Source organism: Leisingera sp. CC-HEC096 (assembly GCF_059429235.1).
This window is the reverse complement of the sequence record NZ_JCAIJS010000001.1, coordinates 1891106-1945697: the sequence shown is the minus strand read 5'-3', so window position 1 is coordinate 1945697 and position 54592 is coordinate 1891106. Positions and strand designations below refer to the sequence as shown.

The window sequence follows — 54592 nt, the reverse complement described above, 5'->3', positions numbered from 1 at the left end:
GCAACATCGACAAGATCGGCCCCAAGCCGAATGCGATCCGGGTCGGCATGAAACTGTCGCTGGCCTGCCTGGAAGGGCTGCCGCTGGGGCTGCCGGGCGGCAAGGAAATCGCTGCCGCCGTTCCCGCCGCCGCCGTGCCGGTCAAGGTTGCGCCCGGCAATGCCGCTGTGCGCAAGAAGATCAACCTGCTGACCGCCGACGACTTTGCGCCCTTCACGGGCAAGGAGCTGCACAACGGCGGCATGATGACCGACGTGCTGAACGCTGCGATGCGTCATGCCAGCCCCGCGCAGGGCTATGCCGTTCACTGGGTCGACCTGTGGACCTCGCATGAGGAACCGCTGCTGTCGAACGCGCTGCTGGATGCGGGCTTCCCTTGGTACAAGCCCGACTGCGAGAACAACCCGGCCGAACCGCGCTGCGCGAACTTCCTGTTTTCCGAGCCGATGTTCGAGGTGCTGGTTCTGATGTTCACCGATAAGGCGCGGCCGCTGACGTTCACCAAGGACGAGGACCTGTTTGGCAAGACCTTCTGCCGCCCGCAGGGCTATGAGACCTATCTCTTTGAGCAGCAGGGGCGCCACTGGCTGCGTGATGGCAAGGTCAAGGTGGTGCAGCCGCTGACCACCGCCGAATGCTATGAGATGGTTCTGGCAGGCAAGGCCGACGCCGTGGTGATGAACGAATTCACCGGCCGCGCTCAGATCAAGGAGCTGGGCCTGTCCAACCGTTTCGACGTGGTGCCGGAGCCGATCTCGATCCAGGCGCTGCACGTGATTGTGCACAAGACCCACCCGGAGGCGGACCAGCTGATGGAAATGGTCAATTCTGCGCTGCGCGGCATCCGTGAAAACGGAACCTATCAGACGATCATCGAAGACCACATGGCCAGGGTCTGGGCCGGATATTGAGGGGGAAAGGCATGCTGAACCGCTTCTGCCGCCATCTGCTGGGCCTGGGTTTGCTGCTTGGGCTGCCCCAGGCCGCCCACGCAATTTGCAATGTGGACTACGTTGCGCAGCCGGGCGACAACCTGTTTTCGATCGCGGAGACGCATTACGGCGACCGCGAGCGCTGGACCATGATCTATTACCGCAACCAGGAGGTGCTGGTCGGCTCCTCGGTGGTTCCGGGGCGCAAGCTGCACATCCCCTGCATCAAGGAGGCCACCGCCCCGGATGCCACGCCGTTGCGCCAGCAGGAGGCGGACCTGACGCTGCTCACCGGTGGCGGCTATGCGCCCTTCACCGACCGCAGCCTGCCGGGGCAGGGGATGGTGACCGAGCTGGTCAATGCGGCGCTGGAGCTGGCGCCCGCGCCGGTCAGCTATTCGGTCAGCTGGGAGGACGACTGGTCCAAGCACCTGTTCCCGATGCTGGACAAGAAGGAATTCGACATGGGCTTTCCCTGGCTCAAGCCCGACTGCGCGGCTGAGCCGGACAACGAGCGCTGCGCCAATTTCCACTTCTCCGAACCGGTGATGACCATGCCGATCATGCTGTTTGCGCGCGCGGACAGCGGCTTTGAGTACCGGGAGGACGCGGACGCCGAGGGCAAGACCCTGTGCCGTCCGGCCGGTTATTTCACCCATGACCTGAACCGCGCTGGACGCCGCTGGCTGGACGAAGACAAGATCACGCTGGTGCAGCCGCAGACGCCCGCCGATTGTTTCCGCATGGTGGCAGAGGGCAAGGTGGATGCGGCGGCGGTCAACCTGTTCCTGGGCGCCAGCACAATCGTCAAGGAAGGCCTGCGCGACACTGTTGTGCCGCTGGAGAAGCCGCTGTCGGAAGAAGGCCTGCATGTGGTGATTTCCAAGCGCCACTGGCGCGGCACCACCCACCTTTACCGGATCAATGCGGGCCTGCAGAAACTGCGCGGCAGCGGACGGTTCGAGGAGATCATGTCGCGCCACCTGGAGCTGTTCTGGGCGCAGCTGCAGTAAGCCGGAACCGGGTCAGGCCGACAGGGTTTTAGCCGCTTCATAGCCGTGGCAGGCAGCTTCGCATTCCGTCTCGCTGTCCGGATCCTGATGTTCTGCGCGCTGCAGCAGCAGGTGCTCTGCCAGCACTGGGTTTTCAGGAAGCAGGCCGCTTGCGGCCTCGGCAGCGTTCTGGCCTGTACGGGCCGGCTGCCCGTGGCTGTCATCCGGATCGGACGGGTTTTGCGGATGACCGTCCGGCTCCTGCTCGCGCGGGCTGGTGTTTGCGGACTCGCTGCGGTCCGGATCATCAGAGCGGACAACCGGACGGGCGGTCAGATGGCCGCGGTTCGGTTTGGCTGGATCGACACTTCCTGAAACTGGCAAAAACATAGAGCGGGTCCTTCGCGGTGGCTTTGAACCGGTCTTAAGCGAAGGTTAACATAAGACGCTTAACAGCAGGTTAATGCATGTTCCCTGGCCGTTGGCGGGCCGCCGCCGCGGATTGCCCGCGCGAAAACCGGGCTGAAAACCAGCCCGATCAGCCGGTGATGAGCCGGGCCTTGGCATAGTTGGCTTCCGCCTGGAGGGCGCTGACCGGTTTGGGGCCTGCCTGGCAGCCGTTCATCAGGTCCTGATAATATGCGGCCATGTCCACGCCGTTCACCTGCTTCAGGTTCAGCGCTTCGGCGCGGGCTGCGGCCCGGGCCGGGCCGACATACTGAGGGGTCAGGGCGTCGGGGCGTTCGCCGCTCAGCGCCTGTTCACGCTGCAGGCTGCGGGCCATGCCCTGGCTGGTGCCGTTGATAAGCGGAGCATCCACCGGCTGGCCGCCTGCTTCTCCGATTGCGGGCTGCTTGCGGTACGCGGCCTGCATCTGCTTCATACCGTTGTACAGGCTGGTGGGGCTGGAAACTGCAGACAGCATTTGAATACCTTTCACTACGCTCTTGAAACTTACTTTATGATAATTTGAAGTAAACCGGTGAGGAATCCTTAGGACTGGTTAACGGCGTGTTAAGTGTACGGCCGGTGCCGGGCGCGGGCCGCCTTGCCAGCCATGCCTTTCCTGAGGATGATGCGGCCAATGGCACAGCCGGGGAAACGTGATGATTGCAGCCAGCCTTGATACGCCTGTCGGCGTGCTCAGCGTGTCAGAACGGGACGGTGCTGTCGTGCGGCTGGCCTGGTCTGCAGAGGCTACAGGACAATCAGCCTTGCTGGACCGGGCTCTGGACCAATTGCGTGCGTATTTCGCCGGTGAGCTGACGGAATTCGATCTGCCGTTGCAGGTGGAGGGATCGGAGTTTCAGAAAGCGGTTTGCGCAGCGATGCTGGCGATCCCTTTTGGCGAGACGCGCACCTATGGCGATATTGCCAGGGACCTTGGCGCCCCGCCCCAGCCGGTGGGCAATGCGTGCGGCGGCAACCCGATCCCTGTGATCATCCCCTGCCACCGGGTGCTGAGCGCCTCGGGACTGGGGGGCTTTTCCGGCCAGGGCGGGGTAGAGACAAAGGTCGCGCTGCTGAAACACGAGGGCGCCGCCAGCCTTCTGATCTAAACGTGGCGGCAGGCGCCAGCTTCCGCATTTGCTTCTTTCTGGCGGAAGGCGCACAGGGTGAGTGCGCCCCGGGGGGGGGGCGGGTGCGCCGTCCCTCGGGTAACAGGCCGCGCTGCGGGGCGGCCCGGAAGGGATCAGGCAAACAGGGCCTTCACCTGCTCATAAAGCGGTTCGGTATCCGCGCCGGAGGTTTCGGAGAAGTCGCTGATCAGCGCCAGGATCACCGATTCCATATCTGCTTCGGACGGTTGTTCCTGGGCGGGTGCCGCGGCGGTTTCTGCGGTTGTGTCCGGGCTGCCCGCCGGTTCTGAGCCGCTGGTTTCGGCCGTGCCCAAAGTGCTGCCGGCAGGCGGCTGCGCGGCTTCGGCAGCTTCGGCCTGCTGGGCGCGCCAGCCCCAGGCCTTGGCATGCTCGGGCGGCCCGGGCTGCTTGCTGCCGGTCACTGCGTTCAACGCGTGGCTCAGCCCGTTAGGCGGGAGGGAAGGGGCGGATACGGAATGCATGGCGTTCTCCTGTGGACGCTGCCGCTACGGCAAGTTCCGCATCAGTGTCCGCATTGGCCCGTTAAATCCGGCTTAGTGGCCGGACTTTTTTCTAACGCAAACTCCAATCAAACTATCGGCCATTTGTTAAAGCTTGTCAGAGCATACAAAAAACGCGGCCGGAGCAGGGCGGCACGCGCAGATCGCCGCTGCCTCAGGGGTGCGAAGGCGCGCGGCGGCGTTCGGGAATGATCTGCTGGGCGATGCCGACGAACAGCAGGTAGACCGAGGTGACCACCAGCCCCCAATGGGCCCAGCTGGCCGGGTGGAAATCGACCCAAGCGGCCCAGCCGGCAAAGAACGTCCAGGCCAGCGCCACCGGCAGCGAGACTTTGCGCCAGCGGGCCGTGCGCACCGGATGGATGAATTTCAGCGGCAGGAACATGGCAATGGACAACAGCGTCACCAGCACAAGAATAGTCCAATGGCTGGGCTCCAGCGCAAAGATCACCAGCACCGGCATGTTCCACACGCCGGGATAGCCGGAGAAGGAATTGTCCTTGGTCTTCATCCGCGTGTCGGCGTAATACATCGCGCTGCCAAAGGTGATCACGATGATCGCGAACCAGCCGGTCCAGCCGGCCATCAGCCCCGATTGGAACAGGGCAAAGGCCGGGATGAACACATAGGTCAGATAGTCGATGATCAGATCCAGCAGCACGCCGTCGAACTCAGGCGAATAGCGCTTGACGTGATAATGACGGGCCAGCGGGCCGTCGATGCCGTCCACGGCAAAAGCCACCACCAGCCAGACGAACATCAGGCTCCACTTGCCGTCCGCCGCCGCCAGCATCGCCAGCATGGCGAACACGGCGCCGGTTGCGGTGAGCAGGTGAACGGAAAGGGCGCGCAGTTGAGGTGTCATTGGTCCCTGATGGCGGTTTTGCCCACAGGCCGCAAGCGTTCAATGCAGCTTTGAGCGGAATTCCGTGCCCGCAGTAAACTGAATGCGCGCCATGCGGCGGCCCAGGGGAGCGGGGTCGGTGATGCCGGGGGAGGAGAACGGCGCCCTGGACGGCATATCGCCCATCCGCTCCCACGGCTGGCCGCCGGGCGGCGGGGCAGGGGCAGCAGGGGCACCATCAGCATAGAGGGCGGCAGAACCGGGAATGGTCATAGCAGAATCCTTTCTGGATCGGTTTCCGCCATCAAGCCGGAGCAGCCTTAACACGGGCTTGCCAAGAGGCGGAGACAGCCCGGAAAAATAGCGCGCATTTTAACTAACCGGGTCCGCGGTCCCGGTCCGCGCAAGCGGTATCAGCCGCAGCAGCGGCTTCCCAGCTGCACCGGCGGGCAGGGGACAGTGCCGTAGGAGCAGAACACGCAGCAGTCTCCGGGCTTGGGCCGCAATAGGGCACGGCAGCCCGGGCATTCGTAAAACCATTGGCAGGCATCCTGCGGCATTTCCTGCGCAGCCTCGTGCCCGCATGCGGGGCAGGTCAGAACACTGGTCAGAACAGGTTTTTTGTCGGTCATGGGCAGGCCTCCCCTCCTTGAGCAGAGGCCGGATAGCGCGCCGCGTCAAGTCATGCCTTGGGGTGGGCGCGCATGTAGACATCCATCAGATGAGTGGTGTCCACCGCCGTATAGGCCTGGGTGGTCGACAGCGACGCATGGCCCAAAAGCTCCTGAATGGCGCGCAGATCGCCGCCTGCCTCCAGCAGATGGGTGGCAAAGCTGTGGCGCAGCGCGTGCGGGGTGGCGGTGGCGGGCAGCCCAAGCTGGGCACGGGTTTTGGCCATCACCCCCTGGATCTGGCGCGGGTTCAGCGCGCCGCCGCGCACACCGCGGAACAGCGGCGCCTCGGCCTCCTGCGGATGCGGGCACAGTTCCAGATAGCGGTTCACGGCATCGCGGGCAGCGGGCAGCACCGGCACCACGCGTTCTTTCTTGCCCTTGCCAAGGATACGCAGCACCGGCGGCAGCGGCGCGTCGGCGCCTTTAAGCCCCAGCGCCTCGGATATCCGCAGGCCGCAGCCGTAAAGCAGCGTGACCACCGCCGCATCGCGGGCCGCCACCCAGTCCTGCTGCGATTGCAGCTCCACCGTCTCCAGCACCGCCTTGGCGGCGTCCGGCGCCAGCGGGCGCGGCAGTTTCTTCTGGAACTTCGGGGCACGGGCCAGGAGCACCGCGGCGGGTTCGAACCCTTCGCGTTCCGCCAGCCAGCGGTAGAAATTCTTGACCGCCGACAGCTTGCGCGCCAGCGAGCGCGCACCGGTGCCGGAGTTGCGCTCTGACGCCATCCAGGCGCGCATGTCGGAGGTGGTGATCCGCGCCAGCGCACCCAGCCCCTGCGGGCCGCCGGAATGTGCGGTCATGAAGGCGAGGAAGGCCGAAACATCGCCGCGGTAGGCGGTCAGCGTGTTGGCCGAGGCGTCCTCCAGCCCGCCCAGACGCTCCAGCCAAAGCTGCAGCGCATCACGGCAGGCCGGGGAGATCATCGTCATGACAGCCAGCTGCGCATCGCGCGTTCAAAGACGCCGCCGAAGAAGGCCAGCAGATCGGTGCCTTGCATCGGCGAGAACTGATGCGGATCTTCCGAGCCCATCACCAGCATCCCTGGCAGGCGGCCCTCACCAAGATCAAGCATAAGGCAGGCCTCGGAGCGGATCCATTCCGCCTTCAGCCCATAAACCCTCGGGCTGCCGCTTTGGGTCTGGCGCAAGGTCACAGTGCGCTGGCTGCCGGGCTGGCCTGCATAGCTTTCGGCGAATCCCGGGCCTGCCAGTTTCAGCGCATCGGACTTGCGCTCCACCGCGGCGCCGCCGGGCTGGGCGGTTTCCAGCACCAGTGCCAGGGCATCGACGCGCAGGATTTCCGGCATGTCCTGTTCCAGGCAGGCGAGGAAGGCGGTGAAATCCTGCGGCTCCAGCAGGCGCAGAACGGCGCGGTGAATGAGGTTGGTGCCGGCCAGATTGTCATAGGCCGCGGCAATCACCGATCGGTGAGTGTCCTCCAGCCGGTCGAGCCGGGCCGCCATCCGCTCCATCGCGATGCCGCGCAAGTCGACAACGTTGGAGCCCATGGCGCGCTCATTGGCGGCGACGAGGGCGTTCATCAGGTGCTGGTCCTCCAGCACGGCATCGGGTTTGGCGAGGATAGCCTCGCGCAGCTGGTCTTCCAGGCTGACTGAAGGGCTTGTACTGCTCATGCGTGAAACTCTTACGGCTCCGGACCTCTGACGGGTTTGGTTCCGTGTATAACACGGGATTTGCGCAATGCTGCGGAAAATTTCCGGACCGGCAGAAATTGCCGCGCGCAGGCAGGCTCCCGCCCGTCGCCGGTGCATTGAAATGCTCCGCTCCCGTTGGGCCGGGCGCCGGGCAGAGGCCCGGCGCCGCGGCGCTGATGCGCCGCCGCAGCGCGCCGGCAGGCGCGCTGCCGGGCCCAAGCCGCTCGGTGCGGCCCGGCGGCAGCCGGGGGGCATGGCGGCGCGGGAGAGCACGGACCATTAATGCGCCCCCGCAAAAGAAAAGGCGCCCGGACCGGGCGCCTTTCGTGGTTTACCGTGTGCCGGACCGATCAGAGGATCTTGATCTCTGCCGCCTTGATGTCGGCCAGGAAGGCATCCAGGCCCTTGTCGGTCAGCGGGTGGTTCACCATCGCCTTGATCACGGCCGGCGGCGCGGTGATCACATCGGCACCGATGCGGGCCGAGTCCAGCACGTGGTTCACCGAGCGGATCGAGGCGGCCAGGATCTGGGTCTCAAACCCGTAGTTGTCATAGATGGTGCGGATGTCCTCGATCAGCTCCATGCCGTCCAGGTTGATGTCATCCAGACGCCCGATGAACGGAGAGATGAAGGTCGCGCCCGCCTTGGCCGCCAGCAGCGCCTGGTTGGCGGAGAAGCACAGGGTCACATTAACCATGTGGCCGTCGTCGGTTAGGGTTTTACAGGCTTTCAGCCCGTCCCAGGTCAGCGGCACCTTGACGGCGATGTTTTCGGCGATCTCCACCAGCTTGCGGCCTTCGGCGATCATGGTTTCGGCATCCGTGGCGGTCACTTCCGCCGACACTGGCCCATCGACCAGGTCGCAGATTTCCTTGGTCACTTCGATGATGTCGCGGCCGGATTTCTTGATCAGCGACGGGTTGGTGGTGACACCGTCCACCATGCCCAGATCGTTCAGCTCGGCAATGGCGTCGATCTCGGCAGTATCTACGAAGAATTTCATGGGGCAGTCCTTTGGATGGGTTGGCCTCGGTCGCTTCTGCCTTTACCTCATGGGATTACGGGCGGCAACATGGGCAGCAGCATGAGCGGGCAGGAGTTCTTTCAGGCAGGTGAACGGGTTGGGGTGCTGACCACGCAACCCCTTGACCGGCTTCTGGATTACCGCGCTCCTGAAGGCGGCTGTTTCCTTGGCGCCTATGTCGAGGTGCCCTTGGGGCCGCGCAAGGTGCTGGGTGTGGTTTGGGGGCCGGGGGCCGGGGATTTCGATTCGGCCAAGCTGCGCTCGGTGATCCGGGTGCTGGACGTGGCGCCCATGCGGACAGAGATGCGCCAGTTTCTGGGCAAGGCGGCCGATTATACCCTGACCCCGATGCCTGCTATGCTGCGGCTGGCGACCCGCGCGCCGGGCCTTTCCGATCCGCCCTCGATGCGCAAGATCCTGCGCCGGGGCGAGGGCGTGCCGGACCGGATGACCGAGGCCCGCACCCGGGTGCTGGAGGTGCTGGAGGATTTCGGCGGCCTTGCCTTCACACCCAGGGAACTGGCGGACATGGCCGATGTGACGCCTTCCGTGGTCAAGGGGCTGGTGAAGCAGGGGGCTCTGCGAGAGGAGGAAGCGCCGCGCGACACCCCCTATCCGCATCTGGACCCGGAGCTGCCCTCCAAGCAGCTGACTGAGGATCAGGCCAAGGCCGCTGCCGCGCTGGCGGAAGGCGTCCATAGCGGGCGTTACGGCACCACGCTCCTCAAGGGCGTCACCGGCTCCGGCAAGACTGAGGTCTACTTGGAAGCTGTCGCTGCCGCCCTGCGTGCCGGACGGCAGGCACTGGTGCTGCTGCCGGAGATTGCGCTGACGGCCGAGTTCCTGACCCGCGTTGAAGCCCGGTTCGGCGCCAAACCGGCTGAATGGCACTCCGGCGCGACAATGACCGAACGCCGCCGGGTCTGGAAAATGGTCGGGCAGGGGGCGGCGCAGTTGGTGATCGGCGCCCGCTCGTCGCTGTTCCTGCCATTCCGCGATCTGGGCCTGATCATCGTCGATGAGGAGCACGACACCTCCTACAAACAGGAGGACGGGGTTCTGTACAACGCCCGCGACATGGCGGTGCTGCGCGCGGCGATGTGCTCTGCGCAGGTGGTGCTGGCGTCGGCCACCCCCAGCTTGGAGACCTGGGCCAATGCGGAGGCGGGCAAGTACAAGCGCCTGAACCTCACCTCCCGCTTCGGCGCCTCGGTGCTGCCGGACATGCGCGCCGTGGATATGCGGTCCGAGGACCTGCTGCCCTCCACCTGGATTTCTCCGACCCTGAAGCAGGCGATGAATCTGCGCATGGACCGCGGCGAGCAGTCGCTCTTGTTCCTGAACCGCCGCGGCTTTGCCCCGGTCACTATCTGCCGCGCTTGCGGGGCGCAGGTGGCTTGCGACCATTGCGACGCGCGGATGGTGGAGCACCGGTTTATGAAGCGGCTGATGTGCCACCAGTGCGGCGAGACCAAGCCGGTGCCGGAGGCCTGCCCCTCCTGCGAGGTGGAGGGCAAGATGGCCCCGGTCGGCCCCGGCATCGAACGCCTGGCCGAGGAAGCCACGGGGCTGTTCCCGGAGGCCCGTATTGCGGTGCTGAGCTCCGACCTGTTCGGCTCCGCCCGGGCCTTGAAACAGCGGATCGAGGAGATCGCCGCGGGCGAGGCCGACATTATCCTGGGCACCCAGCTGGTGGCCAAGGGTCACAATTTTCCGCTGCTGACGCTGGTCGGGGTGATCGACGCCGACCTTGGCCTGCAGGGCTCCGACCTGCGCGCGGCGGAGCGGACGTTCCAGCTGATGCGCCAGGTGGCGGGCCGGGCCGGACGGGCCGAGCGCCCGGGCGAAGCCTTGATGCAAACCTTCCAGCCCGAACACCCGGTGATCCGCGCGATCCTGTCGGGCGATGAGGAAAGCTTTTGGAAGGCCGAAGCCGCCGAGCGCCAGGCCGCCGGAGTGCCGCCATATGGCCGCATGGCCGGGATTATCCTGTCCGGGCCGGATCTCGCAGCAGTGTTTGATCTTGGCAATGCAATGGCCCGCAATGACGGCCCTTTGCGCCAGATCGGTGCCCAGCTGTTCGGCCCGGCACCGGCGCCCATTGCCCGCGTCCGCGGCCGCCACAGGGTGCGGCTGCTGGTCAAGGCCGCAAAGGGGGCGCCGCTGCAGGAGGCGATTGCGCGCTGGATTGCCCCGCTGCGCCTGAAGGGGGATTTGCGGCTGAGCGTCGATATCGATCCGCAAAGCTTCTTTTGACGCCAAGGCTGAGGGGGCTCTGCCCCCGGCCCTCGCGGGCCTCCCCCGGGATATTTGGGGCCAGATGAAGTGCGGATCCTTTATTCTTCTGGCTGAAAATATCCCGGAGCGCGAGGCAGAGCCTCGCATGAAATGCATTTCATGCCGCGGCGGCTTCGGCCGGGGCGCGGGTCAGGATGCTGGTGGTCATTGCCCCGATCCACATGAAGAACAGTGCCGCCCAGGCCGTGCCGACGAAGATTGACCCGCCGGTGACCCCGGCGCCGATGGCGCAGCCGCCGGCCAGCATGCCGCCAAACCCCATCAGCGCGGCACCGGTCATTGCCTTTCGCATGGTGGCGGCGTCATCAAAGGCCTGCAATTTCATCTCGCCCGCCAGCGCTGCGGCCAGCATGGCGCCGATGAATACGCCGGGCACCAGGCCGATGTCGAACTCCAGCACCGCCTCCCGGTCCAGGAAGAACATCAGGGTGCGGGCGGATGGTCCCGTAAAGGTCGCGCTTTCGATCTGCACCGGGTCAAACGCCACCTGGCTCAGCGCATAGGTCAGCACCCATCCAAGCGCGACGGCAAATCCCACCCCGGAGGCAAAGACCAGCCGCGCAGCACCAATCCGGTTGCGGCGCGCCAGCACCAGGGCCAGCGCAGCCGTGGCCAGACCAAGCAGCAGCCCGCCAGCTTGCGGCAGGCCAAGAGCGGCCAGCAGGTCCAGATTGCGCCCGCCTTCGGTGATCCACAGCCGGGCGAGCCAGTCGCGCGCAGGCGACAGCAGGCCGGACAGGCTCATCTGCGCGACCACCGCAAAAATCAGGCCGGACACCACCGAGCGCAAGTTACCGGTGGCTGCCAGCACCAGGAGCCGTCCCGAGCAGCCCCGCGCCAGCACCATGCCGCAGCCGAACATCAGCCCGCCAAGGATAGCGCCGGACCAGCTGCCCGGCACCGCCATCATCCGGGCGTCGGCGCTTTCCATCAGCCCCAAGAGCTGCGCCGCCTGGACCCAGACCACGGCAGTGGAAAAGGTCAGCAGCCAGACCGAGACCTTGTCACCAAGCCGCCCGCCGGCAAACTCCACCGTGGCCGCGCGCAGGCAGAACCTCGACCGTTGGGCCGCGACGCCAAAGACGATGCCCGTCAACAGGCCCAGCAGCGCCGCCGCGGGCGCTTCGCCGATACGCTCAACCAGGGGAACCAGATCCATCACACACCTCCAAATTCACATGTGTGCATATGAGTGGCGGGAGGAGCATGCCTTGATACAGATCAGATGAGGCACCTCAAGGCGCTTCTGCGCGCTGATGCGAAGGTGGATGTGCAACCGCTTGTTGGCTCTCGCCAAAGCGGGCTCAGAGGCGTACACCCGGAGCATGTTCAAACCGATGCCCCTGCATGAGGCGCAAGGCCTCCCGTTCTGGCGCCGCCCCGTGACGCTTCTGTTCCTGATGGCGCTGGCAATGCCGATTGCCTTCAACGCCTGGAGCGCGCTGCTCAACAACTTTGTGATCGAGGCGGCGAATTTCGACGGCGCCGACATTGGCCTTTTGCACACGGTGCGGGAAATCCCCGGCTTTCTGGCGGTGGGGGTGATTGCAGTGATCCTGTTCGTCCGCGAGCAGGTGCTGGGGCTGATTTCCCTAGTGCTGCTGGGGGTGGCGACGGCTGTTACCGCCTGGTTCCCGTCGCTGGGCGGCCTTTTGATGGTGACGCTGCTGAGCTCGATCGGCTTTCATTATTACGAGACGGTTAACCAGTCGCTGCAGCTGCAATGGCTGCCCAAGGAGAAGGCGCCGCAGACGCTGGGCTGGCTGGTGGCTGCCGGATCAGCAGCGACACTGGTGGTCTACGGGCTGATCGTGCTGACCTGGGACCGGTTCGATCTGGCCTATAACACCGTGTTCCTGGCGGCGGGCGGGGCAACCGCGCTTATTGCGCTTATTGCGCTGTTTGCTTATCCGCAGTTCGACGCACCGCACCCGCAGACCAAGAAACTGATCCTGCGCAAGCGCTACTGGCTCTATTACGCGCTGCAGTTCATGGCCGGCGCCCGGCGGCAGATCTTTGTGGTCTTTGCCGGTTTCATGATGGTGGAGAAATTCGGATTTGAGGTGCATGAGCTGACCGGGCTCTACCTGATCAACCTGGTGATCAACATGACCGCGGCACCGATGCTGGGCAAGGCTGTGGCCGTGTTTGGCGAGCGGCGCACGCTGATCTTTGAATACGCCGGGCTGGCCACTGTCTTTGCGGCCTACGGCGGGATCTACTGGTTCGGCTGGGGCGTGGTGGTGGCTGCGGTGCTCTATGTGGTGGACCATGTGCTGTTCGCGCTGGCGCTGGCGCTCAAGACCTATTTCCAGAAGATCGCCGACCCGGGGGATATCGCACCGACCGCCGCCGTGGCCTTTACCATCAACCACATCGCCGCAGTGTTCCTGCCGGTGCTGCTGGGCCTTCTGTGGGTTTATTCGCCGGGCATGGTGTTTGCGCTGGCGGCGGGCATGGCGCTGGTGTCGCTGTCGCTGTCGCTCTTGATCCCGCGCCATCCGGAGCCCGGCAATGAGACGATCTTCAGCAAATACGCCCGCCCCGCGCCGGCCGAGTGACGCATCAGCCCCGTGGCGCCAGCCGCGGGGCGAGCGCCCGCGCACAGGGTGAGCGCGGGCGCTGCCTGGCTTGCAGCCAGGCGGGGACGCTTGACGCGGGGCGCGCGGCAGCCTAGGCGCTTGCCAACAGTTTCAGGAGAGACGCCATGACCACCTTCACCGCCCTCACCACGCTCCCCGGAAAAGCCCAGGCCGAAGCGCTGGGCGACGCCATGGAGCGGCTGAACCCGGAGCCCACCGGTGTGGGCGTGTTTGAAATGGAAGACGGCTCCGGCCTGTGGGAGGTCGGCGGCTATTTCACCGAAAGCCCCGACGAGGCGGGACTTGCCCTGCTGGCCGCAATGCACGAGGCCAAGCCCTTTGTCGTCTCCGAGGTGCCCGAAACCGATTGGGTCGCCCATGTGCGCCGCGAGCTGGCACCGGTGGAGGCAGGCCGCTTTTTTGTCTACGGCAGCCACGACGCGGATAAACTGCCCGCAGACCGCATTCCGCTGCTGATCGAGGCGGCGATGGCCTTTGGCACCGGCCACCACGGCACCACGCTCGGTTGCCTCAAGGCGCTGGATCACCTGCTGACTCAGGGTTTTTGTGGCGAGAAAGTGGCCGATATCGGCTGCGGAACCGCGGTGCTGGCGATGGCCGCCGCGCGGGTCTGGGACGGCGCCATCCTGGCCAGCGACATTGACGAGGTCGCGGTCGAAGTGGCCGAGGCCAATCTCAAGGCCAACGGTATGGAAGGCCAGGTCACCTGTCTGGAAGCGGCAGGTTTCGATCACCCGGATCTGCAGGCGCAGGCGCCCTATGACCTCATCTTTGCCAATATTCTGAAGGGGCCGCTGGTCGCCCTGGCCCCCGATCTGGCCGCGAATCTGCGCCCCGGCGGCTATGCGATTCTCTCTGGAATCCTGAATGAACAGGCCGATGATGTGGCCGGCGTTTATGCACAGCAGGGCATCAATCTTGAGCGCCGCGACGAAATTGGTGAATGGACAACGTTACTTCTGCGTAAAGCGGACTGATTGATTTAAATTTGCGGCGAATTTTAGGGGTTCGCCGCATTTTCGCCTCATTTCGAGCCAAAGATTGGCCATCCGCTGGTGGGGGCCAGTTCGGAGGCTCGTAATGGGCGAACATCGTGATCAGTTCCAGGCGCGTTTGAAGCAGATCAACCGCAAACACGAAGCCATGTCTGGAGGCTACTCGGCAAACCTGCGGCCGGACGGGCTGCTGGTGGTGAAGCCGCGCCGGGTGCAGTCCCGGATATCGGCGCGCACGGCGGTATTCTTCGTGGCGGCCTTTCTGCTGTTCAAGGGGTTCCTGATGGCGGCCCTTGGCTTTGGCAGCTACGACGAGCGGGTGCAGGCCCTTGCCGGGGGCAGCGGCATTGAGCGTGCCGGGGCCTTCATCATGCAGGCCGATCCGCTCTCCGTCCTTGTTGCTCAGAAGATCGGACCCGTTCTGCGCTGACGGCTACGTCCGCGGAAAGGGTGCAGAAAGGCCGCCGGCCCGGGGGGAGCTGGCGGCCTTTTCCGTGCCGGGACCGCGCTGAGCTTTGCTGGCAACAAAAAACGCCGCGGCCTGTTCAGGTCCGCGGCGTTTCCCTATTCGCCCCGAGGGAGGAGGCAGGGCGGAAAAAGGGGGTCTTAGAAGACGGTTTTGCCGGTGGCGACGTTTTCGATGTCACCGCGGCACATGCCGATGTCGGCCAGTTCGCGGTCGGACAGGCCGGACAGCGCGTTGCGGGTTGCGCGGGCGTCGTTCCAGGCGGCGAATGCGCCGGCAGCGCTGGCGACCAGATCGCCGATGCGGCCAAACAGGCCGGTGGAACCATAGGTGGTGCGGGTGGTGTCAAAAGCGGCCATATCCTTGTCCTCTGATCTGGTGTTGGCTGTCGTCGCGTTGTTGCGATGGCGGGCATCTAGTGGGGAACAATCAGGGCGGCAAGGGCCGAATTTGCATGTGTCATATGCAGTTTGTGCATAGCTTAAAGCCTTATAAACAAGGGCTTTCCTCCCGGTTGAGGAAACCGGCGGAAAATGTCGTTTCCGCCTCTGCAGAGGGTCGGTTTCAGACCTCGGCGGCGCTGCTTTACAGCTTTCGGGTGCGGGAAAGCAATTGGACATGTTCGCGTTTTGTGCTAACCGTTGGAAAAATAATTTTCGGGCAAGCGGGCAGGGACCGGTCACATCATGCGGATTTTGGGAATTGATCCGGGGTTGCGGAACCTCGGATGGGGCGTGATCGAATCGCGCGGCACCCGGCTCAGCCATGTAGCCAACGGTGTCTGCACCTCCGACGGGGATGATCTGGGCGAGCGTTTGCTGTCGCTGCACAATCAGGTTTCCGAGATCATCGAGGCCTTTGCCCCGGATCAGGCGGCGATCGAGCAGACCTTCGTGAACAAGGACGGCGCCGGCACGCTGAAACTGGGCCAGGCCCGCGGAGTGGCGCTTTTGACACTGGCCAAGGCGGGCTTGCCGGTGGGGGAATACGCGCCCAACCGGGTCAAGAAGACGGTGGTCGGCGTCGGCCATGCCGAGAAGGAGCAGGTCATGCATATGGTCAAGCTGCAGCTGCCGGGCTGCCTGCCGAAAAACGCCGATGCCGCGGATGCGCTGGCGATTGCCATCTGCCACGCCTATTACGGGGGCACACAGCAGCGGCAGCTGAGGGAGAAACGCGCATGATCGGCAAGCTGACAGGACGGCTCGATTACCGGGCGCAGGATCACGTGCTGATCGACGTGCGCGGCGTCGGCTACATCGTCTATTGCTCCGACCGCACCATGGCGGCACTTCCGGGCGTGGGGGAGGCCATCGCGCTCTACACGGACATGGTGGTGCGTGAGGACCTGATGCAGCTCTATGGCTTCACCTCGCTGGTGGAGAAAGAATGGCACCGGCTGCTCACCTCGGTGCAGGGGGTTGGGGCCAAGGTCTCTCTGGCCATCCTAGGCGCCTTGGGGCCGGACGGGGTGAGCCGGGCGATTGCGCTCGGGGATTGGGCCTCGGTCAAGGCGGCCAAGGGCGTCGGCCCCAAGACCGCACAGCGCATCGTGCTGGACCTCAAGGACAAGGCGCCAGGCGTGATGGCAATGGGCGGCACCGTGGCGGACGCGATGGACGGCCCTGGGCTGGAGGTGGTCGAGGATGCAGACCCTGCACCAGCCGCCAAACCGGCCCGCAAGGCGCCGCCCAAGAAACCCAGCGGTGCGGCGGCGGCCTCTGCCGGTGCGCTGTCGGCCTTGGGCAATCTGGGCTATGGTCCCTCGGATGCCGCTGCAGCGGTGGCAGAGGCGGCCGCCACCTATCCGGATGCGGATGAGCCGGAGCTGATCCGTGCCGCGCTGCGTCTGCTGGCGCCGAAGGGGTGATCAGACAATGGCATTGAAGCACAAAGGGCAGTGCCCGGCCGCGGGCGGAAAGCGAAGCGCCCGCCCGGGGGGGCGGACGGGCGCTGCCCGGCCTATCGGCCAGGCGGTTCATCTGAATGATAAGTTGAGGCGGAGTGACGCTGATGATTGACGCCGACCCCGCCCTGCGCCCCGAACCTCTGCCTGAGGACAATGACCGCGCCCTGCGCCCGCAGGGCCTTGGTGAATTCATCGGCCAGGCCGAAGCCCGCGCCAACCTGCGGGTCTTCATAGAATCCGCCCGCCGCCGCGGCGAAGCGATGGACCACACGCTGTTCCACGGTCCCCCGGGCCTCGGCAAGACCACCCTGGCCCAGATCGTCGCGCGAGAGCTGGGGGTAAATTTCCGCATGACCTCCGGCCCGGTGCTGGCCAAGGCAGGAGATTTGGCAGCGATCCTCACCAACCTTGAGGCCCGCGACGTGCTGTTCATCGACGAGATCCACAGGCTGAACCCGGCGGTGGAAGAAGTGCTTTATCCGGCGATGGAGGATTTCGAACTGGACCTGGTGATCGGCGAGGGGCCGGCAGCGCGCACCGTGCGGATTGAGCTGCAACCCTTTACCCTGGTCGGCGCCACCACGCGTATGGGCCTCTTGACCACGCCCCTGCGCGACCGCTTCGGCATCCCGACCCGCCTGCAGTTCTACACCATCGACGAGCTGTTCGAGATCGTCAGCCGCAACGCCCGCAAGCTGGGCGCACCGGCCGACGATGCCGGTGCCCGAGAGATCGCGCGGCGCGCCCGCGGCACCCCCAGGATCGCCGGGCGGCTCCTGCGCCGCGTGGTGGACTTTGCGGTTGTCGAGGGCGATGGAACCATCACTCGGGAGCTGGCCGATGGCGCATTGACGCGGCTGGGGGTGGACCAGCTGGGGCTCGACGGGGCGGACCGGCGCTATCTGAAGCTGATCGCTGAAAATTACGGCGGCGGGCCGGTGGGGATCGAGACGATTTCGGCCGCCCTCAGCGAGAGCCGCGACGCGCTGGAGGAGGTGATCGAGCCGTACCTCTTGCAGCAGGGGCTGATCCAGCGCACGCCGCGCGGGCGGATGCTGGCGCAAAAGGCTTGGACCCACCTGGGAATGCCGCCGCCGCGCAGCCAGAACGACCTATTCGGGTAAAAGCAAGCTGCGCTACCATAAGTTGTGTCAGCGATGCTGTCCAAATGTTTCGCGCGCGAAACATTGCGGCAGTATTGCTGACCTATTTGCGAGGTTCCGATTTCTCTTTCAGGCAGGCGCTCCCGCCCGCCGCCGGCCCATCAAAGATGGGCCTGCGCCCGTTGGGCGTGGCGCCGCGCTGACGCGCGGCGCGGCTTCGCTCAATCCAGGCCCGCGCCGCGCCAGCGGCGCCCGGCCCAAGGCTGTTTCCGGCGGTCTGGCGCAGCCAGGAGGCCGGGCAGGCGCGGGAGCAGCCCCCCTTCCTCTTGCCGCCGCGCGGCGCAGACGGCATAGACGGGGCAGGACCAAGGAGACGCCCATGACCGCCCAGCTGCCAGACCTGACGCCGGAGCAGATCGAAGCCCTGTTCACACGCAATGACGGCTCTTATGCCTTTGCCCGCTGGGGCCGGCCCGTGGCGCCGATCGTTTTCGGAGTGCAGGACGAGACCCTCAAGACCGTCAAGGGTGCGCTTGAGGCGGTGATGACGCTGGCGGGCCACCAGATGGCCGAGACCGACCCGGAGCTGGGCTCGAACCTCATGTTCTTCTTCTTCCGCGACTGGGAAGAGCTGCTGGCGGTGCCGGATCTGGACCGGCTGATCCCGGGCCTGCAGCCGCTGGTGGCCCGGCTGAAGGAGGCGGACGCCAGCCAGTACCGCGCCTTCCGGTTTGACGATCAGGGCGGCATCAAGGCGGCGTTTGTGTTCCTGCGGATGAAGGGCGCGATGGCGCAGATGCCCGCCGAAACCCTGGCGCTGACCCAGGCGGTGCAGGTGGCGCTGATGTGGGGCGACGCGGCTTTTGCCGGTACCTCGCCGCTGGCTGTGCTGCCGGACACCGGCGCAACCATCCTGCGTCCCGAGATCGCCGGCGTGATTGCCGCGGCTTATGACCGGATGATGCCGGTGGCGGCAGACGACAAATCCCACGCCCTGCGCCTGTTCGCACGCCTTCAGGCGCCGGCGGAACCGCCGCAGCCCTGATGCGCGCTTTCGTGGGCTTGCCGCTGCCGGATGCAGCCCTGGATGCGCTGGAGAGGGTGCAGGAGGGGCTGACCGTCGGGCGGCATGTCCCGTCAGAAAACATGCACCTGACGCTGGCTTTCCTGGATGACCAGACCGAAGCATCGCTGCAGGTCCTGCACCAGATGCTGGCGGAGATCAGCGCCCCGCCGTTGACGCTCACGTTCAACGGACTGGATACCTTTGGCGGCAAGCTGCCGCGGGTGCTGGCGGCGGAGGTGCTGAAAACGCCGGAACTGACCGGGCTGCGCGGCCGTGTCCGCAGCGCCTGCCGGGAAGCGGGCATAGACCTGCCGCGCGAGCGCTTCCGCCCGCATGTGACGCTGGCGCGTTTCCCCCGGCATCTGGAGACGGGACAGGTTGAAAAAATCGCGCAATTTCTTGCGGGAGCGGCGGGGTTCCGGCTGGACTGCGAGGCGGACAGTTCCGCGCTGTTTCAGTCGACCCTGGCACCGGAAGGCGCGCGGTATGACATGCTGGCGGAGTATCCGCTGGAGGGTTGAGCCGCTTGCAGCGGTCTGGCGCCACCCATAGGGTGCGCTGGCAAACGCAGGAGAGCAGGCAATGAACCACCAATTCCCGGTCCGGGTCTATTACGAGGACACCGACATGGGCGGGATTGTCTATCACGCCAATTACCTGCGCTTCATCGAGCGTGCCCGCAGCGACTGGGTGCGCGGCATCGGCGTTGACCAGAACGCCATGCGCGAGGCCGGGCTGATCTATGTGGTGCGCCGGATCGAGGCGGACTACCTGGCGCCTGCGAAATTCGACGAGGAGCTGCTGGTCACGACTTCCATGCAGACTGTGACGCCCGCCCGGATGGTGCTGGCTCAGGAGGTCACGCGGGATGGCCAGCCGCTGTTCAGGGCCCAGGTGACAATCGTCTGTATAACCACCGGCGGCAAACCGGCCCGGCTGCCGGCAGAGATTCGCGCATTGCGGTAACAATTGGCGCCAGCCCGCCTGTTTTAATGGCCTTTGCCATTGAACTGCGCTAGCGTCTTGCCAAATAAGGCCGGATAAACGGCCGGAACATCTATAGAGCAGGCTAATGGAAGCAGAAACTCTGGCGCTGGCGCAGGAGATTGATTTCTCCATGTGGGGCCTTTTCGCGCGGGCCACCGTGACCGTGAAACTGGTGATGCTGATGCTGGTGGGGGCCTCGATCTGGTCCTGGGGCATCATCATTCAGAAGATGATCAATTACCGCAAGGCCCGCAGCGAAGCGGACGCGTTTGACCGGGCATTCTGGTCGGGTCACCCGCTGGACGAGCTGTTTGACAGGCTGGGCGCGGACCCTGCTGGCCAGGCAGCGCGGATCTTCTCTGCCGGCATGAGCGAATGGCGCCGCAGCCATCGCAGCGACGGCGGGATGATCCCCGGTGCGCAGGCGCGCATCGACCGGTCGATGGATGTGGCCATCGCCAAGGAGACCGAGGGGCTGCAAAGCGGCCTGTCGGTGCTGGCGACCGTCGGCTCCACCGCCCCTTTTGTGGGCCTGTTCGGCACTGTTTGGGGCATTATGACCGCCTTTATCGAGATTGCAGAGCAGCAGAACACCAACCTGGCCGTTGTGGCGCCGGGTATTGCCGAGGCGCTGATGGCGACCGGCCTGGGCCTGCTGGCCGCAATCCCGGCAGTGGTATTTTACAACAAGCTGAGCGCAGACAGCGATCGCATCATCGGCGGCTATGAGGCCTTTGCCGATGAGTTTGCCACCATCCTCAGCCGCCAGCTGGACTCCTAAGGCCATGGGGGCCGCAGTCCAGCAGCCGCAGGGAGGCGGCGACCGCCGCCGGGGCCGCCGCCGCCGCCGCGGCCAGCCGATGTCGGAAATCAACGTCACGCCGTTTGTCGACGTGATGCTGGTGCTGCTGATCATTTTCATGGTGGCCGCGCCTTTGATGACCGTCGGCGTGCCGGTGGAACTGCCCAAGACTGCAGCCGGAGCCCTGCCGGGCGATGAGGAAGAACCGCTGACCGTGACCATGACAGCCGAGGGCGGGGTGGAAATCCAGACCACCCCGGTAGCGCGTGATGAACTGGTGCCCAAGCTGCGGGCGATTGCGGCAGAGCGGTCCTCGGACCGGGTGTTCCTGCGTGCGGACGGCAAGATTGCCTATGCCGATGTGATGCAGGTGATGGGCGCGCTCAATGCGGGCGGCTTTTCCAACGTGGGGCTGGTCACCGATACCGGCGGCCCGGCCTTGGACGGGCGGCAGGCGCAGGGCACGGATCAGTAAGCGGGGACGCGGACGGTGCAGACCGGAACCAAGATCTCTCTTGCCGGACACGGATTGCTGATGGGATGGGTTGTCTTCGGCGCCTGGTTCCCGTCCGAACCCTTGCCGTCCAACGTGCAGCAGGTGGCGCTGATCTCCTCCGAAGAGTTCGAGAAGCTGAGCCAGCAGCGCAAGGCGCCGCAGGTTGCGCCGGAGCCGGCACCGCTGAATGAACCTGCCGAGGTGCCGCCTGCACCGGAGCCTGCGCCGCAGCCTGATCCCGAACCGGAGATCACCCAGCCTGAACCGGTCGCTCCGGCCGAACCCGACCCGCAGGTGGCGGAACTGCCCGATGCGCAGCCTGAACCTGACGTGCCGGATGCCCCGCCGCCAGCGGCGGAAGAGCCGGAGATTGCCGCGCTGGTGCCGCAGGTCAGGCCGGACGCCGCGCCGCGCCCGGTGGACCGGGTGGCGCCGGAGCCTGTTGCACCGCCGGAGCCGGACACCAAGATCGACGACCTCGTGCAGCCCGAGGTCGCGCCGGAAGAGGGCGCCGAGACCGAGCAGGAGGTGCAGGAGGCCACGGCACGCGAAGCGGCCAGTGACCGGATCGTGACCGAGGAGAACGAAGGCGAGGATGTGGCGGCCTCTGCCGCGCCGGCCGTGTCCAAGCGTCCTGTGACCCGGCCTGCAAGGCCGCAGCCGCAGCCGGAACCTGAACCGGAAACCCAGGTCACCGAAGCGGCGCAGCCGGCAGAGCCTGACCCGGCAGACACCGCGTCCGCCGTGCAGGATGCCCTGGCCGAGGCCTTGGCGGGCGGCGCCGATGTGGAAGCGCCGGAACCCTCTGGCCCGCCGCTGACGCTGGGGGAAAAGGATGCGCTTCGGGTGGCGGTGTCGCAGTGCTGGAATGTGGGCTCCCTGTCCACCGATGCGCTGAAAACGACCGTGGTTGTTGCGGTGTCGCTGGCGCAGGACGGCCGGCCCGACACGGGCTCGATCCGGATGCTGTCCAGCACCGGCGGCGCATCATCGGCGGCGCAGCAGGCCTTTGACGCAGCGCGGCGGGCGATTATCCGCTGCGGCGCCAGGGGATTTCAGCTTCCGGCTGAAAAGTACGCGCAATGGCGCGATATTGAGATGACATTCAATCCTGAAAGGATGCGGATCAAATGAGGAATATTCTGGCGGCACTCCTGATCGGCGCCTCGGCACTGGCCGGGGCAGGCGCAGCCGCGGCGCAGACCGGCCCGCTCCGCATCGAAATCGACCAGGGCGTGATCGAGCCGTTGCCCTATGCGGTGCCGGATTTCGTGCCGGAAACCCCGGCGGCAGCGGAATATGCCACCGAGATCGCGCGCGTCATCGCGTCCGACCTCAGCGGCACCGGGCTGTTCCGGGAAGTGCCCGCCAGCGCCCACATCTCCAAGGTGGCGGCGTTCGACGGCCCGGTCAAATTTGCCGACTGGAAAGCAGTGAATGCGCAAGCGCTGATCACCGGCGCGGTCAGCGTCACCGGCAACCGGCTGACGGTGCGGTTCCGCGGCTATGACGTGTTCGCGGAAAAGGAGCTGGAAACCGCGTTGCAGTTCACCGGCACCACCGACGGCTGGCGGCGGATGGCGCATAAGGTGGCGGATGCGATCTATAGCGAGATCACCGGCGAGAGCGGTTATTTCGACAGCCGGGTGGTCTATGTCTCTGAAAGCGGGCCCAAGAACGACCGCCGCAAGCGGCTGGCGGTGATGGATTACGATGGTGCCAATGTTCAGTATCTGACCAACAGCGCCTCCATCGTGCTGGCGCCGCGGTTCTCGCCCACCGGCGACCGGGTGCTTTATACAAGCTACGAAAGCGGCTTTCCGCAGATCCACGTGCTGGATGTGGGCCAAGTGCAGCGCAAGGTGCTGTCCAGCGGCGACGGCACCATGAGCTTTGCGCCGCGGTTCGCGCCGGACGGGCGGACCATCGTCTACTCTCAGACCCAGGGCGGCAATACCGACCTTTACTCGATGGATATCGGGACCGGCGCGAAAACCCGGCTGACCTCGGCGCCTTCGATCGAGACGGCGCCGTCGTTCTCGCCCGACGGTTCGCAGATCGTGTTTGAAAGCGACCGCTCCGGCAGCCAGCAGCTGTACGTCATGCCCGCAGGCGGCGGCGAGGCACGGCGGATCAGCTTCGGGCAGGGCCGCTATGGCACGCCTGTGTGGTCGCCGCGCGGCGACATGGTGGCCTTTACCAAACAGAACAAGGGCCGGTTCCACATCGGCGTCATGCGCACCGACGGCAGCGAAGAGCGGCTGCTGACCGCGTCCTTCCTGGATGAAGGCCCGACCTGGGCACCCAATGGCCGGGTGATCATGTTCACGCGCGAAAGCCAGGGCAGCACCGGGCGGGCGCTGCTGTATTCGGTGGATATCACCGGCCGCAACCTCAAGCCGGTCAGGACACCGGACGGGGCGTCGGACCCCTCGTGGTCGCCGCTGCAGAAGTAAACGCTGCGGAAACAGGGCCGTTTAGGCGGGGATACCCGCATAGAACCAGACCCGGGCTTATGATAACGTCGGGGCAAGAAACGCAAAGGAATAGGCAGACATCATGAGCGGCTTGAAATTGGCAATGGCGGCAGTGGCCGTACTGGGGCTGGCAGCCTGCAGCAATAACCCCTGGAACGACGATCTGAACGGCGCCGGCGGGCCTGGCGGCGCAGGTGCGGGCGCGGGCGCCGGTGCATTGGATCCGGCCAGCCCGGCCTATTTCCAGCAGACTGTTGGCGACCGGGTTCTGTTCGCGATCGACCAGCACACGCTGTCGCCCGCCGCGCAGTCCACATTGCAGGGGCAGGCGCGCTGGCTGGCGCAGAACGCCGACTATGCGGTCACCATCGAGGGCCACGCGGATGAGCAGGGCACCCGCGAATACAACCTCGGCCTGGGTGCCAAGCGCGCCAACGCCGCCCGCGAGTACCTGATTTCGCAGGGTATTGCCGGCAGCCGCATCAAGGTGGTGAGCTACGGCAAGGAACGTCCGCTGGAAATCTGTTCGGACGAAACCTGCTATTCCAAGAACCGCCGCGCTGTGACCGTGCTGGCTGGCGGCCTGACGGGGTAACGGCATGAAACCTCTGCGCACCGCGCTTCTGGCCACTGTGATGCTGCTGCCGCTGCCGCTGGCGGCGCAGAATTCGCAGACCCTGGCGGATATCCGCCAGGAGTTGACTGTATTGCACGTGGAGATCCAGCGGCTGAAGCGCGAGCTGTCGACCACCGGATCCCCGTCTGCGGAGGTTTCCGGCAATACGGTGCTGGACCGGGTTGGCGCGATTGAGAGCGAGCTGCAGCGGCTGACCCTGCAAACCGAAGAGCTGGGCCACCGGATCGACCGGATTGTGGCTGATGGCACCAACCGGATCGGCGACCTGGAATTCCGCCTGGTTGAGCTGGAAGGCGGCGATGTCGGCGCTTTGGGCGAGACCACGACACTGGGCGGCGGCGAGCTGCCAGCCGCGGTGGTTGCCGCCCCGCAGGCAGAGGATAGCGGCACAACGGGCGGCGAGCTGGCGATCGGTGAGCAGGCGGATTTCGATGCCGCCGAGAAGCTTCTGGCCGAGGGGCAGTATCAGGAAGCGGCAGAGAAGCTTGCGGCATTCAACCAGGCCTATCCGGGCAGCCCGCTGGCGGCGGCGGCAGAGTTCAGCCGCGGCAAGGCGCTGGACGGGCTGGGCGACACCCGCGAGGCGGCCCGGGCCTATCTGGCGGCCTTTACCGGCAATTCCTCCGGCCCGGTGGCGCCCAAGGCGCTGTTTGAGCTCGGCGCCGCATTGGGGCGCCTTGGCCAGACCGATCAGGCCTGCGTGACACTGTCCGAGGTCGGTGTGCGGTTCCCGGGGACGGGTCCCGAAGAAGAAGCCAAGGCCGAAATGGCCAAGCTGGGCTGTTCTTGACCCCGGCCGGGCGGGATATCCCTGCTCTGGTGCGCAGTCAGTTCCGTTCTGCTCTGCCTGCCAGGCTGGGAATCGCGCTGTCCGGCGGCGGTGATTCGATGGCCCTGATGCATCTGCTGCATGACTGTTTCGGCGGCGGAGACGTTCAGCTGTTCGCGGCGACTGTCGATCACGGGCTGCGCCCGGACTCGGCGGATGAGGCGGCGGCAGCCGGGGCGGCGGCAGGCCGCCTTGGCATCACCCATGAGGTGTTGCACTGGGAGAACAGGCCGCAGGAAGGCAACCTGCAGGCGCAGGCCCGCGCGGCACGGTATGATCTCCTGTGCAGCTGGGCGCGGCGGCACGGCATTCCGGTGCTGGCGCTTGGACACACAGCGGATGATCAGGCGGAGACGGTACTGATGCGCATGGCCAGGGCCTCTGGGGTGACCGGGCTGTCGGGCATGGCAGAGCGGCGCACCCGCGATGGGGTGACCTTGCTGCGGCCGCTCCTGGACGTGACCCGCAGCGAGCTGCGCCGCTATCTGGAGGCCCGAGGCATAGATTGGGCGGAGGATCCGAGCAACGAGGATACGCGGTTCGAACGGGTGCGGGTGCGCCAGGCGCTGGAGCAGCTGGCGCCGCTGGGGCTGACGCCGGGGGTTATTGCCAAGGTCGCCCGGAATATGGGCAAGGCCCGCGAAGCGCTTGACTGGTATGTCTTTCTGGCCGCCCGCGATCTGGTCCATGTCCAGGCCGGCGCCGTTGTTCTGTGCCAGCGCAAGTTCCGCACCTTGCCCGGCGAAATCAGCCACCGGCTGCTGGTGCGCGCCTTTCAATGGATTTCGGGTGCCGCCTATCCGCCGCGCCGGGTGCCGATGGAAAAGGCGGTCCTGGCTGCGCGCAACGGCAGTTCCGTCACCCTGGCAGGCTGCCGGCTGGTCAGCACGGCCAAGCAGGTCTGGATCTGCCGGGAATACAATGCCGTGAAAGGGGAAACTGCCCTGCCGGGGCAACGATGGGATGGCAGGTGGAAGATTTTCGGCGGTGATGCAAAGGGTTGCGAAGTGCGGGCCCTGGGGCGACAGGGGCTGGCGCAATGCCCCGACTGGCGCGCCGCGGGCGTGCCGGGCGCGGTGCTGGAGGCCACACCGGCGGTGTGGCACGGTGCCCGGCTGGCCGCTGCGCCCGCGGCCGGACTGGCCAATGGCTGGTCGGCTGAAACGGCAGGAAGCGAAGAAGAGTTCTTTGCATCCCTTTTATCTCATTGAACCTGCCTGAATGATCCTTATTTTAAGCACAACGCAGGCGGCCCGTGCGGTGCGCCTATCTGATTGGGAGAACTTTCCTTGGGCAACGCTCGCAATATCGCCTTTTGGGTTGTTCTGTTTCTGCTGATTCTGGCGCTGTTCAATTTGTTCAGTGGTTCCGGCAGCACGATGCAGAGCCGTGAACGCACTTTCTCTGACTTTGTCAGCTCGGTTGAAACCGGCAAGGTCAGCACCGTCACTCTGGACGGGGAACAGGTGCGCTATACCACCACCGACGGGCAGAACTACGTCACCATCAAACCGGGCGATGCCGAGGTCACCTCGCTGCTGATCGCAAATGACATCCCGGTGCGCGCTGAAAAGCAGCAGCAGTCGGGCTTTCAGTCGTTCCTGATCACACTGCTTCCGTTCCTGCTGCTGATCGGTGTCTGGATCTACTTCATGAACCGGATGCAGGGCGGCGGCAAAGGCGGCGCCATGGGCTTTGGCAAGTCCAAGGCCAAGATGCTGACCGAAAAGCACGGCCGCGTCACCTTTGACGACGTCGCGGGCATCGACGAGGCGAAGGAAGAGCTGGAAGAGATCGTCGAATTCCTGCGCAACCCGCAGAAATTCTCGCGCCTGGGCGGCAAGATCCCCAAGGGCGCGCTGCTGGTCGGCCCTCCGGGCACCGGTAAGACGCTGCTGGCCCGTGCCATCGCAGGCGAGGCGGGCGTGCCCTTCTTCACCATCTCCGGCTCCGACTTCGTGGAAATGTTCGTGGGTGTTGGTGCAAGCCGCGTGCGCGACATGTTCGAACAGGCCAAGAAGAACGCGCCTTGCATCGTCTTCATCGACGAAATCGACGCCGTCGGCCGCCACCGTGGCGCCGGCTATGGCGGCGGCAATGACGAGCGCGAGCAGACCCTGAACCAGCTGCTGGTGGAAATGGACGGCTTTGAGGCCAATGAGGGTGTGATCATCCTCGCCGCCACCAACCGCAAGGATGTGCTGGACCCGGCGCTGCTGCGCCCGGGGCGTTTTGACCGCCAGGTCACCGTCGGCAACCCCGACATCAAGGGCCGCGAGAAGATCCTTGGCGTGCATGCCCGCAAGACCCCGCTGGGCCCGGACGTGGACCTGCGCATCATTGCCCGCGGCACCCCCGGTTTCTCTGGCGCGGATCTGGCCAACCTGGTCAACGAGGCGGCGCTGATGGCCGCCCGCGTCGGCCGCCGCTTTGTCACTATGGAAGATTTCGAATCGGCCAAGGACAAGGTGATGATGGGGGCCGAGCGCCGCTCGATGGTGCTGACCCAGGACCAGAAAGAAAAGACCGCCTACCACGAAGCAGGCCACGCGGTTGTCGGCTTGGTGCTGCCGGAATGCGACCCGGTCTACAAGGCGACGATCATTCCGCGCGGCGGCGCGCTGGGGATGGTGGTCAGCCTGCCGGAAATGGACCGGCTGAACTGGCACAAGGACGAGTGCGAGCAGAAGCTGGCGATGACCATGGCGGGCAAGGCAGCCGAGATCATCAAATACGGTGAAGGCCATGTCTCCAACGGTCCTGCCGGCGATATTCAGCAGGCGAGCCAGCTGGCGCGTGCCATGGTGATGCGCTGGGGCATGTCCGACAAGGTCGGCAACATCGACTACGCTGAGGCGCATGAGGGTTATTCGGGCAACACCGCCGGTTTCTCGGTCTCGGCCCACACCAAGGAGCTGATCGAGGAAGAGGTCAAAACCTTCATTCAGGAAGGCTATGACCGCGCGTTCCAGATCCTCACCGAGCATAAGGAAGAGTGGGAACGCCTGGCGCAGGGGCTGCTGGAATACGAAACCCTCACGGGCGACGAAATCAAGCGGGTCATGAACGGCGAGCCGCCGCAGGCCGGCGATGATGAGGATGGCGGTGAGGATGAGGGCAACGCGTCCGTGACCGCGATCCCCAAGGCCAAGCCCAAGAAAACCCCGCCCGAAGGCGGTATGGAGCCTGAGCCGACTGCCTAAGCACTTAGCCGGAAAATGAAATATCGTCCCGGAGACCTGCAGCGGTTTCCGGGACGTTTGCTTTTGAGGGGTGGCGGGGGCCGCGGCGGGCAGCTGTGCTGCCCGCCGCGGCCCCCGCCCGGATCGGATCGTCAATGCGATCCGATCCACAGACGCTCTGCGCCTGCATTGAACCCAAAGCGCTACGTCCCATCCGGGCCCGGGAGAGTCGCCCGCTGTTCCGTTACCGGGTGGCAGCTGCGGGAAAAGCCTGTAAGGTCCGCTGCACAGGCAAAATTCATTTGAGGAGAACCGGAATGCCGGTATTGCGCGACAGCGGGTTCAGCGGCGAAATCACTTGGCTGGGCAGCGTCCCGGCAGGTGCGGGGCTGCAGGCGGTTCCCTCGGACACGCTGGTGCTGGGGTTCGGCGGAATTTCTGGCGAGCGCCACGAGGGCGAAAACCGCGCCTCCTGCGTCCGGGTCCGCAATCTTTACCCGGAGGGCACCGAAATCCGCAACGTGCGCCAGCTGACCATTCTGTCGGAGGAAGAACTGGCGCTGATCGCAGCGGATATGGAAATGGACCGGATCGACCCTGCATATCTGGGCGCGACCGTGGTGCTGCGCGGGATCCCGGATTTCACTTTTGTGCCGCCGTCCTCGCGTCTGCAGGGGCCGGACGGGGCAACCCTGACCGTGGACATGGAAAACCGCCCCTGCGTGCTGCCGGGCCGGGAGATCGAAAAGGACCATGCGGGCTTTGGCGCCCGCTTCAAACCTGCGGCACAGAATCGCCGGGGAATCACTGCCTGGGTGGAGCGCCCCGGAACCCTGTCCCTGGGCGCCAGTCTCACCCTCTTTGTGCCGGACCAGCGCGCCTGGGCCCCGTGAGTTCCTTCTTTTAGGGGAATGCGTTTCCTTTAAGGAACCCGGAGCGGCGCGGGGAAAGAGCCCACGCCGCTTCAAGGCAGGATAATGTCGGAAATCACGCGCGCGTTTTGCCGCATATTGGCTAAGTCTATCGCGAAACCGGCATCCTTGTGCCGGCGATCGTATGCAAACTCAGCAGGAACCTTGCCATGAGCTACAAGAGTGACATTGAGATCGCGCGTGAGGCGCAGAAGAAGCCGATCCAGGAGATTGGTGCTAAGATCGGGATTTCCAGCGGCGATCTGCTCCCCTACGGCCACGACAAGGCGAAGGTGAGCCAGGCGTTCATCGACTCGGTGCAGTCCAAGGAAGACGGCAAGCTGATCCTGGTGACCGCGATCAACCCGACCCCGGCGGGCGAGGGCAAGACCACCACCACCGTGGGCCTGGGCGACGGCCTGAACCGGATCGGCAAAAACGCGATGATCTGTATCCGTGAAGCCTCGCTCGGCCCGAACTTCGGCATGAAGGGCGGCGCTGCAGGCGGCGGTTACGCGCAAGTTGTGCCGATGGAGGAGATGAACCTCCATTTCACCGGCGACTTCCACGCCATCACCTCGGCGCACTCGCTGCTCAGCGCGATGATCGACAACCACATCTACTGGGGCAACGAGTGCGAGATCGACGTGCGCCGCGTCGCCTGGCGCCGTGTGGTCGACATGAACGACCGCGCCCTGCGCCAGATCACCGCGTCCCTGGGCGGCGTGTCCAACGGCTTCCCGCGCGAAACCGGCTTTGACATCACCGTGGCCTCGGAAGTGATGGCGATCCTGTGCCTTGCGACCGACCTCAAGGACCTGGAAAAGCGCCTGGGCGACATCATCGTGGCCTACCGCCGCGACAAGACCCCGGTCTACTGCCGCGACATCAAGGCCGAAGGCGCGATGACCGTGCTCTTGAAGGACGCGATGCAGCCGAACCTGGTGCAGACCCTGGAAAACAACCCGGCCTTCGTGCACGGCGGCCCGTTTGCCAACATCGCGCACGGCTGCAACTCGGTCATTGCCACCAAGACCGCGCTGAAAGTCGCTGACTACGTGGTGACCGAGGCAGGCTTCGGCGCGGACCTGGGCGCCGAGAAGTTCATGAACATCAAGTGCCGCAAGGCAGGCATCGCGCCGTCGGCTGTGGTGCTGGTCGCCACCGTGCGCGCGATGAAGATGAACGGCGGCGTTGCCAAGGCGGATCTGGGTGCCGAGAACGTCGAGGCGGTGAACTCCGGCTGCGCCAACCTCGGCCGCCACATCGAGAACGTCAAATCCTTCGGCGTGCCGGTTGTGGTTGCGATCAACCACTTCGTGACCGACACCGATGCGGAAGTGGACGCCGTCAAAGCCTACTGCGCCTCCCACGGCGTCGAAGCGGTGCTGTCGCGCCACTGGGAGCTGGGCTCCGAGGGCTCCGCGCCGCTGGCCGAGAAGGTTGTCGAGATCGTCGACGCAGGCTCCGCCAACTTCTCGCCGATCTACCCGGACGAGATGCCGCTGTTCGAGAAGATCGAGACCATCGCCAAGCGCATCTACCGCGCCGACGAGGTGCTGGCGGACAACAAGATCCGCAACCAGCTGAAGGAATGGGAAGACGCGGGCTACGGCAACCTGCCGGTCTGCATGGCCAAGACCCAGTACTCCTTCTCCACCGACCCGTCCCTGCGCGGGGCGCCGGTGGGCCACTCGGTGCCGGTGCGCGAAGTGCGCCTCAGCGCCGGTGCCGGCTTCATCGTGGTGGTCTGCGGCGAGATCATGACGATGCCGGGCCTGCCGCGCAAACCGGCGGCGGAAACCATCTGCCTGAATGCGGACGGCCAGATCGAAGGCCTGTTCTAAGGCACCGCAAACGGAATGCAGCGGCCCGGGTGTCCCCGGGCCGCTGAAGCTTTGAGATGACGGGACCGGATCCGGGGCGGCGCCCCCGGCGGAAAGGAAGAGAGCAATGGCAGCAACAGTGATTGACGGCAAGGCCTTTGCGGCCAAGGTGCGCGGCCAGGTGGCGGAGCACGTGGCGCGGCTGAAAGAGGAGCATGGCATCACCCCCGGCCTGGCGGTGGTGCTGGTGGGCGAGGACCCGGCCTCCCAGGTCTATGTCCGCTCCAAGGGCAAGAGCACCGTCGAAGTGGGCATGAACTCGTTCGAGCACAAGCTGGACGCGGGCACCTCCGAGGCTGATCTGCTGGCGCTGATCGATCAGCTGAACAACGACGCGTCCGTGCATGGCATCCTGGTGCAGCTGCCGCTGCCGAAGCATCTGGACGAGGATCTGGTGATCAACTCGATCGCGCCGGAGAAGGACGTGGACGGCTTCCACATCTCCAACGTCGGCCTGCTGGGCACCGGCCAGAAGTCGATGGTGCCCTGCACGCCGCTGGGCTGCCTGATGATGCTGCGCGAGCACCATGGGAGCCTCTCGGGGATGGACGCGGTGGTGATCGGCCGCTCCAACATCGTCGGCAAGCCGATGGCGCAATTGCTGCTGGGCGACAGCTGCACCGTGACCATCGCGCATTCGCGCACCAAGGATCTGCCTGACGTGGTGCGCCGCGCCGATATCGTGGTGGCGGCCGTGGGCCGTCCGGAGATGGTGCCGGGCGACTGGATCAAGGAAGGCGCGACGGTGATCGACGTCGGCATCAACCGCATCGACGCGCCGGAGAAGGGCGAGGGTAAGACCCGTCTGGTGGGCGATGTGGACTACGCCTCTGCGGCTGAGCGCGCAGGCGCCATCACGCCGGTGCCCGGCGGCGTCGGCCCGATGACCATCGCGTGTTTGCTGGCGAACACCGTGACCGCCGCCTGCCGCGCCAACAACCTGGCCGAGCCGGAAGGCCTGACCGCCTGAAGCGCAGAACAGAAGCGGCTGAAAGCGATGCTCCCGCCGGACGCCTCCGGCGGGAGTATTTTTGGGAAAGATGAAAGGGCGGGGTCAGGCAGTGACCGGCACCATGGTGCCTTGCAGGATTGCGACCAGCTTTTGCTCATGTCCTGTTACTGCGTGAACCTCTCCTGTGACGATGACCAGGCGGCGGCCTGGTTTGATGACTTTGCCGGTGGCGCGCAGGTGTTCTCCGGCGCCGGGAGCCAGCAGGTTGATCTTCATCTCCGCCGTCATGACTTCGCAGTCCTCGGGCATCATTGTCAGCGCCGCATAGCCTGCGGCCGTGTCGCCGATCGCAAAGCTGAGCGCGGCATGGGCCACGTCATGCTGCTGGCGGCTGCCAGGCAGGATGGGGGCGGTGATCACCACTTCACCTGCTGTGACGCTTTCAATCTCTGCACCCAGAGTTTGCATCATGCTCTGCTTCGCGAAGCTGCTGCGGATGCGGTCTTCCATTTCAGTGTCCTTCTACTGGTTTGCCCGAAGCATAAAGGAGCGCCGGCGCCTTGCGCAGGTGACGCTGCGCCATTTGCCCGGTCAGCGCGGCATTGGCACCGGCAGCGGCCGCGGGCCGGTCAGGATGGCGAGAGCATCGGGCGCCATCAGCGGTGTAAACGCAGGATCGCTGCTGCGCAGGCCCCCGGTATAGGTGCCGAAGGCAGGCAGGATCACGCGGGCGGCATCCACCAGAAAGGCGGGCCGCGAAGTGCTGCGCAACCGTGCCTTGGGGTGGTAATGGCCGGAGATTTCCGCGCTCGCTTGCGGGTCGGCAATGTGGCGGAAGGTGAGCGGGCCCAGCGTCAGGGCGGCGGTGTGCTCCCCGCCCAGTCCCGGGGGGGCAGGGTCGTGGTTGCCCTCGATCCAGATCCAGCGGCGGTCCTGCATCAGGCGGGTGATGCTCTTCAGGTCTGCCTGCGGCAGCGCGCGGCCGGCTGCGTCATCGTCGAAACTGTCGCCGAGGCAGATGAGCGTTTCCGCGCGGGTTTCATTGAGAACAGCTTCGAGCCGGTCAAGCGTCTCGCGGGTTTCATAGGGGGGCAGAGCGCTGCCGCCGCGCCGCGCGTGGCGTTCGGATTTGCCCAGATGCAGGTCGGAGACGCAGAGGGTGCGCTGCTGCGCCCACCAGAGAGCGCCGCTGCCGAGGGCGGTGAGGCGGACGCCCGCCAGAGTGAAGTCAAAGCCGTTCATGATGCGTTCTTAACGGTGCCAGCGGCACTGGCAAGGGTTATTGCGGCAGGGTGCTGAGACCGGACTGCTGCATCAGCGCTTCGGTTTCCCGCAGCAGCAGTTTCTCCTCTGCGGCGCCTTTGACCGGGACTTTGCCGGCCTCCAGCAGCAGCGGGGCGGCCAGCGGGGAGATGCGCTCCAGCCGCCGGAGGGTGATGCGGCCGCCGATGCGGGTGATCATCTCCTCGATGCGGCCGAAGTCGACCAGTCCGCGCAGCGCTTCCTCGCGGGTGATGTCCAGCAGCAAGTGGCCCGGGTCGTATTTGCGCAGCGTGTCATAGAGGATGTCGGAGGAAAACGTCGCCTGCCGCCCGTTCTTGCGCTGGCCTGGCGTGTTGCGCTCGATCAGCCCGGCGATGGTGGCGGCCCCGCGGAAGGCGCGTTTCATTACCGCATTGCCGGCCAGCCAGCCCTCCAGTCCATCGCGCAGGGCGCGGATATCGAACAGCGGCGCCGGATCGGTGAGTTCCTCCAGCCCCCAGATCAGCGTCGCATAATCGGTAGAGACGAAGCCGAGGGGATCAAGGCCCAGTTCCTCCATCCGCTTGGTCAGCAGAAGCCCCAGTGTCTGCTGGGCATTGCGGCCTGCGAAGCCATAGACGCAAGCGTGTTCGCGTCCGTCATGCGGGAAGCTTTCGATCAGCAGGGAGCCTGCGCGGGGCAGCTCGGACACCTCGCGCTGAAGCTCCAGCCAATCGGCGGTGTGGCGCGGCAGGCTGGGCCAGCTGTCCTGCTTAAACATCTCAAGGATACGGGCGCTGAGCTGGGTGGAGGTGGCGAATTTGGTGCCGGAGAACACGGCGATCTTGGGTTTCTTGCCGGGGTTGCGGCTGACCTCCACCGTCATCTCCCGCAGGCCTTCGTAGCGCACCGTCTGGCCGCCGATCAGGAAGGTGTCGCCAGGGGTGAGGGTGGCGGCAAAGGCCTCCTCGATCTCGCCCAGCGGCTTGCCGCCGCGGCTGCGTTTCAGGCGGACCTTCACCAGGTCCGTGTCCTGGATTGTGCCGAGGTTCATACGGATACGGGCCGCGGCGCGGGGGTCGCGCAGCTGCCATCTGCCGTCCGGGCGTTGCAGCAGGCGCTGCCACTGGTCGTAAGCTTTCAGAGCGTAGCCGCCGGTGGCGCAGAAATCGAGACAGGCATCGAATTCCGCGCGCGTGAGGCCGGCATAGGCGCCGGCCTGGGTCATCTCGGCATACAGGCTATCAGCGTCGAAAGGGCCCGCGCAGGCGGCGATCAGGATGTGCTGGCACAGGACGTCGCGGGGGCCTGCGCCGCGGGGCTCGCCGTCCAGGTCGCCTTCGCGCACCGCCTCCAGCGCGGCGCGGCATTCGACCACCTCAAACCGGTTGGCGGGCACCAGCAACGCCTTGGAGGGGGCGTTATAGCGGTGGTTGGCCCGGCCGATGCGCTGCACCAGACGTTTCACGTTCTTGGGGGCGCCGATCTGGATCACCAGGTCCACGTCGCCCCAGTCGATGCCGAGATCCAGGGAGCCGGTGCAGACAATGGCGCGAAGCTCGCCCCGGACCATTGCCGCCTCGACCCGTTCGCGCTGCACCCGGTCGAGCGAGCCGTGGTGGATGCCAATCGGCAGGCCGTCGTCGTTGGCGAGCCAGAGGTTGTGAAAGAAGATCTCTGCCTGGGCGCGGGTGTTGTGGAAGATCAGCGTGGTTTTGTGCGCCTTGATCTGCTCCATCACCGCGGGGATGGCATAGGCCGCGCCGCCGCCCGCCCAGGGGGGCGGTTCAGTGGTTTCCAGCATCCGGAGATCGGGAGCGGGGCCGGGATCGGCCAGCACGATCTCGCAGGGGTCCGGATGGCGGGCCAGGTAGCTGGCAATCGCCTGCGGGTCGTCCACGGTGGCCGACAGCCCCACCCGGCGCAGGTCCGGGCAGAGGGTTTGGAGCCGGGCCAGTGCCAGCATCAGCTGATCGCCGCGCTTGCTTTCTGCCAGAGCGTGGATTTCGTCCACCACCACTCGTTTCAGACCTTTGAAGGTGCGGGCGGCGTCCTCGTAGGATGTGAGCAGGGCAAGGCTCTCCGGCGTGGTCAGCAGGATATGCGGCGGATCGGCGCGCTGGCGCTTTTTGCGGCTGGAGGGGGTGTCGCCGGTGCGGTCATCGATGCGGACGGGCAGGCCCATCTCCTCTACCGGCGTACGCAGGTTGCGCTTGATATCGGCCGCCAGCGCCTTGAGCGGGGAGATGTAGAGCGTGTGCAGCCCTTCATGGCTGCCGTCTGCCAGATCTGCCAGGGTCGGCAGGAAACCGGCCATGGTCTTGCCGCCGCCGGTGGGGGCGATCAGCAGTGTGCAGGGCTGGGACGCCCGCTCCAGCATGGCGTGCTGGTGCGGGTGGATCGACCAGCCCTTAGAGGCAAACCAGTTTTCAATGACGGGTGGCAGATTGCTCATCCGTCCCATGTAGGGGCTGCCGCAAAACTTTTCTAAAGAGTTCTGCCCAAAGTTTGCAAAAAACTTTGGGGCCGGGTCATTTCACGATGGTCTCATCCTTGACGAACATATTGGCCCAGGCGCGGTCGATCAATTCCGGCGACATTTGATAGGGGATGCCTTCGAATTCGCAGATCGCGATCATCTGGTCGACCAGGAATCCTGGCTGATAGTTGGCATAGATGTTGCGGATCGTCGGGTATTTGTTCCGGAGAAGGTGCACCAGGGTGCTTTCGTCCAAGGGCATACCCTTCTTGCGGGCGACCATGGCAAAGATCTTGAGGTAGTTTTCCTGGTCCGGCCCGTCGATCTTTATCTTGAAGAAGATCCGGCGCAGGGCGGCCTGGTCGAAGATCTCGTTCGGGTGGAAGTTGGTGGAGAAGATCACCAAGGTGTCAAATGGCACCTCGAATTTTTCGCCAGACTGCAGCGCCAGGATGTCCTTGCTTTCCTCCAGCGGCACGATCCAGCGGTTGACCAGCGCCTGCGGCGGCTCTGCCTGGCGGCCAAGGTCGTCAACGATGAAGATGCCGCCGGTGGATTTCAGCTGCAGCGGCGCCTGGTAGGTGCGGGCGGTGGGGTTGTAGACCAGGTCCAGCATGTCCAGTGACAGCTCGCCGCCGGTGATCACGGTGGGGCGCTCGCACATCACGTAGCGCTCGTCAAAGCGGCGGCGGCGGCGCAGGGCATTGGGATCGTCCGGTTCCTGCTCGACCATGGTGTGCACGATCGGGTCGTAGACGGTGATCACCTGGCCTGCGTATTCGATGGCGCGGGGCACATAGACGTGATCACCCAGCGCATCGCGGATGCCGTTGGAAATCGAGGACTTACCGTTGCCCGGAGGGCCGTACATCAGGATCGAGCGGCCGGCGCTGACGGCCGGGCCCAGGTGGTCCAGCAGGCTGTTCGGCAGGATCAGGTGGCCCATCGCATTGGTCAGCTGGTCGCGTGTTACCTGGATGTTGCGGATCGACTGGCGCTTGACCTGCTCGCGGTAGACCGCCAGCGGCACCGGCATGGCGCCGAAGTATTCGGACTGGCTGAGCGCATCCAGCGCGCGGGCCTTTCCCGCATCGGTCAGCTGGTAGCCCATCTCGTTGCCGCTGTTGGCGTTGAGCGTGCCGGTGGCCTCCAGCAGTTTCTGTTCGCGGGCCAGGTCGACCAGCTCCTGGGTGACGGCGCCGGGCAGGCAGATCGCCTCGGCAATCTCGGTCACCGTTTCCACGTTCTTGCGGAAGATGGTCTTGAGCAGGATGTCCCGCATCATCACCAGCGGCAGCTGCATCTGCTCCAGGCCCTTGGGGGCGGGAGGGGCCATCACGGCGAGGTTCTGCATGTTCATGGCGGTGCCTGTCCCTGAAATCCGGAAATCTGCCCCCAGTAGGAGGCGGTCTTGGAAACAGACTATTCAGGACTGTGGCAACAGCGGGGCAAGGGTGCAGCATTTCCGCGGAGGCGGTGATAAACCGGGGACAGTTTCAGGTGCCGGCCCGGCTCAGCGGCCAAACAGGGCGGCCAGGGTCAGGTAGATTGCGAGGGTGCCGCCGAGGCAGAGCCCCATGGGAAAGCTCTTACCGGTTTCCCAGCTTTGCCAATGCGGTGCCAGTTCGCGCAGGGGCGTGTATTTGGCGATCCGGTGGGCCGTGAAGCCTGCCAGCAGGGTGGCTGCGAAAATGATCATCAACAGCCGGAGGTCGCCAAGCGCAAAGAAAGGCGCGGCAACACCCGCAAACTTGGCATCGCCGGCGCCAACGGCGCCAGCGGAATAGAACAGGAAACCCAGGCCGACCCCGACCGGCAGATGCAGCAGGTGCCAGCCGTAATCCGCCCAGGAGGGCATCGCAAATGCCCCCACGGCCACATAGATCACCGCCAGCACATCAACCGCCCAATTGGGAATGCGCATGCCGCGCAGGTCGGTCAGCGCCACCGTGTAGCACAGCGGCAGCACGAAGGGCAGGAACCACAGGGCGGCATGGGCCGGGAACTGCATGGGTCAGCCGTTTTCCAGCGCCGCCAGCGAGCGTGAGGCTTCCTCGAAGTGCTGCGGGTGGGTGTCGATCGCTTCGCGCAGCAGGTTTTCGCCAACCTTGACGTCGCCTTGCTTGACCGCGGACAGTGCCAGCGTGTGCAGCAGCAGCGCCCGTTCGGTCTGGTCCAGCGGGATCACCGGCAGAGTGTAGTTGCGCTGAGCGCCACGGGCGAGCACCAGGTTATTCTTGGCGGTGAACAGGGCCTGGTCCTGGCGGATCGCTTCGCCGAACAGACGCTCGGCACCGGCGAAGTCACCGCGGGTCAGCTTGGAGTAACCCCAGTTGTTCATCACCTTGGCCGGCTTGGTGGTCAGACCGGTGGCAATCTCATAAAAGCTGTCGGCGCGCTTCCAGTCCTTACTTGCATCCGCCACGACGGCCTCAAGCCGGTAGCGCTCATAGGTTTCATGGGTCGGCGGCACTTTGTCCAGAATGGCCTTGGCTGCGTCCCATTCGCCGCTGCGCACCAGCGCGCCTGCGAGTTGCACGTTGTCCTCGCTGGTGGCGCCCTTCATCGACACGACCTTTTTCCAGGCGGTGGTGCCCTCGGTGGTGCGCTTGGCGCGGATCAGCGAGTAGGCAAGGCCGCGCTGCAGCTCGATCCGGTCCGGGTTGTTCTTGAGGGTGCGCTGGAAATGCACCACCGCCTCATTCGGGTCGGCCACGGTCAGCATGACATCGTTGAGATTGCTCTCGTCGATGACATTCACTTCCTGAAAGGCCCGTTCGACGGTTTCATCGGCTTTCTCAGCGCAGGCCGATAAGACCAGCGCCCCTGCCAGAGAAGCGGATAGGAAAAACTGCTGGCGCATTTGTGCGTCCTTTTTACTGCTCTGCCTCGGTCATGGTGCTTGGCGAATCAGGTAGCTGCCGCCGCCCTGCCGCACCAATTTATAATCTTGGTTTTGCGGCTCAGTATGCGTGGGATTATCAAGTTTTGCGAGGGCCAGGCGCAAATTATCGCGGATTGCGTCACTTTCGCCATTGTCCAGCGCATAGGCGCGCTGGAACACCTGCACGGCTTCGGCGGTTTTGCCTCGTTCCATCAGCACGACGCCCAGGTTGTTCATCGGCTCCGGCCAGGCCGGGTCGGCGTCGACCGCCTGGCGCAGCAGCTCTTCTGCCTGGCCCAGCCGCCTGAGGCCCAGCTTGGCCGAGCCCATGCCGGACAGCACCTCAGCGGTCAGGCCCTGGTCGAGCGCGGCGCGGGTGAAGGCCTCCAGCGCCAGCTCGTGCTCGCCTGCGGCCATCAGCCGGTGGCCGACCTGCAAGCCGTCTTCAGCGGACTTGCGGTGATCGGCGCCCGGCGCCCAGGGGCTGCCCTTGTCCTGTTTCAGACCGCCCGGCGCACAGGCCGCCGCCAGCGCAAGAACGCTGGCGGCGGCAAGAGCACGGCTGAGGCGGACAGGCGCGGCCCGTCCCTTTGATGTCATGTTCAGTTGCCTGCGTTGCCCATATTCATGATGCCCTGTATCGACGGGCCGACCAGAATGATCAGCAGCGGGGGCACCGTCAGGCCCATTGTGGCAAGGGTCATCTTCACGGGCAACTTGTTTGCGGCCTCTTCTGCGCGCATGACGCGTTTGTCACGCATTTCCCCGGCATAAACCCGCAGCGCATCAGCGATCGAGGTGCCGAAGCTGGCGGACTGGATCATCACCGTCACAAAGGAGGAGACGTCCAGCACCCCGCAGCGGGTGCCCATGTCGCGCAGGACCTTGTCCTTTTCCTTGCCCGCCTTCATCTCATAGGCGACGACCTCGAATTCTTCGGCCAGGTCCGGGTAGGAGGCGTGCAGCTCCTTGGCAACGCGGACAATCGCCTGGTCCAGCGACTGGCCGGCCTCGACGCAGACCAGCATCATATCCAGTGCATCGGGGAACCCTTCGGTGATCTTCTGCTTGCGCTCTTCGATGCGGCGGGTGATCCAGTATTTCGGCAGCATGTAGCCGGCCGCGCCCGGGCCGATGATGCGGATTGCCATCTGCTGGCTGTCATAGTCGATGTCGGCTTTCAGCACATAGACAAAGAACAGGCCACCCATCAGCCCCAGCAGCCCGAGGGCAAACTGGGCAAAGTGGAACAGACGGACCGAGTCCTTGGAATGATAGCCTGCCTGGCGAAGCTTCAGCTCCATCGCCGACAGCTCATCGGCGTTCTGCGGTTCCAGGAAGCCCGCGAATTTCTGCAGCTGCTCGTTGCGGTTGGCCTGGCGCAGACGCTCCTTCTTCGAGTCGGTCCGGGTTTCCGGCTTGATGTTTTTCTGCAGCTTCTTCAGCGGATCCTCCGGCTGGTTCAGCAGCAGCGGAACCGCCAGAAGGATCATAAACAAACCGGCAATGCCAAGCGCCAGGAGCGGGCCGAACTCGCCGAACTGCGATGTCAGGTAGTCGTTAATTCCGGTCAGAAAATTCACGGCCGCCTCCTCAGACTTTGATGTTGGTCAGCATGCGCATGACAAACAGGTTGGCTGTCAGCATCACGCCTACGGCGAAACAGGCGGGGATGAACCAGGGATGGTCCAGAACGTTGTCATAATAGTTGGGATCCTTGACCAGGATGCCGATCAGGCAGAACAGCGGAAAGCCTGACAGGAACTTGCCCGACCATTGCGCCTCGGCAGTGATCGCCTTCACGCGGCGGAACAGGCGGAAGCGGGCACGGATCACCTTGGCAAGGCCTGCCAGAACTTCGGCCAGGTTGCCGCCCGACTGCTGCTGGATTGTCACGGCGACGGCCAGGAAGCGCATATCCTGCATATCCAGCCGCTCCGCCATTTCCTTGAGCGCCTCGCCCACATCGCGGCCATAGGCGCATTCGTCGGAAATGATGCCGAATTCAGTGGCCAGCGGGTCTTCGACCTCATTGGCGACGATCTGCACCGCAGAGGTAAAGGGGTGGCCGACGCGCAAGGAGCGCACCATCAGTTCCACCGCGTCCGGCAGCTGCTCTTCGATCATTGCCATCCGCTTGGCGGCTTTCTTGTTGACCCAGAAGAACACCGCGCCGACGCCGATGACGACAGAGCCCAGAACCCGGACGGGCAGGGGGGCGGAGGTACCGATGCTTAGGCCGACAAAGGCGACGGCCGCCAAGCCGGCCATGATCAGGATCAGCTGTTTAGGGGAAAAGGCAATGGCGGCCTTTTGCGCCCGTTCCGACAGCAGGGAATACAGCGGGATCGACTGCGATCTAGCGTGCTGGCCCAGCTCCTTGCGCAGCTGCTCCAGCACCTGCTCGCGGTTGCTGCCCTTCTCCATCATCTCCAGCCGGCGGTTGACCCGGCTGTTGAGACTGATGGATTTGCCGAAGGTGAACAGATACAGGCCTTCGACCAGGGCAAGCACCCCAAAGAAGATCAGGCCGTAGATAAGCGGTTCCGCACTCAGTTGCATCAGCGCTTCTCCATCACGGTGGGTTCATAGATCGAGGGCGGCAGATCGAAGCCCCACAGGCGGAAGCGCTCAGAATAGTGGCTGCGCACGCCGGTGGCGGTGAAGTGGCCGATGATCTTGTTGTCCGGGGTCAGGCCGACGCGCTGGAAGCGGAAGATTTCCTGCATCGAGATCACGTCGCCCTCCATGCCGGTGATTTCGGTGATTGAGGTCATCCGGCGTGAACCATCCTGCAGGCGCGAGGCTTGCACGATCAGGTTCACAGCTGACGCGATCTGACTGCGCACTGCCTTGATCGGCATCTCAATCCCGGCCATGGCGATCATGTTTTCCAAGCGGGAGATGCCGTCGCGGGCGGAGTTGGCGTGGATCGTCGTCATCGAGCCGTCGTGGCCGGTGTTCATCGCCTGCAGCATGTCGATCACTTCCTCGCCGCGGGTTTCGCCGACGATGATGCGGTCTGGGCGCATCCTGAGCGCGTTTTTCAGACAGTCGCGGGGGGAGACCTCGCCCTTGCCTTCGACGTTCGGCGGGCGGCTTTCCATCCGGCCAACGTGGGTCTGCTGCAGCTGCAGTTCCGCGGTGTCCTCGATGGTCAGGATGCGTTCGGCGTTGTCGATGAAAGACGACAGCGCGTTCAGCGTGGTGGTTTTACCGGAACCGGTACCGCCGGAAACAATCACGTTCAGGCGGGTGGATACCGCGGCTTGCAGATAGGCCGCCATTTCCTCGGTGAAGGCGCCGAACTGAACCAGGTCGTCGATGCCCAGCTTGTCCTTCTTGAATTTCCGGATCGACACCAGAGAGCCGTCCACCGCGATCGGCGGCACCATCGCGTTGAAGCGCGAGCCGTCGGCCAGGCGGGCGTCCACATAAGGGTTGGATTCATCGACCCGGCGTCCCACGGCAGAGACGATCTTGTCGATGATCCGCATCAGGTGCTTTTCATCCTTGAAGGTGATGTCAGAGAGCTGCAGCTTGCCGTTGCGCTCAACGAAGATCTGCTGCGGGCCGTTCACCAGGATATCGCTGACCGTGTCGTCCTGCAGCAGCGCCTCCAGGGGGCCAAGGCCGGTGACTTCGTCATACAGCTCCTTGTTCAGTTGCTGCCGGTCCTCGCGGTTCAGGACAATGCTTTTCTCGGCCAGGATCTCGGTGGCGATGGTGGCGATCTCAGAGCGCAGCTCCGCTTCGCCCGCGCGCTCCAAGGCGGCCAGGTTTAGGTTTTCCAGCAGCTCCCGGTGCAGCTGGATCTTGATCTCGCCCAAACGCTCCTTGCGCTTGCGCTCCTTGTCCATCGGCTGCGCTTCAGCCGCCTTGCGCTGGACCGGCCGGCGCAGCGAGGCAGCAGGCGCTGTAGCGGCTGCCTGAGCGGCAACCGGTTCAGGTGCCGGAGCGGCAGGTTTCGCCGCTTGCTTTTTGTACTTGGAAAACATCAACTCACCCCCAGTTCAGGCCGCTCAGGCGGCTTCTGCTTCGCTTCGGCCCAGCGCATGAAGCGAGGCCGCGAGCTTGGCGATTTCCTTGCGCAAGGGATTTTTCGCTGCCGAAACGGCCAGCGGCAGCCCGTGGTCGCAGCTCTGCAGAACCTGCTTGCCGCCGTCGGGCAGCTGCAGGTCGATGGAGATGCTGAGGGATTCTGCCATCCGTTTGACCCGGCTTTTGCCGGCAAGATCTGTGAATTTCGGCGCCCGGTTCAGGGCAAAGCGCAGCTTTTCGAAGGGCAGGTCCTCCGACTGCAGGGCCCGTTTCATCCGCAGAGCGTTCTGGGCAGACCGCATATCCAGTTCGATCAAGGCGAAATATACGTGCGCCGTATTGAGCACTGTTTCGGTCCACTGCACCAGCGTGTGCGGCATGTCGATGACGACAAAGTCGAAATGGCTGCGCGCCATTTCGATAACCCGGGCGATGTCTTCGGGCGACAACAGGTCAAGCGGCACCATTTCCGAGGGTGCGGTCAGAACCTGCAGCTTCTCCTGGAACGGCAGCAGCGCCTGGCCGAACAGGTCCTCGTCCATGCTTTCGGACTCGCTGAGCATTTCCATCACCACCTCGCGGCGGGGCAGGTCCAGGTAGGTCGAGACCGAGCCATGCTGCAGGTCCAGATCCAGCAGGCAGACGCTGGGCTCCTCGCGTTCGCTGAGCGCGGCGAGTTCCCAGGCCAGGTTGACGGCCATTGTGGTCGAGCCGGTGCCGCCTGCGAGCCCGTGGCAGACGATCACCGCGCCTTCGCGCTGGCTGCCGGATTGCAGCTGGTGCGGGTTCTGCTCCACTGCCGGGGGCGGCGCCTGCAGCCGTTCGATGGCCGCTTGCAGCTCCTGCTCGGGCAGAGGGTAGGGGACAAACTCATCCGCGCCCTGGCGCAGCAGCGTGTGCAGCGCGGCCGGGGTCACATCCTCGGCAATCAGGATCACCTTGATACCGCGCGCCTTGGCCTGGGTGATGATCTCGCCCATCAGCGGCAAGTCGCCCTCGTCGGCGCTGTCGATGGCCAGAGCGACGAACTGCAGCGGCTCCGCCTCGGTCTGGCCGAAGAAGGCCAGCGCCTCGGTAAAGCCCAGATCGCCCCAGGCTTCTCCCAATGCGGCTTCCATGTCTTCGATCAGGAGGTCGAAGTTCTGCACATCGCGGCTGATCGTGCAGGCAACAATTGCAGGTGTCTCTGTTTGCGGCATACCGCTGCTCATCGCCATCATCCTTGTTCACATGGGCGGAACCGGGCCATGGGCACAGTCCGCCTCTTGGAAACAATGTCGGTGGCAATCTAGGCGATATTGGGGCCAAAAATCCCCAAATATGGGGAATTGTTACTACTTCGTAACCACCCGCCAGCGCGGCGGGCTTATTGCAGGGTGCGCTCCAGCGACTTCTGCTGGGTCAGGGTGGTGCCAGGAATCGCGCTTTCCAGATACTCGCGGTAGATGATCTGGGCATATTTGCCGTCCAGCACCGACGGGTGGCGCTTGAGGAAGCCGCTGACCTCAGTCACGGTGCGGCGGTTGCGGCGTTCGCGTTCAGGCGTCGGGATCAGCGGTTGGGTTTCCCCGTGCGAGATCACCGCTTCCAGACGGCTGCGGCTGATGCCGCGGGATACCAGGTAATTCACTGCCGCCCGGGCCCGGCGCAAGCCAAGCGCGCGGTTGTAGGCGTTGCTGCCCACCGCATCGGTGTGGCCGAAGACGCGGAACCGCACCTCGGGGAACTGCCGGATCCAATGCGCCTGCTGGTCCAGCACCGTTCGTGCGGTCTGGTCAAGCCGGGCGCTGTCAAAGTCAAAGGTGATGGTGGTGGGCACTTCCTGGGCGAACCGGCCGGCCAGCTGGATGGCAAAGCTGCGCTCGCCGCTCATCACCGCCGCGTTGTTGAGGGTGGCTTCGCCAAAGGTTCCCTTGCGGTTCAACTCGCGTCCGGCTTCCTGCTCGCAGGCGGCGGCGGTCAGGAGGAGGCCGAGAATTGCAGCGGTTCTGATCATCTGTGCCACTCCCTATCAGTCCAGCACGTAGCCGTAAGAGCCGTTGAAATCCTGCTTGGCGACCTCGGCGGCAGGCCCGGCCCGGTTGCGCGACGTGCGCCCGAACAGGAACAGATCCTTCTCGCTGGGCGGGGCCACACGGTCGGTCGGCAGGGTCAGCGCCTCGCCGCGGGTGGGTGTCACCAGATGGGCGCTGACGATGATCACCAGTTCGGTCTGCTCGCGCTGGTAGTCGGCGCTGCGGAACAGCGCGCCCAGCACCGGCACGTCACCCAGCCAAGGCAGCTGCGAGGAGTTGTCGAGGAATTCGTCGCGGATCAGCCCCGCAATTGCGAAGCTTTCGCCGTCGCGCATTTCCACCGTGGTAGAGGTCTCGCGGCGGGAGAAGGCGTCGATGGTCAGGCCGCTGAGTTCCAGCGAATTGGACGGGTCGATCGCAGAGACTGCGGCGTTCAGTTCCAGATTGATCAGATCGCCGTCAACCACACGCGGGATGAAGTTCAGCTCGATCCCGAAGGGTTTGAATTCGATGGTGATCACGCCGCCTTCCTGGGCGACCGGGACCGGGTATTCGCCGCCGGCCAGGAATTTCGCTTCCTGCCCCGAGAGGGCGGAGAGGTTGGGTTCGGCCAAGGTGCGGACAACGCCCTTTTGTTCCAGCGCCTCCAGCAGCAGGCTGACCTGGACGGAACCTGCATTAAAGCCGAACAGGAAGGCGCCGGTGTTTTCGTTGGCCGCAGGGATGTTGCCGGCCAGCGAGTTGGCCAGGGCGCCGGAGGTGTTCAGCGTGTTGACGCCGCCGGTGCGGCCGTTGCCGGTGCCGCCGTTGAAGCCCAGAGAGGCGCTCAGCGATTTAGACACTGAGCGCTGCATTTCGGCAAAGCGGACTTTGAGCATCACTTGCTGCACGCCGCCCACCGACATCAGGTTGCTGACGCGCTCCGGGGCATAGCGCTCAGCCAGGTCCAGCGCCCGCTGCAGCCGTGCCGAACTGGACACGGTGCCGGAAAGGACGATGCCATCATTGGCGGTCCGTACTTCGATCTTTTCATTCGGCAGAATCTGGCGCAGGCGCTGCTTGAATTCGGTGACATCGGCGGCCACCCGCACGTCAACGTTGGTGATCAGGCGGCCGGAGCCGTCGAGCAGCGTCAGCGTCGTCAGGCCCGGGGACTTGCCCAGAACGTAAATGGTGCGATCGGACAAAGACGAGATGTCGGCAATGCTGGGATTGGCGATGCTCAGCTCGGCAAAGGGGATTTCGCTTTCCACAACCACTGCACGGTTCATCGGCACGTCGAGCGTCGCCGCCGTGCCCTTTTTCACCACGCGCAAGGACTGCGCCCAGGCCCCATCTGCCTGCGGCATGCCAATAAGCGATAGCCCCATCAGGGCCGCCGCCACGAACCGTCGAATTGCCATGTGACCTGCCTTTCCGATCACGCCTCAAAATCCGGGTCTTTTCGACCGCTCTTTCGGGCACTGTGGTGCAGATCCCGAAATATTGCAAGAATCAAAGGCTTCGGGGCCTTTCCTGAGGGGGCGCCGATGTGGAGCTTGCGCAACAGACAAAACAGCCGCCCTTCGCATGGAAGAGGCGGCTGAACCTGTTAAGGGTCTGTGCGAACAGGTGTTTTTCAGTTGGTGCAAGGGATCGGGATTTCCACAACCTCAGCACCGCGGCGGGTCCGGATGGTGCAAACCTTTTCCTTTTCCACCTCTTGCGGAGCTTCCAAAGCCCCCAAACCCAGCAGCGTTCGCTGGTCAACTTCCACCACAGAAGCGATGGTGTCATCGCCTGCACCCACCAGGGCCAGGGACAGCCGTCCGGTGGTCTGGGCTTGAGCCAGGGCCGCCACCTGTTCAGGCCGGACAGCAACGGTGACGGTGCGTGCAATGATAGCCTCGTTTATGTCGCCGCCAGCGCTTTGGTCGACTGCCACCAGTTCCACATTGGTCTGGATCAGCCGTGTGACTTCCCCGCGTGAGCCGCTGGCGCCGGGCATCATGCCGGTCCAATAGACGTCCACCTTGTCACCGGGGCGCAGAAAGCCCGAGACGCCGGAGGACACGTCCACCTTGATCGCAAAGGCCCGCATGCCGCGCTGCAGCCGCGAGGTGATGCCGGCATCTTCGCCGGGGGCGGTGACCTTGATGGCCATCACCGCCTCATCCTTCTCCATGGCGCGCAGCACCACCCGCAGCTTCTCGCTGTTTTGGGGCGGGAACAATGCGTCGAGGGTGGTAAAGGCGCCCTCGGGGATAGCGTTCTGCGGCCAGCGCACGGCGCGCACTGCGTCCTTGGACAGGCGCTCGCCGTATTTCAGCGGTTTGGTGGCGACAAACACATCCACCGTCGGCACCGCCTCAGCGCGGGCTGCGCGCTCGCGCGCAAGTTCATTTTGATAGGCCGAGATGTAGTTCTTGGCCATCATCACGGCACCGCCGGCGAGGGCTACACCGACAATCAGCACAAGTCCGAAAACTGCCCGCATTGTGTTACCTCTCATCAACTTGAGCCGGTGTTCCGTGATCGGAACCGGCTGCTGGATATCTCAATTTGCCTGAAAACTGCCGGCTTCTGCCGGTTTTGTGACGGCGCCTTGGCGCGGCCTGACAGGGCCCGCCAATCACGCGCCTCAGCTGAACGACCAGTTTCGCATGAACGAAGCGATCCCGTTTGCCAGGCTCAATCCGCCGTCCCCGACGGAGCCTGCAATCAGCGCTGCCATAGCAACAGCCGCTGCGCTCAAAATCACCCAATCGACAGTTATCGCACCGTCTTCGTCTGTAAGGTAGGAGCTTAGTTTTTTCATGACCTGCGCCTCACTAAGAAACGGAAACTTGGGATGCAGCTGTGCCCTGGCAGGACCAAGGCACAGCATTCTCAGGCCAGCTTTTTAGGTGCCGCTGCCGTTCGGGTTTTTGCCGTCCATGAAGGTGTTGGTGTTGCTGGCCAGGTCGGATGCACCGTCCTGGATGGCGGTGTAGACAACGCCGCCCAGAGCAGCAACGGCTGCGGTCAGCACAACCCAGTCAACGGTCACGGCGCCGGATTCGTCTTTGCGGAAGTTTTTGAAGAATTTGATCATGGCTTGGTCCCTCCAAGGAAACTTAAATGCTGTATCTGGTCCGCCGGGCAGTCTGGCCAGCTCTCTCCTTCTGGCCTGCCCGCCGGTTGATGAGTCCATTAAGCTTTATGAATGGGGCGTTAATTGGGCGTAATACTGTGCTTTTCGCCCAATAGTGCGGAAAGCGGTAAAAGAGTTTTCCAAGGCAGTCCTGCGTTGCGGCTGTCCGTTCTGGCGGGGGCGGCGAATACCCGCAAACAGCAAAACGGCCGCCCTGCGAACAGGGCGGCCAATGCTCAGGCAAATGCTGTGCAGCGTAGCTTAGGTGCCGCTGCCGTTCGGGTTTTTGCCGTCCATGAAGGTGTTGGTGTTGCTGGCCAGGTCGGATGCACCGTCCTGGATGGCGGTGTAGACAACGCCGCCCAGAGCAGCAACGGCTGCGGTCAGAACAACCCAGTCAACGGTCACGGCGCCGGATTCGTCTTTGCGGAAGTTTTTGAAGAATTTGATCATGGCTTGGTCCCTCCAAAGGATCTCAGAATTTGCTTTATCCCGCCTTCTCGCCAGGGTCCGCTCTCTCACCTGCTTGACCTCTGTCCGGCTTGGATGAGCTTATATAGCCAGCCCAGCGTGGCAGGATTTGGGCTGAAAGCCGGAAATTGCCGCCCCAATTTTACTTTTCAGCAAGAATTTCGGCACCTGATTGATTTTGCTGGATTAATTTTTTGTTACCGCGTTGGGCCGCGTGGCATTTCCGCGCCAGGCACAGGGAATTATGGCGATTGCGCCAGATTCTGGGGGCCAAGCCTGGTTTTCAGAAGCTATTTTCCGAGTCTGAGCGGACAAAAAACCTCTGGCAGGCAGAACATTGGCATTCCGTAACGCGATATTGGCACTGGCAGCCTATGCCGTGCCCATGGCGGCCTGGGGGCAGGACGCGCCGCAGGAGCCGTTCCCCCAGTTTGAGGCAAAGCGGGTCAAACCGCCGGCACCCGGGGCCAGCAAGCGTATTACAGTGCAAATCGAGCCGGAACCGCAAACGGAAGCCGCCGCTCCGTTGCCGGATCTGGTAGACGATGCCGCGCAGCCCGCCGGACGCTACGGATGGTTCTGGGACAAGATTTCCCCCGGTTTGGAGCAGAGCGGGCCGGGCCGTCTGGACGATGCCCTGCAGGCGCTGGCGGGGGCCAAGGGGCTTGCAGCTCCGCGGCTGCAGCTGATGCAGGAAATCGCCCAGACCCGCGGAATCCAGATCCTGACCGAAAGCGCCAGCACCCAGGTCTCGCCTGCTTTGGTGCTGGCAGTGATCGCTGTCGAATCCGCGGGCAAGGCAGATGCCGTCAGCTCCACCGGCGCCCAGGGGCTGATGCAGCTGATGCCGGACACCGCGGCGCGATTTGGCGTGACGGACGCTCTGGAAGCGCATCAGAACATTTCGGGCGGCATCCGCTATCTCGACTGGCTGATGGGGGAATTCGGCGGCGACCCGATTCTGGTGCTGGCCGGATACAATGCAGGCGAGGGCGCGGTGCGCAGCCACCAGGGCGTGCCGCCGTTTGCCGAAACCCGCGATTACGTGCCAAAGGTCCTGGCCGCCTATCAGGTGGCCCGCGGCCTTTGCCTGACCCCGCCGCAGCTGATTTCGGACGGCTGCGTGTTCCGAGTGATGAACTAGCCCGGCCCGGTTCAGCCCTCCGCCAGATAGGGCTGCAGCAGCATCCGGGCGGTGTCCCGCGCGTCCCCAGCCGGATCCGGGGTCACCGACATGGCCGCCAGAACGATTGCGCCTTCCTTCAATGTCAAAAGCTGACGGGCCAGTCCTGCGGGGGCGGGCGCATCGGCTGCTTTGGCCAAGCCGGTGAAATGCTCCAGCAGCAGTTGCTTGTGCTCCGTAGACTGCTGATACACCGGATGAGTCCGGCTCTGGAACTCGGCGCTGGCTTTAATAAACATGCAGCCTGCAAATTCCGGCTTTCCGAACCATTCGCCAAGAGCGGTGAAAACCGCAAGCAGCTGCCCGGCCGGAGTGTCAGATAATGCCTCCATCCGGCTGAACAGCCAACTGCGGAAATTATCGTCCCGCAGGCGCAGCACGGCAATAATCAGGTCGTCCTTGGTGCGGAAGTGCTTGTAGATCGAGGTCTTGGAGATGCCGGTTTCCTTGACCAGCATGTCCATACCCGTTGCGTGGAACCCGTTTCGGTAAAAGACCTCCAGGGCATTGCTGACCAGTTCGTCTCGCTTGTTGGGGCGCATGATTCGTCCTCAGGTGTACCGTTCGGTACATATTGACGTCGGGATCGCGCGGCAAATCAAAATAATTTTTGCCGTAACACAAGGGCGTTAGGGCCAGACGCCGCTCTTCAGCCTTGGGCGGGTGAAAATTTCCTTGATTAAAAGTACCGATCGGTACACTTTGCTGAGGTGAGTTTACAGATCGGTACACTTTGTTAGGGGAACTGGAATGAGACGTCTTTTCAAACCGATGGCTTCACCGTTCGGGCCGGTGATACTGGCTGCCTGCATTGCTGCTGCGCTGACGGCACCGGACGCGGGGACACGACCGAATGAGGCCTCCGGCACCGGCGTGCAATTCAGTGCAGGAGGGACCAAGGCATGATCAGACAGCCGGCGATGAATTGCGCGCGCCGTTGCGCGGGGGCTCACCCATGAAACGGGATATTCTCATGGCGGCACTGGCCGCTGTTCTTGCCGGCGGCGTTCTGCTGCCGGTGACACTGCCGCGCGCGCCCGCTGGGGCGGACGCTATCCAAGTCCCGAGCGGCGGCTGAAGCTGAGCAGTTGCTTAAGCTAACGGAGCCTCTGAAGCGAACCGGTGCAGTGGATGATCTGCCGAGCAGAGGTTCGCAGCGGCCCGATTAACGGAGTTTTTTTGCAAAAAGCCTGCCATCTGCCCCGGGCCGCCGGTATGGTGGCCTGAAGCATATTTTTTAGCTTAAATTTTTGGAGAAAATGATTTGGATTTGGGATTTAACCCATCGGAAATTGCCGTGGGCGCGCAAAGCCTTAATGGGAAGTTTCTGTTATTCGCCCTGCTGGCGTTCATCGGTTTTTTCGGGCGCATGGTCTTTGCCGCCTTCGGGCCGCAGTTGGCGGAGTTCAATCCGTTCCGGAACTTCTCTGGTGTGGGGTTCATCCTGCTGGCGGCGGCGCTGTTTGCAGGGGCCCTCTACGTCTCCGGCAAGCAGACCAAGGCGATGGTTCTGTTCAAGAGCAATCTTGTGGACCCGGTCATCGTCACCTTGCTGGGCCGTGACAGTTGCGACCCGGCCGATGGCAGCTATTGCGTGGTAGTGTTCGAAGACGGGCGGGAAAAGATTGTCAATTGGCACGATAAGCGCGTCTACATGTGGGAGATCGTGAACCCGCAGGAAGGCGCCGTCTGGCACACGCTGCGGCCGCGTCCGCGTCCAGGGGCAGCCGCCGGGGCGTGACCGCTATGACGACCCGCGACAAGAAAAGACCCGCCGGTATCCGGCGGGCCTCTTTTGCCAGTCAGCTCTACTCCAAGATCAGCCGACGATGGTGGCCTCAGTGGAGCTGCGCAGTTCCTCTTCGCTGACACCCTCGGCCAGTTCGACAATCTTCAGCCCGCCATCGACAACATCCAGAACGCCCAGGTTGGTGATGATGCGGTCGACCACGCCCTTGCCGGTGAGCGGCAGGGTGCATTCCTTCAGCACCTTGCTGTCGCCATGCTTGTTGGTGTGGTCCATCACCACGATCACGCGGCCGACGCCTGCGACCAGATCCATGGCGCCGCCCATACCCTTGACCAGCTTGCCCGGGATCATCCAGTTCGCCAGGTCGCCTTTCTCATCGACTTCCATTGCGCCCAGGATCGCGGCCGCGATCTTGCCGCCGCGGATCATACCGAAGGACGTGGCGCTGTCGAAATAGGAGGTGCGCGCCAGCTCGGTGATGGTCTGCTTGCCCGCGTTGATCAGGTCCGGATCCTCCTCGCCCTCATAGGGGAAGGGGCCCATGCCCAGCATGCCGTTCTCCGACTGCAGGGTGATGTCCTTGTCGCCCACATAGTTCGCCACCAGCGTCGGAATGCCGATGCCGAGGTTCACATACATGCCGTCGTCCAGTTCCTGCGCGGCGCGCTCGGCCATTTGGTTGCGGTCCCAAGCCATGGTTTAAGCCTCCTCACGCTTGCGGGTGGTGCGCTGCTCGATGCGCTTCTCGTGCGCGCCCTGGATGATGCGGTGCACGTAGATGCCCGGCAGGTGGATCTGGTCGGGGTCAAGCTCGCCGCGGGGCACGATTTCCTCCACTTCCGCCACGCAGATCTTGCCGCACATGGCAGCAGGCGGATTGAAGTTGCGGGCGGTCTTGCGGAAGATCAGGTTGCCGGTGTCATCCGCCTTCCAGGCCTTGACGATGGAGAGATCGGCAAAGATGCCTTCCTCCAGGATGTAAGTCTCGCCGTTGAAGTCCTTGTGCTCCTTGCCCTCGGCGATCACGGTGCCGACACCGGTTTTGGTGTAAAAGCCCGGAATGCCGCAGCCGCCGGCGCGCATGCGCTCGGCCAGGGTGCCTTGGGGGTTGAATTCCAGCTCCAGCTCACCCGACAGGTACTGGCGCATGAATTCCGCGTTCTCGCCCACATAGGAGGAGATCATCTTCTTCACCTGCTTGGTCTGCAGCAGGATGCCGATGCCGAAATCGTCGACGCCGGCATTGTTGGAGGCAAAGGTCAGATCCTTGGTGCCTGCGTCCTTGATTGCCTGCAAAAGAAGTTCGGGGATGCCGCAGAGGCCAAAGCCCCCCGCGGCGATAAGCATGCCGTCGTGAAGCAGCCCGTCGAGCGCTTCGGCGGCGTTGGCGTAAACCTTTTTCATGGAGTTCTCCCAACAACTACCGTTTGACAGTGGTTCTGACGCCGGGGCGGGCACAAGTCAACGATACGGAGAAGTGTGCGTATTTCTACGGAGGGGGGGCGCTCCCGCGCCTTCCCGGCGCCTCTGCCTGCGGCATTGACGCCGTCACCTTTGGGGGGGGGCGCCGCTGCGCGGCGAAAGGGGGATTGGCTGAGATGCCGTTTCAGGACAGGTTTGCCCTTAAACGGCATCTGCCAGTGCAGAACACAAGGGGATTGAAGGGCAGCCCGCGCCGCGTTAGCGGCGCTGGGCCCAACGGGGAGGGCGCATGCCGATGCGCCCGGAGCCGGCGGGAGCGCGCCGGTCCGGTCACTCCTTGGCGGCGGCCTTCTTCGGGGCGGCTTTCTTCTTGGCCGCGGTTTTTTTGGCGGCGGCTTTCTTCTTGCCGCCCTTGGACGCTTTCTCGGAAATCAGCTCAACCGCCATTTCCATGGTCACGTCCTTTGGCTCCACGTCCTTGGGCAGGGTGGCGTTCACCTTCTCCCATTTGACGTAAGGCCCATAGCGACCGTCCATGATATTGACCGCGCCGCCGCTTTCGGGGTGCTCGCCCAGCTCCTTCAGTGGCTTGGCAGCCGCGCGGCTGCCACGGCGGCCGGGGTTGGCGCGCTTCTCCGCCAGCATCTCAACCGCCCGGTTCATGCCGATCTCAAAGACGTCCAGCGTCTCCTTGAGGTTCACATAAACCGGCTTTTCCTCATCGGGCAGCTGATGCGCAATGTAGGGACCGAACCGTCCCAAGTTGGACTGAATTGCACCGCCGTCCGGATGCTGCCCGATTTCGCGCGGCAGAGTCAGAAGGGTCAGGGCCTGCTCCAGGGTGATCTCATTCGGGCCCCAGCCCGGCAGGAAGTCCTTGCCCTGCTTTGGCAGCGAGGAACGCGGCGGCTTTTTGTTCTCGGGCGTGGCTTCGCCGCGCTGCACGTAAGGCCCGAACCGCCCCGATTTCAGGTGGATCTCGTCGCCGTCATCCTCTCCCAGGACGCGCTCATAACCTTCGGCGCCTTCGCCGGAAATCGGGCGGGTGTAGTTGCACTCAGGGTAGTTGCCGCAACCGACAAAGCCGCCGGTGCGCGAGGTCTTCAGGTGCAACTGGCCCTGGCCGCATTTCGGGCAGATGCGCGGATCGGCGCCATCCTCGCGCGGCGGGTACAGCTGGGGCGCCAGAGCGTCATCCAAAACATCCAGCACTTCGGTGATACGCAGCTCGGATGTCTCGGCAATAGCGGCGGAGAAATCGCGCCAGAACTTGCCCAGGAGATCCTTGTAATCCCGGTCGCCGGCACTCACGTCGTCCAGCTCTTCTTCCAGGTTTGCGGTGAACTCGTACCCTACATATTTGCGGAAGAAATTCAGGAGGAAGATCGTGACGATCCGGCCCTTGTCCTCGGGGAACAGGCGGTTCTTTTCCTTGCGGACGTATTCGCGGTCCTGGATTGTGGTGATCACGGACGCATAGGTCGAGGGGCGGCCGATGCCCAACTCTTCCATGCGTTTGACCAGCGTCGCCTCGGTATAGCGCGGCGGCGGCTGGGTGTGGTGCTGCAGCGCCAGCACCGCGCCGTCTTCAGACAGGACGGAGGCGTCCTTGCCGGCCTTTTCGGCCTGCGCCGCCAGCGAGGAGGCGAACTTCATCGCCTCGCCTTCCATGATCTGCGGCAGGCGCTTGTCGTCCTCGTCCGCGACGTCATCGCGGCCTTCCTCATACACACGCATGAAGCCGTCAAACAGCACCACCTGGCCGGTTGCGCGCAGCACGACCTGCTGGTCGTCCGATCCGATATCGACGGTGGTGCGCTCCAGCCGCGCGCCTTCCATCTGGCACGAGAGCGTCCGCTTCCAGATCAAGTCATAGAGCTTGCGCTGATCGTCGTCGGTCACCTTCAGCGCCTTGGCATCGCGGCTCATGTCCGTCGGGCGGATACATTCGTGCGCTTCCTGGGCGTTCTTGGCCTTGTTCTTATAGATCCGCGGCGAGGAGGGGACATATTCGGCGCCGTAGCGCTTCTCGATCTCGGCGCGGGCCTCCTGCACGGCTTCCGGCGCCATGTCGATGCCGTCGGTCCGCATATAGGTGATGTAGCCCGCCTCATAGAGCCGCTGCGCTGCGTTCATGGTCTGGCGCGCGCCCATGCCGAATTTGCGGCTGGC

General features: G+C 64.3%; 59 protein-coding genes (2 of these 59 cut by a window edge). 27 read left to right on the top strand and 32 right to left on the bottom strand.

What is annotated here, in order from left to right:
- Both AC5STI_RS09575 and AC5STI_RS09570 read left to right on the top strand, forming a co-directional pair.
- Positions 1–911, top strand: partial view of a LysM peptidoglycan-binding domain-containing protein gene (locus AC5STI_RS09575; protein ID WP_495446502.1) — the 3' portion only. 169 nt of this gene lie to the left of the window's left edge; 911 of the gene's 1080 nt are visible here — the last part of the coding sequence; the start codon falls outside the window, past its left edge; it ends in the stop codon at positions 909–911.
- A gap of 11 nt (positions 912–922) precedes the next feature.
- Positions 923–1945: an ABC transporter substrate-binding protein gene (locus AC5STI_RS09570; RefSeq protein WP_495446501.1), complete on the top strand. Its 1023-nt coding sequence runs from the start codon at positions 923–925 to the stop codon at positions 1943–1945.
- 12 nt (positions 1946–1957) lie between these two features.
- Here AC5STI_RS09570 and AC5STI_RS09565 read toward each other — a convergent pair whose 3' ends face one another.
- Positions 1958–2314: a hypothetical protein gene (locus AC5STI_RS09565; protein WP_495446500.1), complete on the bottom strand. Its 357-nt coding sequence runs from the start codon at positions 2312–2314 to the stop codon at positions 1958–1960.
- Positions 2315–2462: 148 nt separating this feature from the next.
- Positions 2463–2849 (bottom strand): hypothetical protein, encoded by a 387-nt coding sequence (locus tag AC5STI_RS09560; protein WP_495446499.1) that lies wholly within the window; start codon positions 2847–2849, stop codon positions 2463–2465.
- 181 nt (positions 2850–3030) lie between these two features.
- Here AC5STI_RS09560 and AC5STI_RS09555 point away from each other — a divergent pair, with 181 nt between their 5' ends.
- Positions 3031–3483, top strand: a complete 453-nt coding sequence (locus AC5STI_RS09555; RefSeq protein ID WP_495446498.1) for a methylated-DNA--[protein]-cysteine S-methyltransferase — start codon at positions 3031–3033, stop codon at positions 3481–3483.
- A gap of 134 nt (positions 3484–3617) precedes the next feature.
- On the opposite strand, the gene AC5STI_RS09550 is transcribed toward AC5STI_RS09555, so the two are convergent.
- From AC5STI_RS09550 to fsa, 7 genes are all read right to left on the bottom strand, one after another.
- Entirely contained in the window at positions 3618–3986 is a 369-nt protein-coding gene (locus AC5STI_RS09550; protein WP_495446497.1) for a hypothetical protein, read from the bottom strand.
- Positions 3987–4179: 193 nt separating this feature from the next.
- Positions 4180–4890, bottom strand: a complete 711-nt coding sequence (locus AC5STI_RS09545; RefSeq protein ID WP_421055511.1) for a CDP-alcohol phosphatidyltransferase family protein — start codon at positions 4888–4890, stop codon at positions 4180–4182.
- Between the two features lie 39 nt (positions 4891–4929).
- Positions 4930–5142, bottom strand: coding sequence for a hypothetical protein (locus AC5STI_RS09540; RefSeq protein ID WP_495446496.1), 213 nt, complete (start codon positions 5140–5142; stop codon positions 4930–4932).
- 140 nt (positions 5143–5282) lie between these two features.
- Positions 5283–5501, bottom strand: coding sequence for a GDCCVxC domain-containing (seleno)protein (locus AC5STI_RS09535; protein ID WP_495446495.1), 219 nt, complete (start codon positions 5499–5501; stop codon positions 5283–5285).
- Positions 5502–5551: 50 nt separating this feature from the next.
- Positions 5552–6472: a tyrosine recombinase XerC gene (locus tag AC5STI_RS09530; protein WP_495446494.1), complete on the bottom strand. Its 921-nt coding sequence runs from the start codon at positions 6470–6472 to the stop codon at positions 5552–5554.
- Positions 6469–7176: a DUF484 family protein gene (locus AC5STI_RS09525; RefSeq protein ID WP_490399309.1), complete on the bottom strand. Its 708-nt coding sequence runs from the start codon at positions 7174–7176 to the stop codon at positions 6469–6471. Before AC5STI_RS09525 ends, AC5STI_RS09530 begins: the two co-directional genes overlap by 4 nt.
- A gap of 371 nt (positions 7177–7547) precedes the next feature.
- Positions 7548–8201, bottom strand: coding sequence for a fructose-6-phosphate aldolase (fsa, locus tag AC5STI_RS09520; RefSeq protein WP_222482264.1), 654 nt, complete (start codon positions 8199–8201; stop codon positions 7548–7550).
- Positions 8202–8282: 81 nt separating this feature from the next.
- Between fsa and AC5STI_RS09515 the strand changes: the two genes are divergently transcribed.
- Positions 8283–10478: a primosomal protein N' gene (locus AC5STI_RS09515; protein WP_495446493.1), complete on the top strand. Its 2196-nt coding sequence runs from the start codon at positions 8283–8285 to the stop codon at positions 10476–10478.
- Positions 10479–10617: 139 nt separating this feature from the next.
- Here the strand turns inward: AC5STI_RS09515 and AC5STI_RS09510 are convergent, their stop codons facing one another.
- Positions 10618–11679, bottom strand: a complete 1062-nt coding sequence (locus AC5STI_RS09510; protein WP_495446492.1) for a YeeE/YedE family protein — start codon at positions 11677–11679, stop codon at positions 10618–10620.
- A 166-nt stretch (positions 11680–11845) separates the two neighbouring features.
- Here AC5STI_RS09510 and AC5STI_RS09505 point away from each other — a divergent pair, with 166 nt between their 5' ends.
- The 3 genes from AC5STI_RS09505 to AC5STI_RS09495 all read left to right on the top strand — a co-directional run bounded on the left by AC5STI_RS09505 (position 11846) and on the right by AC5STI_RS09495 (position 14548).
- Entirely contained in the window at positions 11846–13081 is a 1236-nt protein-coding gene (locus tag AC5STI_RS09505; RefSeq protein ID WP_475046955.1) for an MFS transporter, read from the top strand.
- A 146-nt stretch (positions 13082–13227) separates the two neighbouring features.
- The gene (locus AC5STI_RS09500; protein WP_475046954.1) at positions 13228–14100 is read left to right on the top strand and encodes a 50S ribosomal protein L11 methyltransferase; all 873 of its coding nucleotides are present in this window, start codon (positions 13228–13230) and stop codon (positions 14098–14100) included.
- A 103-nt stretch (positions 14101–14203) separates the two neighbouring features.
- On the top strand, positions 14204–14548 hold the full coding sequence (locus AC5STI_RS09495; RefSeq protein ID WP_475046952.1) for a hypothetical protein: 345 nt from the start codon (positions 14204–14206) through the stop codon (positions 14546–14548).
- Positions 14549–14724: 176 nt separating this feature from the next.
- Here the strand turns inward: AC5STI_RS09495 and AC5STI_RS09490 are convergent, their stop codons facing one another.
- A complete protein-coding gene (locus AC5STI_RS09490; RefSeq protein ID WP_475046951.1) occupies positions 14725–14943 on the bottom strand; it encodes a DUF1127 domain-containing protein in 219 nt (72 codons plus the stop codon).
- Positions 14944–15270: 327 nt separating this feature from the next.
- Here AC5STI_RS09490 and ruvC point away from each other — a divergent pair, with 327 nt between their 5' ends.
- The 17 genes from ruvC to folD all read left to right on the top strand — a co-directional run bounded on the left by ruvC (position 15271) and on the right by folD (position 31839).
- The gene (gene ruvC / locus AC5STI_RS09485) at positions 15271–15768 is read left to right on the top strand and encodes a crossover junction endodeoxyribonuclease RuvC (protein ID WP_495446491.1); all 498 of its coding nucleotides are present in this window, start codon (positions 15271–15273) and stop codon (positions 15766–15768) included.
- On the top strand, positions 15765–16454 hold the full coding sequence (gene ruvA / locus AC5STI_RS09480; protein ID WP_495446490.1) for a Holliday junction branch migration protein RuvA: 690 nt from the start codon (positions 15765–15767) through the stop codon (positions 16452–16454). Before ruvC ends, ruvA begins: the two co-directional genes overlap by 4 nt.
- Before the next feature lie 143 nt (positions 16455–16597).
- Entirely contained in the window at positions 16598–17617 is a 1020-nt protein-coding gene (ruvB, locus tag AC5STI_RS09475) for a Holliday junction branch migration DNA helicase RuvB (RefSeq protein ID WP_019298099.1), read from the top strand.
- A gap of 358 nt (positions 17618–17975) precedes the next feature.
- Entirely contained in the window at positions 17976–18641 is a 666-nt protein-coding gene (locus AC5STI_RS09470) for a hypothetical protein (RefSeq protein ID WP_495446489.1), read from the top strand.
- Complete coding sequence (gene thpR, locus AC5STI_RS09465; RefSeq protein ID WP_495446488.1) at positions 18641–19183, top strand: RNA 2',3'-cyclic phosphodiesterase; 543 nt, start codon at positions 18641–18643, stop codon at positions 19181–19183. The genes AC5STI_RS09470 and thpR overlap by 1 nt, the downstream gene beginning before the upstream one ends.
- Positions 19184–19244: 61 nt before the next feature.
- Entirely contained in the window at positions 19245–19628 is a 384-nt protein-coding gene (ybgC, locus tag AC5STI_RS09460) for a tol-pal system-associated acyl-CoA thioesterase (RefSeq protein WP_490400293.1), read from the top strand.
- Between the two features lie 106 nt (positions 19629–19734).
- On the top strand, positions 19735–20430 hold the full coding sequence (gene tolQ, locus AC5STI_RS09455) for a protein TolQ (RefSeq protein ID WP_475046941.1): 696 nt from the start codon (positions 19735–19737) through the stop codon (positions 20428–20430).
- Positions 20431–20434: 4 nt separating this feature from the next.
- Positions 20435–20926 carry a protein TolR gene (tolR, locus tag AC5STI_RS09450; RefSeq protein WP_008557137.1) on the top strand — a complete coding sequence of 164 codons (492 nt, stop codon included), beginning with the start codon at positions 20435–20437 and terminating at the stop codon, positions 20924–20926.
- 15 nt (positions 20927–20941) lie between these two features.
- The gene (tolA, locus tag AC5STI_RS09445; protein WP_495446487.1) at positions 20942–22081 is read left to right on the top strand and encodes a cell envelope integrity protein TolA; all 1140 of its coding nucleotides are present in this window, start codon (positions 20942–20944) and stop codon (positions 22079–22081) included.
- Positions 22078–23403: a Tol-Pal system beta propeller repeat protein TolB gene (gene tolB / locus AC5STI_RS09440; RefSeq protein WP_495446486.1), complete on the top strand. Its 1326-nt coding sequence runs from the start codon at positions 22078–22080 to the stop codon at positions 23401–23403. The genes tolA and tolB overlap by 4 nt, the downstream gene beginning before the upstream one ends.
- A 103-nt stretch (positions 23404–23506) precedes the next feature.
- Positions 23507–24019, top strand: coding sequence for a peptidoglycan-associated lipoprotein Pal (pal, locus tag AC5STI_RS09435; protein ID WP_495446485.1), 513 nt, complete (start codon positions 23507–23509; stop codon positions 24017–24019).
- Between the two features lie 4 nt (positions 24020–24023).
- Positions 24024–24851 carry a tol-pal system protein YbgF gene (gene ybgF / locus AC5STI_RS09430; protein ID WP_495446484.1) on the top strand — a complete coding sequence of 276 codons (828 nt, stop codon included), beginning with the start codon at positions 24024–24026 and terminating at the stop codon, positions 24849–24851.
- Positions 24848–26101, top strand: coding sequence for a tRNA lysidine(34) synthetase TilS (gene tilS, locus AC5STI_RS09425; protein WP_495446483.1), 1254 nt, complete (start codon positions 24848–24850; stop codon positions 26099–26101). Before ybgF ends, tilS begins: the two co-directional genes overlap by 4 nt.
- A 78-nt stretch (positions 26102–26179) precedes the next feature.
- Entirely contained in the window at positions 26180–28093 is a 1914-nt protein-coding gene (ftsH, locus tag AC5STI_RS09420) for an ATP-dependent zinc metalloprotease FtsH (RefSeq protein WP_475046930.1), read from the top strand.
- 296 nt (positions 28094–28389) lie between these two features.
- Positions 28390–28965 carry an MOSC domain-containing protein gene (locus tag AC5STI_RS09415; RefSeq protein WP_495446482.1) on the top strand — a complete coding sequence of 192 codons (576 nt, stop codon included), beginning with the start codon at positions 28390–28392 and terminating at the stop codon, positions 28963–28965.
- A gap of 188 nt (positions 28966–29153) precedes the next feature.
- Positions 29154–30830 carry a formate--tetrahydrofolate ligase gene (locus AC5STI_RS09410; RefSeq protein WP_495446481.1) on the top strand — a complete coding sequence of 559 codons (1677 nt, stop codon included), beginning with the start codon at positions 29154–29156 and terminating at the stop codon, positions 30828–30830.
- 106 nt (positions 30831–30936) lie between these two features.
- Complete coding sequence (gene folD, locus AC5STI_RS09405) at positions 30937–31839, top strand: bifunctional methylenetetrahydrofolate dehydrogenase/methenyltetrahydrofolate cyclohydrolase FolD (RefSeq protein WP_495446480.1); 903 nt, start codon at positions 30937–30939, stop codon at positions 31837–31839.
- Between the two features lie 84 nt (positions 31840–31923).
- Here folD and AC5STI_RS09400 read toward each other — a convergent pair whose 3' ends face one another.
- From AC5STI_RS09400 to AC5STI_RS09320, 17 genes are all read right to left on the bottom strand, one after another.
- Complete coding sequence (locus AC5STI_RS09400) at positions 31924–32331, bottom strand: PaaI family thioesterase (protein WP_495446479.1); 408 nt, start codon at positions 32329–32331, stop codon at positions 31924–31926.
- A gap of 81 nt (positions 32332–32412) precedes the next feature.
- On the bottom strand, positions 32413–33063 hold the full coding sequence (pdeM, locus tag AC5STI_RS09395) for a ligase-associated DNA damage response endonuclease PdeM (protein WP_495446478.1): 651 nt from the start codon (positions 33061–33063) through the stop codon (positions 32413–32415).
- A 37-nt stretch (positions 33064–33100) separates the two neighbouring features.
- Positions 33101–35518 carry a ligase-associated DNA damage response DEXH box helicase gene (locus AC5STI_RS09390; protein WP_495446477.1) on the bottom strand — a complete coding sequence of 806 codons (2418 nt, stop codon included), beginning with the start codon at positions 35516–35518 and terminating at the stop codon, positions 33101–33103.
- A 76-nt stretch (positions 35519–35594) separates the two neighbouring features.
- Positions 35595–36902: a DUF8689 domain-containing protein gene (locus AC5STI_RS09385; protein WP_475046922.1), complete on the bottom strand. Its 1308-nt coding sequence runs from the start codon at positions 36900–36902 to the stop codon at positions 35595–35597.
- 153 nt (positions 36903–37055) lie between these two features.
- The gene (locus AC5STI_RS09380) at positions 37056–37553 is read right to left on the bottom strand and encodes a prepilin peptidase (RefSeq protein WP_495446476.1); all 498 of its coding nucleotides are present in this window, start codon (positions 37551–37553) and stop codon (positions 37056–37058) included.
- Between the two features lie 3 nt (positions 37554–37556).
- A complete protein-coding gene (locus tag AC5STI_RS09375; protein ID WP_475046919.1) occupies positions 37557–38405 on the bottom strand; it encodes a tetratricopeptide repeat protein in 849 nt (282 codons plus the stop codon).
- 30 nt (positions 38406–38435) lie between these two features.
- A complete protein-coding gene (locus AC5STI_RS09370) occupies positions 38436–39026 on the bottom strand; it encodes a tetratricopeptide repeat protein (protein ID WP_495446475.1) in 591 nt (196 codons plus the stop codon).
- A 2-nt stretch (positions 39027–39028) separates the two neighbouring features.
- Positions 39029–40009, bottom strand: coding sequence for a type II secretion system F family protein (locus AC5STI_RS09365; protein WP_495446474.1), 981 nt, complete (start codon positions 40007–40009; stop codon positions 39029–39031).
- A gap of 10 nt (positions 40010–40019) precedes the next feature.
- On the bottom strand, positions 40020–40988 hold the full coding sequence (locus tag AC5STI_RS09360; RefSeq protein WP_495446473.1) for a type II secretion system F family protein: 969 nt from the start codon (positions 40986–40988) through the stop codon (positions 40020–40022).
- Positions 40988–42424 (bottom strand): TadA family conjugal transfer-associated ATPase, encoded by a 1437-nt coding sequence (locus AC5STI_RS09355; RefSeq protein WP_495446472.1) that lies wholly within the window; start codon positions 42422–42424, stop codon positions 40988–40990. Before AC5STI_RS09355 ends, AC5STI_RS09360 begins: the two co-directional genes overlap by 1 nt.
- A 24-nt stretch (positions 42425–42448) precedes the next feature.
- Positions 42449–43678, bottom strand: a complete 1230-nt coding sequence (locus AC5STI_RS09350) for a CpaE/TadZ family protein (protein WP_490399118.1) — start codon at positions 43676–43678, stop codon at positions 42449–42451.
- Between the two features lie 155 nt (positions 43679–43833).
- The gene (locus tag AC5STI_RS09345) at positions 43834–44463 is read right to left on the bottom strand and encodes an OmpA family protein (protein WP_495446471.1); all 630 of its coding nucleotides are present in this window, start codon (positions 44461–44463) and stop codon (positions 43834–43836) included.
- A 15-nt stretch (positions 44464–44478) separates the two neighbouring features.
- Positions 44479–45885: a type II and III secretion system protein family protein gene (locus AC5STI_RS09340; RefSeq protein WP_495446470.1), complete on the bottom strand. Its 1407-nt coding sequence runs from the start codon at positions 45883–45885 to the stop codon at positions 44479–44481.
- 215 nt (positions 45886–46100) lie between these two features.
- Entirely contained in the window at positions 46101–46958 is an 858-nt protein-coding gene (cpaB, locus tag AC5STI_RS09335; RefSeq protein WP_495446469.1) for a Flp pilus assembly protein CpaB, read from the bottom strand.
- Between the two features lie 144 nt (positions 46959–47102).
- Positions 47103–47279 carry a hypothetical protein gene (locus tag AC5STI_RS09330; protein WP_475046905.1) on the bottom strand — a complete coding sequence of 59 codons (177 nt, stop codon included), beginning with the start codon at positions 47277–47279 and terminating at the stop codon, positions 47103–47105.
- Between the two features lie 84 nt (positions 47280–47363).
- Positions 47364–47555, bottom strand: a complete 192-nt coding sequence (locus tag AC5STI_RS09325; protein ID WP_475046903.1) for a Flp family type IVb pilin — start codon at positions 47553–47555, stop codon at positions 47364–47366.
- 300 nt (positions 47556–47855) lie between these two features.
- Positions 47856–48047 (bottom strand): Flp family type IVb pilin, encoded by a 192-nt coding sequence (locus AC5STI_RS09320; RefSeq protein WP_475046903.1) that lies wholly within the window; start codon positions 48045–48047, stop codon positions 47856–47858.
- A 403-nt stretch (positions 48048–48450) separates the two neighbouring features.
- Between AC5STI_RS09320 and AC5STI_RS09315 the strand changes: the two genes are divergently transcribed.
- A complete protein-coding gene (locus AC5STI_RS09315) occupies positions 48451–49209 on the top strand; it encodes a lytic transglycosylase domain-containing protein (RefSeq protein ID WP_495447751.1) in 759 nt (252 codons plus the stop codon).
- A gap of 11 nt (positions 49210–49220) precedes the next feature.
- Here the strand turns inward: AC5STI_RS09315 and AC5STI_RS09310 are convergent, their stop codons facing one another.
- Positions 49221–49790: a TetR/AcrR family transcriptional regulator gene (locus AC5STI_RS09310; protein WP_495446468.1), complete on the bottom strand. Its 570-nt coding sequence runs from the start codon at positions 49788–49790 to the stop codon at positions 49221–49223.
- A gap of 413 nt (positions 49791–50203) precedes the next feature.
- Here AC5STI_RS09310 and AC5STI_RS09305 point away from each other — a divergent pair, with 413 nt between their 5' ends.
- Both AC5STI_RS09305 and AC5STI_RS09300 read left to right on the top strand, forming a co-directional pair.
- A complete protein-coding gene (locus AC5STI_RS09305; protein ID WP_475046899.1) occupies positions 50204–50326 on the top strand; it encodes a hypothetical protein in 123 nt (40 codons plus the stop codon).
- Between the two features lie 186 nt (positions 50327–50512).
- Positions 50513–50989, top strand: coding sequence for a hypothetical protein (locus AC5STI_RS09300; protein WP_495446467.1), 477 nt, complete (start codon positions 50513–50515; stop codon positions 50987–50989).
- A 78-nt stretch (positions 50990–51067) separates the two neighbouring features.
- Here AC5STI_RS09300 and AC5STI_RS09295 read toward each other — a convergent pair whose 3' ends face one another.
- From AC5STI_RS09295 to topA, 3 genes are all read right to left on the bottom strand, one after another.
- The gene (locus AC5STI_RS09295) at positions 51068–51694 is read right to left on the bottom strand and encodes a CoA transferase subunit B (RefSeq protein WP_490399123.1); all 627 of its coding nucleotides are present in this window, start codon (positions 51692–51694) and stop codon (positions 51068–51070) included.
- A gap of 3 nt (positions 51695–51697) precedes the next feature.
- Positions 51698–52402: a CoA transferase subunit A gene (locus AC5STI_RS09290; protein ID WP_475046893.1), complete on the bottom strand. Its 705-nt coding sequence runs from the start codon at positions 52400–52402 to the stop codon at positions 51698–51700.
- 348 nt (positions 52403–52750) lie between these two features.
- On the bottom strand, positions 52751–54592 hold the 3' portion of the coding sequence (gene topA, locus AC5STI_RS09285; protein ID WP_495446466.1) for a type I DNA topoisomerase. The gene runs 807 nt beyond the window's last position; only the last 1842 of its 2649 coding nucleotides appear in the window; the start codon falls outside the window, past its right edge — the gene reads right to left on this strand; its stop codon occupies positions 52751–52753.

What these genes read in the sequence shown, in the direction of transcription:
- AC5STI_RS09570 (WP_495446501.1), top strand. Translation starts at nt 923, where the DNA reads ATGCTGAACCGCTTCTGCCGCCATCTGCTGGGCCTGGGTTTGCTGCTT.
- AC5STI_RS09565 (WP_495446500.1), bottom strand. Translation starts at nt 2,314, where the DNA reads ATGTTTTTGCCAGTTTCAGGAAGTGTCGATCCAGCCAAACCGAACCGC.
- AC5STI_RS09560 (WP_495446499.1), bottom strand. Translation starts at nt 2,849, where the DNA reads ATGCTGTCTGCAGTTTCCAGCCCCACCAGCCTGTACAACGGTATGAAG.
- AC5STI_RS09555 (WP_495446498.1), top strand. Translation starts at nt 3,031, where the DNA reads ATGATTGCAGCCAGCCTTGATACGCCTGTCGGCGTGCTCAGCGTGTCA.
- AC5STI_RS09550 (WP_495446497.1), bottom strand. Translation starts at nt 3,986, where the DNA reads ATGCATTCCGTATCCGCCCCTTCCCTCCCGCCTAACGGGCTGAGCCAC.
- AC5STI_RS09545 (WP_421055511.1), bottom strand. Translation starts at nt 4,890, where the DNA reads ATGACACCTCAACTGCGCGCCCTTTCCGTTCACCTGCTCACCGCAACC.
- AC5STI_RS09540 (WP_495446496.1), bottom strand. Translation starts at nt 5,142, where the DNA reads ATGACCATTCCCGGTTCTGCCGCCCTCTATGCTGATGGTGCCCCTGCT.
- AC5STI_RS09535 (WP_495446495.1), bottom strand. Translation starts at nt 5,501, where the DNA reads ATGACCGACAAAAAACCTGTTCTGACCAGTGTTCTGACCTGCCCCGCA.
- AC5STI_RS09530 (WP_495446494.1), bottom strand. Translation starts at nt 6,472, where the DNA reads ATGACGATGATCTCCCCGGCCTGCCGTGATGCGCTGCAGCTTTGGCTG.
- AC5STI_RS09525 (WP_490399309.1), bottom strand. Translation starts at nt 7,176, where the DNA reads ATGAGCAGTACAAGCCCTTCAGTCAGCCTGGAAGACCAGCTGCGCGAG.
- fsa (WP_222482264.1), bottom strand. Translation starts at nt 8,201, where the DNA reads ATGAAATTCTTCGTAGATACTGCCGAGATCGACGCCATTGCCGAGCTG.
- AC5STI_RS09515 (WP_495446493.1), top strand. Translation starts at nt 8,283, where the DNA reads ATGAGCGGGCAGGAGTTCTTTCAGGCAGGTGAACGGGTTGGGGTGCTG.
- AC5STI_RS09510 (WP_495446492.1), bottom strand. Translation starts at nt 11,679, where the DNA reads ATGGATCTGGTTCCCCTGGTTGAGCGTATCGGCGAAGCGCCCGCGGCG.
- AC5STI_RS09505 (WP_475046955.1), top strand. Translation starts at nt 11,846, where the DNA reads ATGTTCAAACCGATGCCCCTGCATGAGGCGCAAGGCCTCCCGTTCTGG.
- AC5STI_RS09500 (WP_475046954.1), top strand. Translation starts at nt 13,228, where the DNA reads ATGACCACCTTCACCGCCCTCACCACGCTCCCCGGAAAAGCCCAGGCC.
- AC5STI_RS09495 (WP_475046952.1), top strand. Translation starts at nt 14,204, where the DNA reads ATGGGCGAACATCGTGATCAGTTCCAGGCGCGTTTGAAGCAGATCAAC.
- AC5STI_RS09490 (WP_475046951.1), bottom strand. Translation starts at nt 14,943, where the DNA reads ATGGCCGCTTTTGACACCACCCGCACCACCTATGGTTCCACCGGCCTG.
- ruvC (WP_495446491.1), top strand. Translation starts at nt 15,271, where the DNA reads ATGCGGATTTTGGGAATTGATCCGGGGTTGCGGAACCTCGGATGGGGC.
- ruvA (WP_495446490.1), top strand. Translation starts at nt 15,765, where the DNA reads ATGATCGGCAAGCTGACAGGACGGCTCGATTACCGGGCGCAGGATCAC.
- ruvB (WP_019298099.1), top strand. Translation starts at nt 16,598, where the DNA reads ATGATTGACGCCGACCCCGCCCTGCGCCCCGAACCTCTGCCTGAGGAC.
- AC5STI_RS09470 (WP_495446489.1), top strand. Translation starts at nt 17,976, where the DNA reads ATGACCGCCCAGCTGCCAGACCTGACGCCGGAGCAGATCGAAGCCCTG.
- thpR (WP_495446488.1), top strand. Translation starts at nt 18,641, where the DNA reads ATGCGCGCTTTCGTGGGCTTGCCGCTGCCGGATGCAGCCCTGGATGCG.
- ybgC (WP_490400293.1), top strand. Translation starts at nt 19,245, where the DNA reads ATGAACCACCAATTCCCGGTCCGGGTCTATTACGAGGACACCGACATG.
- tolQ (WP_475046941.1), top strand. Translation starts at nt 19,735, where the DNA reads ATGGAAGCAGAAACTCTGGCGCTGGCGCAGGAGATTGATTTCTCCATG.
- tolR (WP_008557137.1), top strand. Translation starts at nt 20,435, where the DNA reads ATGGGGGCCGCAGTCCAGCAGCCGCAGGGAGGCGGCGACCGCCGCCGG.
- tolB (WP_495446486.1), top strand. Translation starts at nt 22,078, where the DNA reads ATGAGGAATATTCTGGCGGCACTCCTGATCGGCGCCTCGGCACTGGCC.
- pal (WP_495446485.1), top strand. Translation starts at nt 23,507, where the DNA reads ATGAGCGGCTTGAAATTGGCAATGGCGGCAGTGGCCGTACTGGGGCTG.
- ybgF (WP_495446484.1), top strand. Translation starts at nt 24,024, where the DNA reads ATGAAACCTCTGCGCACCGCGCTTCTGGCCACTGTGATGCTGCTGCCG.
- AC5STI_RS09415 (WP_495446482.1), top strand. Translation starts at nt 28,390, where the DNA reads ATGCCGGTATTGCGCGACAGCGGGTTCAGCGGCGAAATCACTTGGCTG.
- AC5STI_RS09410 (WP_495446481.1), top strand. Translation starts at nt 29,154, where the DNA reads ATGAGCTACAAGAGTGACATTGAGATCGCGCGTGAGGCGCAGAAGAAG.
- folD (WP_495446480.1), top strand. Translation starts at nt 30,937, where the DNA reads ATGGCAGCAACAGTGATTGACGGCAAGGCCTTTGCGGCCAAGGTGCGC.
- AC5STI_RS09400 (WP_495446479.1), bottom strand. Translation starts at nt 32,331, where the DNA reads ATGGAAGACCGCATCCGCAGCAGCTTCGCGAAGCAGAGCATGATGCAA.
- pdeM (WP_495446478.1), bottom strand. Translation starts at nt 33,063, where the DNA reads ATGAACGGCTTTGACTTCACTCTGGCGGGCGTCCGCCTCACCGCCCTC.
- AC5STI_RS09390 (WP_495446477.1), bottom strand. Translation starts at nt 35,518, where the DNA reads ATGAGCAATCTGCCACCCGTCATTGAAAACTGGTTTGCCTCTAAGGGC.
- AC5STI_RS09385 (WP_475046922.1), bottom strand. Translation starts at nt 36,902, where the DNA reads ATGAACATGCAGAACCTCGCCGTGATGGCCCCTCCCGCCCCCAAGGGC.
- AC5STI_RS09380 (WP_495446476.1), bottom strand. Translation starts at nt 37,553, where the DNA reads ATGCAGTTCCCGGCCCATGCCGCCCTGTGGTTCCTGCCCTTCGTGCTG.
- AC5STI_RS09375 (WP_475046919.1), bottom strand. Translation starts at nt 38,405, where the DNA reads ATGCGCCAGCAGTTTTTCCTATCCGCTTCTCTGGCAGGGGCGCTGGTC.
- AC5STI_RS09370 (WP_495446475.1), bottom strand. Translation starts at nt 39,026, where the DNA reads ATGACATCAAAGGGACGGGCCGCGCCTGTCCGCCTCAGCCGTGCTCTT.
- AC5STI_RS09360 (WP_495446473.1), bottom strand. Translation starts at nt 40,988, where the DNA reads ATGCAACTGAGTGCGGAACCGCTTATCTACGGCCTGATCTTCTTTGGG.
- AC5STI_RS09355 (WP_495446472.1), bottom strand. Translation starts at nt 42,424, where the DNA reads ATGTTTTCCAAGTACAAAAAGCAAGCGGCGAAACCTGCCGCTCCGGCA.
- AC5STI_RS09350 (WP_490399118.1), bottom strand. Translation starts at nt 43,678, where the DNA reads ATGAGCAGCGGTATGCCGCAAACAGAGACACCTGCAATTGTTGCCTGC.
- AC5STI_RS09345 (WP_495446471.1), bottom strand. Translation starts at nt 44,463, where the DNA reads ATGATCAGAACCGCTGCAATTCTCGGCCTCCTCCTGACCGCCGCCGCC.
- AC5STI_RS09340 (WP_495446470.1), bottom strand. Translation starts at nt 45,885, where the DNA reads ATGGCAATTCGACGGTTCGTGGCGGCGGCCCTGATGGGGCTATCGCTT.
- cpaB (WP_495446469.1), bottom strand. Translation starts at nt 46,958, where the DNA reads ATGCGGGCAGTTTTCGGACTTGTGCTGATTGTCGGTGTAGCCCTCGCC.
- AC5STI_RS09330 (WP_475046905.1), bottom strand. Translation starts at nt 47,279, where the DNA reads ATGAAAAAACTAAGCTCCTACCTTACAGACGAAGACGGTGCGATAACT.
- AC5STI_RS09325 (WP_475046903.1), bottom strand. Translation starts at nt 47,555, where the DNA reads ATGATCAAATTCTTCAAAAACTTCCGCAAAGACGAATCCGGCGCCGTG.
- AC5STI_RS09320 (WP_475046903.1), bottom strand. Translation starts at nt 48,047, where the DNA reads ATGATCAAATTCTTCAAAAACTTCCGCAAAGACGAATCCGGCGCCGTG.
- AC5STI_RS09315 (WP_495447751.1), top strand. Translation starts at nt 48,451, where the DNA reads ATGGCGGCCTGGGGGCAGGACGCGCCGCAGGAGCCGTTCCCCCAGTTT.
- AC5STI_RS09310 (WP_495446468.1), bottom strand. Translation starts at nt 49,790, where the DNA reads ATGCGCCCCAACAAGCGAGACGAACTGGTCAGCAATGCCCTGGAGGTC.
- AC5STI_RS09305 (WP_475046899.1), top strand. Translation starts at nt 50,204, where the DNA reads ATGAAACGGGATATTCTCATGGCGGCACTGGCCGCTGTTCTTGCCGGC.
- AC5STI_RS09295 (WP_490399123.1), bottom strand. Translation starts at nt 51,694, where the DNA reads ATGGCTTGGGACCGCAACCAAATGGCCGAGCGCGCCGCGCAGGAACTG.
- AC5STI_RS09290 (WP_475046893.1), bottom strand. Translation starts at nt 52,402, where the DNA reads ATGAAAAAGGTTTACGCCAACGCCGCCGAAGCGCTCGACGGGCTGCTT.